General features: G+C 70.9%; 50 protein-coding genes (1 of these 50 cut by a window edge). 24 read left to right on the top strand and 26 right to left on the bottom strand.

Annotation, left to right across the window (positions count from 1 at the left end; translation table 11 throughout):
• Positions 1 to 14 precede the first annotated feature (14 nt).
• On the top strand, positions 15 to 659 hold the full coding sequence (locus tag AC07DO_RS35615; RefSeq protein ID WP_479065883.1) for a LysE family translocator: 645 nt from the start codon (positions 15 to 17) through the stop codon (positions 657 to 659).
• A 157-nt stretch (positions 660 to 816) separates the two neighbouring features.
• The gene (locus tag AC07DO_RS35610; RefSeq protein WP_479065881.1) at positions 817 to 1023 is read left to right on the top strand and encodes a hypothetical protein; all 207 of its coding nucleotides are present in this window, start codon (positions 817 to 819) and stop codon (positions 1021 to 1023) included.
• A gap of 111 nt (positions 1024 to 1134) precedes the next feature.
• On the opposite strand, the gene AC07DO_RS35605 is transcribed toward AC07DO_RS35610, so the two are convergent.
• From AC07DO_RS35605 to AC07DO_RS35590, 4 genes are all read right to left on the bottom strand, one after another.
• A complete protein-coding gene (locus tag AC07DO_RS35605) occupies positions 1135 to 3048 on the bottom strand; it encodes a flavin monoamine oxidase family protein (protein ID WP_479065879.1) in 1914 nt (637 codons plus the stop codon).
• A gap of 210 nt (positions 3049 to 3258) precedes the next feature.
• Entirely contained in the window at positions 3259 to 5124 is a 1866-nt protein-coding gene (locus AC07DO_RS35600) for a CASTOR/POLLUX-related putative ion channel (RefSeq protein ID WP_479065877.1), read from the bottom strand.
• Positions 5125 to 5335: 211 nt separating this feature from the next.
• Complete coding sequence (locus AC07DO_RS35595; RefSeq protein WP_479065876.1) at positions 5336 to 6622, bottom strand: PAS domain-containing protein; 1287 nt, start codon at positions 6620 to 6622, stop codon at positions 5336 to 5338.
• 187 nt (positions 6623 to 6809) lie between these two features.
• Positions 6810 to 9980, bottom strand: a complete 3171-nt coding sequence (locus tag AC07DO_RS35590; RefSeq protein ID WP_479065874.1) for an AfsR/SARP family transcriptional regulator — start codon at positions 9978 to 9980, stop codon at positions 6810 to 6812.
• Between the two features lie 220 nt (positions 9981 to 10200).
• Between AC07DO_RS35590 and AC07DO_RS35585 the strand changes: the two genes are divergently transcribed.
• From AC07DO_RS35585 to AC07DO_RS35575, 3 genes are all read left to right on the top strand, one after another.
• Positions 10201 to 11055: a hypothetical protein gene (locus AC07DO_RS35585; protein WP_479065872.1), complete on the top strand. Its 855-nt coding sequence runs from the start codon at positions 10201 to 10203 to the stop codon at positions 11053 to 11055.
• Positions 11056 to 11143: 88 nt separating this feature from the next.
• Positions 11144 to 13426 (top strand): protein kinase domain-containing protein, encoded by a 2283-nt coding sequence (locus AC07DO_RS35580; protein WP_479065870.1) that lies wholly within the window; start codon positions 11144 to 11146, stop codon positions 13424 to 13426.
• A gap of 2 nt (positions 13427 to 13428) precedes the next feature.
• Positions 13429 to 15741, top strand: a complete 2313-nt coding sequence (locus AC07DO_RS35575) for a protein kinase domain-containing protein (RefSeq protein ID WP_479065869.1) — start codon at positions 13429 to 13431, stop codon at positions 15739 to 15741.
• Here the strand turns inward: AC07DO_RS35575 and AC07DO_RS35570 are convergent.
• From AC07DO_RS35570 to AC07DO_RS35550, 5 genes are all read right to left on the bottom strand, one after another.
• Positions 15725 to 16330 carry a dihydrofolate reductase family protein gene (locus AC07DO_RS35570; RefSeq protein WP_479065867.1) on the bottom strand — a complete coding sequence of 202 codons (606 nt, stop codon included), beginning with the start codon at positions 16328 to 16330 and terminating at the stop codon, positions 15725 to 15727. The genes AC07DO_RS35575 and AC07DO_RS35570 overlap by 17 nt on opposite strands.
• An 85-nt stretch (positions 16331 to 16415) precedes the next feature.
• The gene (locus tag AC07DO_RS35565; RefSeq protein WP_479065865.1) at positions 16416 to 17216 is read right to left on the bottom strand and encodes a GNAT family N-acetyltransferase; all 801 of its coding nucleotides are present in this window, start codon (positions 17214 to 17216) and stop codon (positions 16416 to 16418) included.
• Between the two features lie 83 nt (positions 17217 to 17299).
• Positions 17300 to 18862 (bottom strand): amino acid permease, encoded by a 1563-nt coding sequence (locus tag AC07DO_RS35560; protein WP_479065863.1) that lies wholly within the window; start codon positions 18860 to 18862, stop codon positions 17300 to 17302.
• Between the two features lie 157 nt (positions 18863 to 19019).
• Positions 19020 to 20054, bottom strand: a complete 1035-nt coding sequence (locus AC07DO_RS35555) for a hypothetical protein (RefSeq protein ID WP_479065861.1) — start codon at positions 20052 to 20054, stop codon at positions 19020 to 19022.
• Positions 20055 to 20655: 601 nt separating this feature from the next.
• Entirely contained in the window at positions 20656 to 21777 is a 1122-nt protein-coding gene (locus AC07DO_RS35550) for an LLM class flavin-dependent oxidoreductase (protein ID WP_479065859.1), read from the bottom strand.
• Between the two features lie 754 nt (positions 21778 to 22531).
• Here AC07DO_RS35550 and AC07DO_RS35545 point away from each other — a divergent pair.
• Positions 22532 to 23212: a hypothetical protein gene (locus AC07DO_RS35545; protein ID WP_479065857.1), complete on the top strand. Its 681-nt coding sequence runs from the start codon at positions 22532 to 22534 to the stop codon at positions 23210 to 23212.
• 21 nt (positions 23213 to 23233) lie between these two features.
• Here AC07DO_RS35545 and AC07DO_RS35540 read toward each other — a convergent pair whose 3' ends face one another.
• Positions 23234 to 24424, bottom strand: a complete 1191-nt coding sequence (locus AC07DO_RS35540) for a cytochrome P450 (protein ID WP_479065855.1) — start codon at positions 24422 to 24424, stop codon at positions 23234 to 23236.
• A 161-nt stretch (positions 24425 to 24585) separates the two neighbouring features.
• Positions 24586 to 25587, bottom strand: a complete 1002-nt coding sequence (locus AC07DO_RS35535) for a GlxA family transcriptional regulator (protein WP_479065853.1) — start codon at positions 25585 to 25587, stop codon at positions 24586 to 24588.
• A 250-nt stretch (positions 25588 to 25837) separates the two neighbouring features.
• On the opposite strand from AC07DO_RS35535, the gene AC07DO_RS35530 reads away from it, so the two are divergent.
• Complete coding sequence (locus AC07DO_RS35530) at positions 25838 to 26422, top strand: isochorismatase family protein (RefSeq protein ID WP_479065852.1); 585 nt, start codon at positions 25838 to 25840, stop codon at positions 26420 to 26422.
• On the top strand, positions 26422 to 27144 hold the full coding sequence (locus AC07DO_RS35525; protein ID WP_479065850.1) for an isochorismatase family protein: 723 nt from the start codon (positions 26422 to 26424) through the stop codon (positions 27142 to 27144). Before AC07DO_RS35530 ends, AC07DO_RS35525 begins: the two co-directional genes overlap by 1 nt.
• A gap of 87 nt (positions 27145 to 27231) precedes the next feature.
• Here AC07DO_RS35525 and AC07DO_RS35520 read toward each other — a convergent pair whose 3' ends face one another.
• Positions 27232 to 27459 (bottom strand): hypothetical protein, encoded by a 228-nt coding sequence (locus AC07DO_RS35520; RefSeq protein ID WP_479065848.1) that lies wholly within the window; start codon positions 27457 to 27459, stop codon positions 27232 to 27234.
• Between the two features lie 625 nt (positions 27460 to 28084).
• Here AC07DO_RS35520 and AC07DO_RS35515 point away from each other — a divergent pair.
• From AC07DO_RS35515 to xdhC, 3 genes are read left to right on the top strand one after another with little or no spacing between them, the layout of a single operon-like run.
• Entirely contained in the window at positions 28085 to 29605 is a 1521-nt protein-coding gene (locus AC07DO_RS35515) for a xanthine dehydrogenase small subunit (RefSeq protein WP_479065929.1), read from the top strand.
• On the top strand, positions 29602 to 32097 hold the full coding sequence (gene xdhB, locus AC07DO_RS35510) for a xanthine dehydrogenase molybdopterin binding subunit (protein ID WP_479065846.1): 2496 nt from the start codon (positions 29602 to 29604) through the stop codon (positions 32095 to 32097). The genes AC07DO_RS35515 and xdhB overlap by 4 nt, the downstream gene beginning before the upstream one ends.
• 1 nt (position 32098) lies before the next feature.
• Positions 32099 to 32908 (top strand): xanthine dehydrogenase accessory protein XdhC, encoded by an 810-nt coding sequence (xdhC, locus tag AC07DO_RS35505; RefSeq protein WP_479065844.1) that lies wholly within the window; start codon positions 32099 to 32101, stop codon positions 32906 to 32908.
• 33 nt (positions 32909 to 32941) lie between these two features.
• On the opposite strand, the gene AC07DO_RS35500 is transcribed toward xdhC, so the two are convergent.
• Positions 32942 to 33712, bottom strand: a complete 771-nt coding sequence (locus AC07DO_RS35500) for a formylglycine-generating enzyme family protein (protein ID WP_479065842.1) — start codon at positions 33710 to 33712, stop codon at positions 32942 to 32944.
• Between the two features lie 172 nt (positions 33713 to 33884).
• Between AC07DO_RS35500 and AC07DO_RS35495 the strand changes: the two genes are divergently transcribed.
• Entirely contained in the window at positions 33885 to 34388 is a 504-nt protein-coding gene (locus tag AC07DO_RS35495; protein ID WP_479065840.1) for a metallophosphoesterase family protein, read from the top strand.
• 93 nt (positions 34389 to 34481) lie between these two features.
• Here the strand turns inward: AC07DO_RS35495 and AC07DO_RS35490 are convergent, their stop codons facing one another.
• A complete protein-coding gene (locus AC07DO_RS35490) occupies positions 34482 to 35060 on the bottom strand; it encodes a Dps family protein (protein ID WP_479065838.1) in 579 nt (192 codons plus the stop codon).
• Positions 35061 to 35309: 249 nt separating this feature from the next.
• Here AC07DO_RS35490 and AC07DO_RS35485 point away from each other — a divergent pair, with 249 nt between their 5' ends.
• Positions 35310 to 36680 carry a dihydrolipoyl dehydrogenase family protein gene (locus tag AC07DO_RS35485; RefSeq protein WP_479065836.1) on the top strand — a complete coding sequence of 457 codons (1371 nt, stop codon included), beginning with the start codon at positions 35310 to 35312 and terminating at the stop codon, positions 36678 to 36680.
• 50 nt (positions 36681 to 36730) lie between these two features.
• Positions 36731 to 37858: a low temperature requirement protein A gene (locus tag AC07DO_RS35480; protein ID WP_479065834.1), complete on the top strand. Its 1128-nt coding sequence runs from the start codon at positions 36731 to 36733 to the stop codon at positions 37856 to 37858.
• A 91-nt stretch (positions 37859 to 37949) separates the two neighbouring features.
• On the opposite strand, the gene AC07DO_RS35475 is transcribed toward AC07DO_RS35480, so the two are convergent.
• Positions 37950 to 38681: an alpha/beta fold hydrolase gene (locus tag AC07DO_RS35475; protein ID WP_479065832.1), complete on the bottom strand. Its 732-nt coding sequence runs from the start codon at positions 38679 to 38681 to the stop codon at positions 37950 to 37952.
• An 86-nt stretch (positions 38682 to 38767) separates the two neighbouring features.
• Positions 38768 to 39766, bottom strand: coding sequence for an alpha/beta hydrolase (locus AC07DO_RS35470; RefSeq protein WP_479065830.1), 999 nt, complete (start codon positions 39764 to 39766; stop codon positions 38768 to 38770).
• 251 nt (positions 39767 to 40017) lie between these two features.
• Between AC07DO_RS35470 and AC07DO_RS35465 the strand changes: the two genes are divergently transcribed.
• From AC07DO_RS35465 to AC07DO_RS35450, 4 genes are all read left to right on the top strand, one after another.
• The gene (locus AC07DO_RS35465; RefSeq protein WP_479065828.1) at positions 40018 to 41895 is read left to right on the top strand and encodes an amidohydrolase; all 1878 of its coding nucleotides are present in this window, start codon (positions 40018 to 40020) and stop codon (positions 41893 to 41895) included.
• 182 nt (positions 41896 to 42077) lie between these two features.
• A complete protein-coding gene (locus AC07DO_RS35460; protein WP_479065826.1) occupies positions 42078 to 42740 on the top strand; it encodes a hydrolase in 663 nt (220 codons plus the stop codon).
• A gap of 48 nt (positions 42741 to 42788) precedes the next feature.
• Positions 42789 to 43310, top strand: coding sequence for a DoxX family protein (locus AC07DO_RS35455; RefSeq protein ID WP_479065824.1), 522 nt, complete (start codon positions 42789 to 42791; stop codon positions 43308 to 43310).
• The gene (locus AC07DO_RS35450; RefSeq protein WP_479065822.1) at positions 43291 to 44028 is read left to right on the top strand and encodes a YoaK family protein; all 738 of its coding nucleotides are present in this window, start codon (positions 43291 to 43293) and stop codon (positions 44026 to 44028) included. The genes AC07DO_RS35455 and AC07DO_RS35450 overlap by 20 nt, the downstream gene beginning before the upstream one ends.
• Positions 44029 to 44051: 23 nt before the next feature.
• On the opposite strand, the gene AC07DO_RS35445 is transcribed toward AC07DO_RS35450, so the two are convergent.
• Positions 44052 to 44552, bottom strand: coding sequence for a carboxymuconolactone decarboxylase family protein (locus AC07DO_RS35445; protein ID WP_479065927.1), 501 nt, complete (start codon positions 44550 to 44552; stop codon positions 44052 to 44054).
• Positions 44553 to 44723: 171 nt separating this feature from the next.
• Here AC07DO_RS35445 and AC07DO_RS35440 point away from each other — a divergent pair, with 171 nt between their 5' ends.
• On the top strand, positions 44724 to 45632 hold the full coding sequence (locus AC07DO_RS35440) for a pirin family protein (RefSeq protein WP_479065819.1): 909 nt from the start codon (positions 44724 to 44726) through the stop codon (positions 45630 to 45632).
• A 292-nt stretch (positions 45633 to 45924) separates the two neighbouring features.
• Positions 45925 to 46404: an HIT family protein gene (locus AC07DO_RS35435; RefSeq protein ID WP_479065817.1), complete on the top strand. Its 480-nt coding sequence runs from the start codon at positions 45925 to 45927 to the stop codon at positions 46402 to 46404.
• A gap of 767 nt (positions 46405 to 47171) precedes the next feature.
• Here AC07DO_RS35435 and AC07DO_RS35430 read toward each other — a convergent pair.
• The gene (locus tag AC07DO_RS35430) at positions 47172 to 47519 is read right to left on the bottom strand and encodes a hypothetical protein (protein WP_479065815.1); all 348 of its coding nucleotides are present in this window, start codon (positions 47517 to 47519) and stop codon (positions 47172 to 47174) included.
• Between the two features lie 455 nt (positions 47520 to 47974).
• Here AC07DO_RS35430 and AC07DO_RS35425 point away from each other — a divergent pair, with 455 nt between their 5' ends.
• Entirely contained in the window at positions 47975 to 48544 is a 570-nt protein-coding gene (locus AC07DO_RS35425; RefSeq protein WP_479065813.1) for an RICIN domain-containing protein, read from the top strand.
• Between the two features lie 57 nt (positions 48545 to 48601).
• Positions 48602 to 49099 (top strand): hypothetical protein, encoded by a 498-nt coding sequence (locus AC07DO_RS35420; protein ID WP_479065811.1) that lies wholly within the window; start codon positions 48602 to 48604, stop codon positions 49097 to 49099.
• A gap of 36 nt (positions 49100 to 49135) precedes the next feature.
• Here AC07DO_RS35420 and AC07DO_RS35415 read toward each other — a convergent pair whose 3' ends face one another.
• The 3 genes from AC07DO_RS35415 to AC07DO_RS35405 form a co-directional block, all read right to left on the bottom strand.
• A complete protein-coding gene (locus tag AC07DO_RS35415; RefSeq protein ID WP_479065809.1) occupies positions 49136 to 50134 on the bottom strand; it encodes a serine hydrolase domain-containing protein in 999 nt (332 codons plus the stop codon).
• A complete protein-coding gene (locus AC07DO_RS35410) occupies positions 50131 to 50367 on the bottom strand; it encodes a helix-turn-helix domain-containing protein (RefSeq protein ID WP_479065807.1) in 237 nt (78 codons plus the stop codon). Before AC07DO_RS35410 ends, AC07DO_RS35415 begins: the two co-directional genes overlap by 4 nt.
• A gap of 202 nt (positions 50368 to 50569) precedes the next feature.
• Positions 50570 to 51094 (bottom strand): DUF6790 family protein, encoded by a 525-nt coding sequence (locus tag AC07DO_RS35405; protein ID WP_479065805.1) that lies wholly within the window; start codon positions 51092 to 51094, stop codon positions 50570 to 50572.
• Between the two features lie 56 nt (positions 51095 to 51150).
• Here AC07DO_RS35405 and AC07DO_RS35400 point away from each other — a divergent pair, with 56 nt between their 5' ends.
• Positions 51151 to 51624: a MarR family winged helix-turn-helix transcriptional regulator gene (locus AC07DO_RS35400; RefSeq protein ID WP_479065803.1), complete on the top strand. Its 474-nt coding sequence runs from the start codon at positions 51151 to 51153 to the stop codon at positions 51622 to 51624.
• A 418-nt stretch (positions 51625 to 52042) separates the two neighbouring features.
• Positions 52043 to 52384 (top strand): hypothetical protein, encoded by a 342-nt coding sequence (locus AC07DO_RS35395; RefSeq protein ID WP_479065801.1) that lies wholly within the window; start codon positions 52043 to 52045, stop codon positions 52382 to 52384.
• Positions 52385 to 52468: 84 nt separating this feature from the next.
• Here the strand turns inward: AC07DO_RS35395 and AC07DO_RS35390 are convergent, their stop codons facing one another.
• The 5 genes from AC07DO_RS35390 to AC07DO_RS35370 all read right to left on the bottom strand — a co-directional run.
• A complete protein-coding gene (locus AC07DO_RS35390) occupies positions 52469 to 52678 on the bottom strand; it encodes a hypothetical protein (protein WP_479065800.1) in 210 nt (69 codons plus the stop codon).
• A gap of 162 nt (positions 52679 to 52840) precedes the next feature.
• Positions 52841 to 53332 (bottom strand): hypothetical protein, encoded by a 492-nt coding sequence (locus AC07DO_RS35385; protein ID WP_479065798.1) that lies wholly within the window; start codon positions 53330 to 53332, stop codon positions 52841 to 52843.
• 673 nt (positions 53333 to 54005) lie between these two features.
• The gene (locus AC07DO_RS35380; protein ID WP_479065796.1) at positions 54006 to 55214 is read right to left on the bottom strand and encodes a PucR-like N-terminal domain-containing protein; all 1209 of its coding nucleotides are present in this window, start codon (positions 55212 to 55214) and stop codon (positions 54006 to 54008) included.
• Positions 55215 to 55427: 213 nt separating this feature from the next.
• Entirely contained in the window at positions 55428 to 56378 is a 951-nt protein-coding gene (locus tag AC07DO_RS35375; protein ID WP_479065794.1) for a hypothetical protein, read from the bottom strand.
• 82 nt (positions 56379 to 56460) lie between these two features.
• On the bottom strand, positions 56461 to 56727 hold the 3' end of the coding sequence (locus AC07DO_RS35370) for a DUF6801 domain-containing protein (protein ID WP_479065792.1). The gene runs 1323 nt beyond the window's last position; 267 of the gene's 1590 nt are visible here — the last part of the coding sequence; its start codon lies beyond the right edge, outside the window; its stop codon occupies positions 56461 to 56463.

Raw genomic sequence — 56727 nt, 5'->3', positions numbered from 1 at the left:
CGGGAGGTTGACCGGTGATCACTCTGACCGCAGTCGGAGGGGTGGCTCTAGTCGAACTGGGCATGGCGTTGACCCCCGGTCCGAACATGATTCACCTCGCCTCCCGGGCGATCACCCAAGGCCGCCGGGCGGGCCTGGTCAGCCTCAGTGGGACCGCCGTGGGATTCGTGTGCTACCTGCTGGCCGCAGCCGCGGGGCTGTCCGCGATCTTCGCCGCCGTGCCGGTGACCTTCACGGTCGTCAAGCTCGCCGGGGCCGCCTACCTGGCGTACCTCGCCTGGGACATGCTCAAGCCCGGCGGCCGTTCCCCCTTCGCCCCGGCAGAGGACCTGCCTCCGGTCTCCGACGCCCGCCTGTTCTCGATGGGACTGCTGACCAACCTGCTGAACCCCAAGATCGCCCTGATGTATGCCGCACTCCTGCCCCAGTTCCTGGACCCGCAGGCAGGCCCGGCCTGGGGGCAGCTGCTTCAGCTCGGGGCGGTGCAGATCGTCGTGGGAATCTCCGTGAACGCCCTGGTCATGCTGGGTGCAGCGCGCATGTCGAAGTTCCTGGCGACCCGGCCCCGCGTCCTGACTGCCCAGCGCTTCACGGCAGGCGGTCTGCTCGGTGCTTTCGCCCTGCACACGGCGGTGTCCCGCGATGTCGTCTCCACCTGATTCGGACCCACGTCGCTACCGGCGCCTCCGCCACGGTGGGGGCCGGCGGGCCGATGCCGCCTCTGACTCCCTGGCCCTCGGCTTCGCCGCCACCGCGGCCTGGCACACTCACCCGAATGCGGGGCCTTCGGCCTTGCTCACGCGGGTAGGCGACAGCGTGGACAATCCCAGCGAGTCGGTGCCGGCAGTGACGCGGAGTCTCATCCAGCGTTTGGTTGCAGCGGTCCGCCAAGGCGATGACGACAGCATCCGGGCACTGCTCGAACGGCTGGCAGACGTCGCCGACGCTTCAGACCTGCTGCTGATGCGTGAGCTGCTGAACGAAGACCTGGTGGACAACTGCTCACCATGCGATAGCAGGTGATCATGTCCATGTTCTCCTTGTCGCCGTTGCCCGGAGCGCCCTGCACCGGCAAGCCGTGTGCCCGATAGGAGACGACTGCGTACCGGGCAAACGGTGCCCGCGCCCCCCCCGTCATCCGGTGTGGACTTCCAGTGCCGTGCGGATCGCGGATTCGAGGGCTCCTTCGATCCATGCGGGTTTGAGGGAGGTGTGGCAGCCCGCGAAGTGCAAGGGGCCTTCGGAGGCGGGGATGTCGGGGAAGAGTTCGGTGTGCTGACCGGGGAGCAGGACGGATGCTTCCCCGTAGGCGTAGGGGTCGCGCATCCATGACTGGGTGCGGCCCTTTCCCGTGTAGAAGATCTCGGTGCGCTGGCCGTACACCTCCTGAACGCCGGTGAGTGCCAGGGGGTACCGCTCCTCGTCGTCGTAGGCGTCCCACTTCAGGGCGTCGTCGGACCAGCTGTAGGAAGCGAGCAGAACTCCCCCCGGGCTGCCGGGAACAGGGTGGGAGGGTTCATAGATGAAGCGGTTGGGATTGTCGGTGACCGAGCCGCCGCCGATCACCTGCGCCGCTTCGGGCTGGTTTCGCTGGGGGGAACGGTGTGCTGCGTAGTGGATGCGCTGGCGCTCGGGGACCTGGCCGTCGGGGACGGACGGGTGGGCGCCGAGCAACGAGCCGTCCGTAGGCGCTTTCCCGGCGCGGTATGCCTCGTACAGACCGGGGCGTACGGCGTCGAGTTCGCGTTTCCAGTCCTGTTCGGAGAACTCCCACCAGCGGCGTGAGAACTCCAGGAGCACCTTGGTGGCGGCGTCGTAGTGGAGTTCGGTGATGGCACGCCGTTTCCGATAGGAGAAGGCGGGGGTGAAGGTGACGTGGCGCAGCCCGGAGAAGGGCACCGTGATGATCGCCTCATCGCCGGTGAACTCCTCGGTCACGGGCCGGCTCGTGCGGCTCTCGGAGACGGTGTGCACGGTGACGCCACTGCCGGGCCGGTGTTCGATGCGCACGGCGCGACGGTCCAGATGTACGAGATCGCTCACCCGCTCGTAGAGGGCATCGGCGAACGTGGCGGTGCCTCCGGGCAGTTCGTAGAAGGCGGTGCTCGGGCTGATCAAAGCCGCGGAGAGGAAGCTGTGAAGGAAGGAGAGATGCAGACGTGAGGTGAGGTTCTGGACGGTGCCGATCAGGTCGATGGTGTTCTCGTCGAGTCCGGCGCGTTCCTTGAGGTAGCGGTACATCGACCAGTGCCCGTACGTGTGGAGCACGCTCGCCCAGCCCTCGACGAGTGCGCGGCCGCTCTTGCCGTCGACCAGCGCCCTGGCCGGTGCCAGTGCGGCGCGCAGCAGGTCGGACGCCGGAGTGTTCTCGTGCCGCGCGGGGACACCGAAGGAGCGGTTGATCCGCCGGGGCCTGTCCTGGTAGTCGGCGCGGCGGGCCCGGATGCCGTTGACGTGAATCCATGTGCGGTTCGCGGGCTTCCCCGAGGCATCTACGTCGATGAGGTGGAAACGGCGCCTCTCGAGGCCGAGCGATTCCATCAGACCGGTGACCAGGGGGTGGCTGTCGGGGATCCGCATCGCTCCGGCCTCCGCGTACTGAGCGGGGTCGGCGAACGGCTGCTCGGCGTTCTCATGGCCGCCCGAGCGGAACGTCTTGATGCGCCCGCCTACCCGGTTGGCGTTGGCTTCGAGCACGGTGACGTCGTGCCCGGCCTCGCGCAGCAGATGGGCGGCCACCATGCCGGCCGGACCTGCCCCGATGACCAGAACCTTCCTGCTCACGCTCCCACGGGGCAGGCCCTTGCCGAGCAGGATGTCGGTGTACGCGGGAGTGAGGGGCCGGTTGTCCTCGTCGAGGACGAGGATGGCCCGGGCGACTGCCAGGCAGGTCTGCCAGTCGGCGCCCCGGGCCGGCGCGGAGGGCACGGCTGGGGGCGCGAGAGCGGACGCGGCGGCCGCCTGCGGGGCGGAGGCGCCGAGGCCGGCGGTCAGGGTGGTGCTGCCGGCCGCGGCCATGACGGCGCGTCTGGAAGGCTGTGCGTTCATGGTCACAGCCTGGCCCGGCGACCGTGCAGTCCTGGCCGGGACACCACGCCGGAGAGCGCGGGTCACCCGGTCGGCCACACGGCCTTCTTCACCGGCCTGGCTCCGGACCGACCTCTGCCCGGCACCCGGGCCGACCCGCAACGCAAAGGCCGTGCTCCCGGCAGCTCGCTCCTCGCGGGCCCGCGCGTCGCAGGACTGCCTCCCCGGCGCTCAGAATGCACCGGGTGCGCCCGCCGACAGGATGATGATCTGGTCACCCTTGGCGTAGGTGACGCGTTCCGCCTTGTCGGGGTTGATCACAACCCCGTAGTCGGGCGGCAGTTGGGCCCGGCCGTGGATGCGGTGGCCGATGGCGATCTCACCGCACCGGGCGGCCGCGGCAGTCACCGTGTAGAAATCGGTGGCCGCCCCGGTCCGTACGTAGGCGGCCATGGGGCGCAGGCTGATCTGGACGCCCTGCGGTCCGAAGAGCTCGTCGAAGACCTGGCTGAGCCGGGGGTTCTCGGAGAGCTGGGCAAGACACAGGCTGACCAGCTCGCTGCTCACGATGAAGTCGTCCGCCTTCGCCGCCCGGGCGAGCGCGCGGTTGCGGTCGTCGGCGATCTCCGTGGCCAGGGAGAAACCGTGGGAGTGCCGGGCTGCCAGATCGCGCAGCTTCAGCAGGGTGGTGAGGGTGCGGGCGTCGGAGTCGCGGGGGTCCCGCTCATTCGGGCAGATGACCATGACGTGGTCGTAGGCCTCGAGGCCGGCGGACTCCAGCACCTCCCGGCGGGTGGTGTCGGCCCGGCGGAAGGACACCTCCGGGACACCGTCGCCCGCGCGCGTGAGCGTTCTCTCGGCGCCGGTGAGGTCGGTATCGGCGATCACGTCCACCCGGGATCCGGCGGGCAACTGCGCCTGGAGCTGGCGGATGATGTCAGGCGCGTGCTGACTCCAGCCCACCATCAGTAGCCGACGGCTCGGCCGCTCGGGGACATCGGGTGGCGAGATCGCCGTCTCGTCGACGACGGGCACCGTTTCGGACAGCAGCACTGTGCTGTCGTCCTCGCTGATGGCGACGATCTGGTCCTGCGCGCGGAGCACTGTGTCGTGGCGGGGGTTGAGCCGTACGCGGCCGGACGCGTCCATCAACCCGATCACGCACGAGGTCCGGTAGGCCGCCAGCGTCTCACCGAAGGTCCGCCCGACCAGCTCGGGCTGCGGCTGCATGTAGATCTCATCGCCCTCGAAGTCCAACAGGCCGGTATAGACCGCGGACAGCCCGCACTGAAGGCTCATCTGCACCATCAATCGGGAGACGAACCCCTGAGCGCTGATGACATGACAGGCGGCACCGCCGGCCAGTCGCGCCACGGACAGGTTCTGTGCTTCCTGGACGCTGGCCACGACCACCGGTGCGGCACTCTCCCCGTCCCGCTCGCGAGGAGCCTGGCTGCTCCCCACGGCCAGCAGTGACTTGACGACCGCGATGTCAGGGTCGTCTCCCTCCGGCGGGATCACGATGATCGAGCGTGCGCCCGAAGGGTTGACGATCGCGATGTCGACCGGGTCGGTGGGGTCACCGCTGCGGCACACAACCCTGGTGGTGGCGGTATGCCCCACCCGTTCCCGGATCGCGGCCTCCATCTCCGGACGGTCCTTCTCCGCGAGGATGGTCACGCAGGCACGGCGCCGGCTGCGATTGGCCTCCACCAACTCGCGGAGCACGGTGAAGACATGGGGAGACCAGCCCAGCACGACCGTGTGCCCGCTCTCGACCACGGCCGAACGGCCGCGGCGCAGGCGGGCCAGCTGGTTCTGGAGCCCCGCGCTGATCACCGGAATGAGCGTGCTCATCAGGAAGATCCCGCCGAAAGCCATCAGCGCCGCAACGGCCAGGAACGGCGCCGGCCCTCTGTCCCGGGCGATCACCGCTGGACTGATGACCCGCAGGAAACCGGACCACAGCCACGACTCCCCACCCTCCGACGCCACCCCCGCCGGAGCGAGCAACAACAACAGCACCCCGTTGAGCAACACGAGTACACAGCAGGCGACGGCCAGCACTCCGATGAGTGCCGGTGTCCCGCGCGCCATGACATTGTCGAACCTGTACCGCAACCGCTGAAGCAACGTAGCCCCTCGACCTCGGCCCCGGCGCGCGTCTCTTCCGCCACCCGAGCTCAGCCCAGCTTGCGCCCGACCTCGGGGCTTCATCATTCGGCGTGGGCACGATCGCCCGCTCGGACCACTTCGTTCATCCATCCGCCCCACGCCGGCGACCGAGATCCGCCCGTGGGCGGTCTGCTCAGGAGGGGGCCTCGGGTGGGCGGCGGGCGAGGACTTCGCGGGCGAAGTCGGTGAGGGGTGTCGCCCTGGCCCGGGCCGTGGCGCGCAGCCAGGCGAGGGCGTCGTTCGCGCTGATGTGCTGGGCGGCGGCGAGGACGCCGACGGCGGTGTTGATGTCGCCCTGATCGGCGATGGCCCTGACGCGCTCGCCGATGTCGCCCCCCAGGTCGGCCAGCAGCACAGCGGCGGCGATCTGGGCGAATACCTCCGCGTTGGCGGGTGGCTCGGGGAGCCCCTTGCCGCGGTGATAGAGGGTGAGGGTGCCCACCGTCGCGGTGGCGGTGGACAGGGGATAGGCGAACGCGGCACCGACACCGATACGGCACGCGGCATCCGTGAACAGCGGCCACTTCGAGCTCGGCCGGTCGAGCAGGGGCACCAGAACGGGCTCACCGGTGGCGAACGCGGTCAGCGACGGACCGCTGCCCGTGGTCCACTGCAGTTCCTCGGCCTGCTGCCCCCACAGGGACGTGACAGCGAGCCGGACGTTTCGTGATCCGCTGTTGTGCAGGGTGATCACGGCGGCGTCGGCCCCGGGCAACTCCCGTACCGCGCAGTCGCACACCGCGGCGAGACATCCGCTGCCGGGCGGGCTCTGTCGGGCGGCATGGGTGATCCCGTGCCACAGCGCGTCCCGCCGGGCGAGACCGGCCGCCGATACGCCACCCGTGCCGGTACCCGCACCCGCACGGGGCAGGTCGACCGGCGCCGCCAGTCCGGCCGTCCGGGCCGCGCGCTGGTGGAAGGCGAGGGCTCGCATCGCGGCGCGCAGCACCGCACTCGGCTGCCCCGCACCGTCCGCGGCACTGCTCGCACCGGGCCGGTGCAGCGACTCGTACACCGTGGTGATGTCCTCGACATGATGCAGGACGCCCACGACACGGCCGTCGGCGTCGGTCAGCGGGGAGTTGACGGGACTCCAGGCCTTGACGCGGAAGCCGCTGGGGCTTTGCGGGGCGGGGATGTCGTAGCGCTGGATCCCCATGTCGTGCGGGTCGCCGTGGCGCATCACCCGCTCCAGCGAGGAGGTGAGGTTGCGGACGCCGCTCGAACCCGTGTCCCCGGGATTGTCCGGGAACGCGTCGAAGATGAACGCGCCGATCAGTTCCTCGCGCGAGCGTCCGGTGGCACGCAGGTAGGCCGTGTTGACACCGCGGATGTAGAAGTCCGTATCCAGCAGCAGATACGGCGCCGCGGTTACTTTGAACAAAGGACTGTCGTACGTGGACCGCAGCGCGTCACGCACCAGTGCACACCTCCCGGCATCGGCCGAGGACGGCCGGTTACAAAGAGTAGCCACTGGAGGCGTACGGCAGCAGCCGTATACAACTTCCTGCAGGTCGTACTTCCCGGCCCGGACGGGCACACCCGCGAGGGTGATGTGACGCTTCCTGCGGGAGTACGTGGCCAGGGCGGCCACCACGACCGTGCCGTTACGCCGAGTCGGCCAGGGACCGGGCGATGCGGAACTGCCGCTCCGCCTCGGCCGGGTCGCCCGCCGCCGCGTACGTGCGGCCGAGTCTGCGGCGGACCTCCATCTCCAGAGGCCGGCTGGTGTGCTCGGTGAGCGTGGCCAGTGCCTCCCGTTGGAGGGTGATGGCCGAGGGCAGGTCTCCGCGGCCGTGTTCCGCGGCGCCGAGCAGGGACAGGCTCGTCGCGCGCAGTTGCAGGTCGCCGACCTCCTGGGCCAGCTCCGCCGCGCGCCGCGCCAGGTCCTTGACCTCGGCGTGCCGACCGAGTGCCAGGTGGGCCTCGGCCGTGAAGCACAGGGTCTTGCTGATCATCCTTGGGCGGCCGATCTTCTCGGCGAAGGTGAGGGAGGTGGCGTAGTACGTCAGCGCCTTCTCGTGCCGGCCCTCCTGGTCGTGCAGGGCGCCGAGCTGGCAGCTCGACATCCCGGCCAGCCAGTCGTCGTCGAGCCGGGAGGCGAGACCCATGACCTCGTTCAGGTGGGCGGCCGCCTCAGGGAGGCGGCCCAGCGCACGTTCCGCTGCGCCCATGACGGCGATCGCCCGGGCCTGCTCGCGCACGTCGCCCCGCGGGCGGGCGATGCTCAGCGCGTCGGCGCACCAGGCGTACGCCTGCCTGAAGCGCCCCTGGTAGATGTCCGCGACGGCCAGGCAGTTGCGCAGGGAGGAGGGCATCCGCCGGTCATCGGCCAGGTCGGCGCCGGGCAGCGCGAGCTCCAGGGCGGAGCGGCACTCGTGGAAGCGGCCCTGACGGACCAGCGGGTCGACCAGCGACTCGGCGATCCAGCAGGCGTGGTCGTGCTGCCCGCCGGCCGCCGCGAAGGCGACCACGTCGAGCAGCTGGCCGCCCGCGGCCTCCAGCCACGCGTCGGCCTCCCGCCAGTCCGCGAAGGGGGAGCCGGAGACGTCGGGGCCGGTCGGGTATCCCTCGGGTCCCCAGTCGCTGGCGATGCGACCGGCGGCCGTGTAGAGGTGCAGCACGGCGGCGCGGTCCGCCGCGGCCTCCTGCGGCGCGGTGGCGGCGAGGCGGCGCGTGTGGTCGCGTACGAGATCGTGCAGCCGGTAGCGGCCGGGCCGCGGCTGCTGCAGCAGGCTCGCGTCGACCAGCCGCTCCAGGAGGTCCTCGGCGTCGTGGAACGAGCGGCCCAGCATGACGGCGGGGGTGAGCCCGTCGAACTCGGCGGTCGGGGCCTGACCCAACGCCCGGAAGCCGCGGCGCAATTCGGGGGCGAGCAGGTCGTAGGACATCCGGAAGGCTGCTTCGACGCTGCGGTCCTCCGCCCGGAGCTCACCGAGTCGACGCTCGTCGCCCGACATCCGGCCGACCAGGTGGGCCACCGTCCAGGACGGCCGGTTCTGGAGCCGGGCCCCGGCGATCCGCAGGGCCAGCGGCAGCCCGCCGCAGCGGTGGGCGAGCTCCTCGGCGGCCTCCGGTTCCTGCCCGGCGCGCGTCTCACCGAGGAGGCGCGTGAGCAGGGCGACCGCGTCGACGGTGTCCAGTGGCTCCACGGTGATCCGCCGGTCGGCGTCGAGGCCCGGCAGGCGCTGCCGGCCGGCCACGAGGACCCTGCTGCCCGGGCCCGCGGGCAGCAAAGGGCGTACTTGTTCCGCGCCGCGGGCGTCGTCCACGACCAGCAACAGCCGCAAGGAGCTGGTGGCGGCGCGCCACGCGGTCACCAACTCGTGCAGTTCGTCCGGGAGTTCACCGTCGGCACCGTTGACGGCGCGAAGCAGCTGGTGCAGCGCGCGCTGCGGGCGCAGGCTCTCGTGCGGGGCGCCGTGCGTGTGCAGGTCCACGAACAGGCAGCCGTCCGGGTACTGGTCGTGCAGCGTCCAGGCGGCGCGGACCAGGAGCGCGGTCTTGCCGACGCCCGCCGTGCCGTCGACGGCGGTCACGGAGACGGATCCGGCGGGCACCGGCGCGGTGAGCAGGGCGAGTTCCGGCTCCCGGCCGACCAGCCAGGCGGTGTCGCCGGGGAGTTCGTTGCGGCGGGGGCGTACCGGGGGCGGGGTGGAGGGGTCTGGTGCCGGTGGCTGTGCGGGGGTGGGTGCGGGGGGCGCGGCCGCGGGCGGCACCCGGGTGGCGGCGGGCGCCGGGACGCGGGGCGGCTCGGTCGCGCCGAGCAGCTCCGGATCGTTCCGGCGCAGTACGGCCTGGTGCACCCGGCGCAGTTCCTCGCCGGGCTCCACGCCCAGTTCGTCGCGGAGCCGGTTCCGGGTCTCCTGGTAGACGGCGAGCGCTTCGGCCTGCCGGCCGCCGCCGTACAGCGCGCGCATGCGCAGGGCGGCGAGCGGTTCGTCGTACGGCCGCGCCATGGGCGCAGCCAGCAGTTCGTCCAGGGCCTCCGCGTACCGGCCCAGGAGCACCAGGCACTCCACCCGCTCCTGATGCAGGGTGCGGCGCTGCCGGGCGAGGCGCTGCCGCTCGGCGTCGGCGAGCGGGCCGGGCAGGCCGGCCAGCGGCTCCCCGCGGAACAGGCGCAGGGCCCGCGTGCAGCCGTCGAGGGCGGCGGCGAGGTCACCCGCGGCCTTCGCGCCGCGTATCGCGCTGCTGTGTGCGGTCAACTCGCTTGTGTCCGTGCGGGCTTCGCCGGGTACGAATCGGTAGCCGCCGCGCTCGCCGCGGATCACGGAAGCGGTGGGGCCGGTGCCGGGCGCGTCCAGCGCTTTGCGCAGGGGGTAGATGTAACTGGGCAGGACGCGGCGGCCCGTACCCGGCGGTTCGATTCCCCATACGTCGTCCAGGAGTTGCTGGTGGGTGACGAGCGTCTCCGCGCGCAGGACCAGCGCGGCGAGGACCGCCTGCCGGCGTACGGGCCCGAGGTCGAGCGGGACCTCGCCCCGGTGGGAGGTCACGGGACCGAGCAGGGTGAGGCGCAGCGGGCCCTCCGCGACCCCGGCGGACTCCGTACCGGCCGTGCCGGTCGAAGCCGCGGGGTTCGCCGCCCCGCCCGTGCCGGTCGCCCCGCCCGTGCCGGTCGCCCCGTCCGCGCCGGTCGCACCTGCTGTGCCGGTCGTACCCGTCGTACCTGCCGTCCCCGTTGGACCTTCCGTACCTGCCGCCCCCGTCGTGCCCGACGTGCTCGGCCCACCCGGTGTACCCGCTCCGCTCGAACCCACCGCTGATTCCCCCATGGTCTACGCACTTTCCCGCGGTTCCCCGTTTCCCCGCGGTCACCGAATTCCCTGCTCCAGCAGAGAACCCCCTGCTTCAGCAGAATTTCATCAGCATTGCAGTGTCTCGCGAGAGGGTTCGGCGCGTCGTGTCCGGTCCCGGTCGATCTCCGTTCCGGCCTGCCCCGGGGCGGGTTCCCGCCGGTCCCGAGGTGTGAACCGTAGGAAAGCGAGCTGCTCCGTGAGTGAGAACCCGCAGGTGGATCCCCGGCAGGGGTTCGGCGATGCGTACCAGGGCCCAGGCCAGGCGCCGCCCCCGATGCCCGGCCAGGCACCGCCGCCCGTCCCGCCGCAGGCGCCGGGCGGCGCACCGTCGGCCTGGTCGCAGCAGGTACCGCCCGGCGGCCCCGGCGGCTCGGGAAGCCCGCGGGGCCGTTCGCGCGCCTGGCTGATCGGTGGCACCGCGGCGCTCGTCGTGGCGGTGATCGTCGGTGTGGTCGTCGCCACGTCGGGGGACGACGACAAGGACGCCGCGTCGGGCAGGCCCGCCGGCGTGCCGGGCGGCGTCGCCAAGCCGAAGGCGCCGTCGGACGAAGGGCCTTCGGGGGGCAAGGCGTACACCAAGGTGCCCAAGGGATGCGAGCTGATCAAGGCGGCGACCCTCGCGAAGATCGCCCCCGGTGCCACGTGCACGCCCAGCGTGACGGACGAGGGCGACTTGGCCACGATGATGACCAGGATGCCGAGTTGGGAGCCCGCCGGCTCCGGTGGGAACTACCAGAGCCTGGACGTGCACCTCGTGGTCGCCGCGTCGGCCAAGTCCACGTACGACATCAACAAGAAGACCGCGATGAAGGACATGGGGCCCACGTACGAGGTGACGGACTCCCGGGCGGTCAACGGACTCGGTGAGGAAGCCTACGTCGTCCACGCCGTCGACGGCTCCCTGGTCTGGGTGAAGGTGCTCGTCCACGACGGCAACGCCGCGGTCCGCACCGTGTTCGTGTACAGCACGACGTCCTCCGACAGAACGCAGAAGCAGACCGAGGCGGACGCCATCACCGCCGCCCGTGACGTACTCGGCTCCCTGAGCTGACCGCCGCGACGACGACGTGCACATCCACCCCCGCGGAGGCGGCGACCCAAGGGCCACGCCCGCGGTCACCCGGTCCCCGCACACCACGGTGCCGCAACCACCCGCCACGCCGACCCGGCCGCTCACTGGCGTCCCGGAGCCGCCGGGCCGGGCCCACGGGCAGCGGAACCCCGCCCGCATCGGCCCGTACGAGGTCTTCCAGCTCCTCGGCGAGGGCGGCATGGGCCGGGTGTTCCTGGCCAGGTCGCCGGGGTCACGGCTGGTCGCCCTGAAGGTCATCCGGCCCGAGTACGCCGAGGCGCCGAACTTCCGCGGGCGGTTCCGGCGCGAGGCCGAGTCCGCCCGTCGCGTCAGCGGCTTCTTCACCCCGCCCGTGCTCGACGCGGACGCGGACGCCCCGCAGCCCTGGCTGGCCACGGCCTACGTCCCCGCGCCCTCGCTGCACGACGTCGTACGCGGCTTCGGCGCGCTGTCCGAGGCGGGGCTGCGGGCCCTGGGCGCCGGTCTCGCGGAGGCGCTGCCGGCCATCCACGAAGCGGGCATCGTGCACCGGGACCTCAAGCCCGGCAACGTCCTCATCACCGAGGACGGGCCCCGCGTCATCGACTTCGGCATCAGCAGCGCGGTGGACGCCACCCAAGTCACGCGTACCGGTGCCGTGATGGGGACGCCCGGGTTCATGGCGCCCGAGCAGATCGTGTCGAGTCGCGACGCCGGGCCGGCGGCCGACATCTTCTCGCTGGGCTGCGTCCTGGTCTTCGCGGCCACCGGGAGTGGCCCCTTCGGCACGGGAGGGACGGCCGAGATCCTCTACCGGGCCGTCCACCATCCGCCGCAACTGGACGGCGTACCCAGGGAGTTGGCTCCGCTGGTCGCCGCCTGCCTGGACAAGGACCCCGCCCGCAGGCCGACCGCCGCGTCGGTCCTCGCCGCGCTGGGAGCCGCCGATCCCGCCGCGCTGCTCACCCAGGGCCTGCGCGAGGACCTGGCACGGCGGCGGGCGCACGCCGCCGTCCTGGTGTCCGCTCCGCCCGTGCCCGTCGCGTCCCTCGCGCCGCCCACCGCTCCGTCCGCCGCCGCCAACCCCAGTCGTCGCAGGTTCCTGTGGATCGCCGCGGCCGGCACCACCGTCGCGGCGGGCGGCGGAGCCGCAGCACTTGCCGGGTGGCGGTCGGAGCCCGGCAAGAGCCGTGGCACCGCCGGCGGGAGCGGCAGCGCGGGCAGCACCGGCAGGTCCGCGCCCAAGATCCCCGCGGGCCCCGAGCCGCGGTGGTCGGTCCCGCTGAAGAAGCTGGCCAGTCCGCAACTCCAGCTCCTCGGCGACGTGTTGGTGCACTGGGAGAAGCGGCGCGCGACCGCCTACGGCACCGCTGACGGGAAGAAACGCTGGACAGGGGCGCTGCGCCTGCCCTCCGACGCCTCGGGATTCCCGACGTGGCTGGGCGTGCACGGGACGACGCTGTTCGCCTCGGCCTGGAGCGGTGAGCGCGGCTTCCTGCTCGGTGTCGACGCAGCCGGAAAGCAGAAGTTCACGCACACGGTCACCAAGCCGGTGGCCGGTTCCCAGTCCGTCGACTTCGTCGACAGCGTCCTGTCCGTCGCCGGTTCGGTCGCGGTCGTCGGCACCAGTGGTCACGAGGGGTACGGCGTGGCCGCGGTCGATCTCGGATCGGGCGAGGTGCTGTGGTCGCGCAAGGTCAAGGGCAGCGACTTCCAGGCGTACGCCCACGGTGGCCGCTGCTTCCTCCAGGACAACGGCACGCTCCGCGGCCTCGGCCTGCGCTCGGGCGCCGAGCGGTGGAAGGCCGGCGACGTCATCGAGCCCGGCGCCTACCCCCACCTGTCCACCGACGGGAAGACCCTGCTCGTCGCGAGCACCAAGGTGCAGGCCTTCCGCGCCGCCGACGGCAAGAAGCTGTGGACCGCCGTCCAGGAGACGACCACCATCAGCGCGGCCCGGGTCCGCGGCGAACGGGCGTACCTCTACGACGGTCCGGGCACCGTGTTCGCCCTCGACATGCGCAACGGCGAGCAGGTCTGGCACAGGGCGAGCCCGGTGCACCTGACGACCACCGGCGGCGCCCAGGACAAGGGGCCGGTCGTCTCCGCGTCCGTACTGGCCATCCCCACCTGGGCCACCGGCGATGTCCCGGGCTTCGTCGTCCTGCGCCCTTCCGACGGCAAGCCGCTCTGGGCGCACCGGCCCTCCGACGGCAAGGCGGACAAGAGCAGCAACACCGGAAGCGGCTCCGGGGCCGACGCCGGGACCGACGCCGGGGGCAAGAGCAGCTGGCTGCTCCAGCTCACCGGCAGCACGCTCTTCGCCGCGTCCGACACCACCCTTCACGCCTTCCGGAGCGACACGACGTGACCATGCCGCCCATACCGCCCGTGTCCCCGCGCACACCGCCTTCCCCTCCGCCGCCGCCCGCACCCACGCCGCCTCCGGGGGCTACCCCGCCCGCCCCTGCCTCGTACATCGGCCCCTACCGGGTGATCCGGGAGCTCGGCGCGGGTGGCATGGGCCGCGTCCACCTCGCCGCGTCGCGCAGCGGCCGTGCGGTGGCCGTCAAGGTCGTACGGCCCGAACTGGCCGCGGACGCCGACTTCCGCCGCCGCTTCAAGGCCGAGGTCGACGCCGCCCGCGCGGTGTCCGGCGCCTTCACCGCGCCGGTCGTGGACGCCGACCCCGAGGGGCCGCAGCCGTGGCTGGCCACCGCGTACATCCCCGGCCCCTCCCTGACCGACGCTTTGGACGCCCACGGGCCGATGCCCGAGCCCACCCTGCGCGTGCTCGGCGGCGGCCTGGCCGAGGCGCTGGCCGCGATCCACCGCGCCGGCCTCATCCACCGGGACCTCAAGCCGTCCAACATCCTGCTCACCCTCGACGGCCCGCGGGTCATCGACTTCGGCATCAGCCGGGCCGTCGACGGGACCGTGCTGACCGCCGAGGGCCAGGTGGCGGGATCGCCCGGCTTCATGTCGCCCGAACAGTCGAGGGGCGGCGAACTGACGAACGCCAGCGACGTGTTCGCCTTCGGCGCCGTGCTCGCCTTCGCGGCCACCGGCGTACCGCCCTTCGGCACCGGCGCGGTGCACGCCCTTCTCTACCGAGCCGCCTACGAGGAGCCGGAGCTGACCGGCGTACCGCACGGCCTGCTCGGCATCGTCACCGCCTGCCTCGACAAGGACCCCGCACGCCGCCCCACCGTCGAGCAACTGCAGGCCTGGCTGCGCCCGGAGACCACCGCGGGCTGGCTCGGCGCGGTCGAGCTCCAGGTGGCCGAGGACCAGCGCACGCTGGCCGGCGCGTTGCGCGGCCCGCTGCTCAGCCGCCGCCGGTTGCTGACCGGCGGCGCCGCGCTCGCCGTGACCGCGGCGGCGGGCGGCACCGCCTGGTTCCTGCGCTCGCGCGGCGGGGACGGCGGAGGCACGGCGGCCACGCCCGAACTCGCCTGGACCAAGGAGCTTCCCCAGCCCGGCATGTTCCTGAGGGAGGTGACCCGGTCCACGCTGCTGTGTACCGAGAAGTCCTCCGTCGCCTGCTTCGACCGGAGCACCGGCAAGCTCCTGTGGAAGGACCTCGGCGGCCAGAACACCGACGTCCTCGCCGACGACGAACGCGTCTACACGGTGCGCACCGACGGCAAGGCGTACGCGTTCGACGGCCGGTCGGGGAAGAAGCTGTGGGACGCGCCGGCCGGGAAAGCCGCACCCCAACTGGACTTCTCGGACGGCGAACTGCTCCTGGGGCCCAGTGGTGGACGCTTCCGGGCCCTGGCGGCGTCGAGCGGTGAGGAGCGGTGGACCTCCCGTGACGTGAAGAGCCCCGGCATGGTCATCGGCCTGACCCCGGCGGGTGCGCCGCTCGCCTGGGGCAGCCCGTCGAAAGTCAACGGGGCCGCGATGCTCAGGGGTTACTCCGCCCTGGACCGGCGGACGGGCGAACGCGTGTGGACGAAGGACCTCGTCGCCCTCTATCCACCGGAGAAGAGCAGCAAGAACAGGGTGTTCTACGGCATCGACGCCACCATGAAGCTGCTCGCCCTCGATCCCGACGACGGCCGGGTGCTCTGGAGCAGGTCGACCGAGCTCCCGCCGACGAACAGCGAGGTCCTCGGCTTCGAGGGTTCCCTGAGCCTGCTCGACGGCACCCTGTTCTGCTATCCGAGCACCGGCTTCAACGGCTCGACGCGCGGCCTGCTCGCCGCCTTCGACCCGGCGTCGGGCAAGACCCTGTGGACAGTGGGGACCGCCGCCCGCGGCAGCCGCGGTTACGCGCGCGCCGGTGCGAGCGTCTGCTACCTGGACAAGAAGGTCCTGCACGGCATCGACGCCGGGACCGGCGCGAAACGCTGGACGGCAGGGGCGGGCCTCGGCGACCTCGCCCTCCTCGGCGCCGTGCGCGGACTCTTCTTCGCCGCGGGTACGAAGGGGCTGTACGCCTTCCACGCCGAGACCGGCGAGCAGGTCTGGCACCACCGGGCCACCGGCGGCTCCGGAACCTGGTCGGCACGGGCCGTCGGCGGCGACCTGTACGCCGCCTGGTCGGGCAGGCTCTTCCGCTTCTCGGTGCCCGAGGCGGAGCGGCGGCGACACGTGGGACGGCGCCGTGTCGTACAACAACGGCTGACCGTCGTGCCGCCCGGGCCGGTGGCCGGGGGGCATGTCACGCAGGGGCGCTGAGCGGCGGATGGTCCAGCACGCGGGGCTTGTACTCGACCAGCTGGATGCGGCCGTCGAAGGTGCGGTGCTCGATCATCTCGAGGGCGACGTCCGGATAGCCGTCGTAGATGCGTTCCTCGCCCGTGGCCCCGGTGATCACCGGGAACATCACGACCCGGAAGCGGTCGACGAGTCCGGCCCGCAGCAGGGACCGGCACAGGCTGAGGCTGCCGATCGTGCTGAGGAGCCCCGCGCCACTCGACTTCATGGCGCGGACCGTCTCGACGGCGTCGTCGCGGACGAGCGTGCAGTTGGCCCACGTCAGCGGCTCCTTGAGCGAGGAGGAGAACACCACCTTGGACGCTTGCGTGAGCTCGTCGACGGACGCTTCTTCTTCGGGCCTGAACTCGGTCTGGCCATGGGGGACCTCGCCCGCGGCGAAGCCCGACATCAGGCGGTAGGCGTTCGCTCCCATCAGATAGGTGGCCTCGGGCTGCTCGCCGAGCCAGGCAAGGTACTCCGGGCCCTCGAGGCCCCAGAACCCGGGCCATCCCTCTCCCGATGCGCAGCCGTCGAGGGAGGTGATGAAGTCGACGAGAAGCTCCGACATGGCGGTGTCCTTTCCTGGAGTGTCACCAGCTTGGACCGACCGGGAGCCACAAACTCATCGGCCGCGCTGCCGCCGACTCACCGGCTCACTCCGCCAGGTGGTAGAAGTGGATGGGGGTGTTCGGCTCGAAACCGATACGCGGGTAGACGGGCGCCCCGGCAACGGTCGCGTGCAACGTGGCGCGGGTCAGCCCGGTGGCTGCGGCGCCCTCGAAGAGGGCCTTCCGTGTCACTGCTTCGCCGTAGCCCTTGCGCTGCCACTGCGGGTCGGTGGCGACGAAGGCGACGAAGAGCCGGCCCTCCGCTTCGACCGTCGCGGCGCACGCCACCGGAGTGTCGCCCCGCATGGCCAGGTAGGCGAACATCTCGCTCTTCCAGTGCGCGGAGCCGACCAGACCGTCGCGGCCTTCCTCCACGGGGAATCCGTACGCGCGTGACTGGAGGTCCGCGTAGGCCCGCACATGGTCGTCTGTGCGCACCCGCACGAACGTCAGCTCGGGGTGGACCGGGTCGGGGATGGGCAGCAGGTCTCCTGCCATGCCCGTGCCGGGGAAGGCGTACTGCAGGCCGGCCTGCTCGGCCGCCCCCGCCAGCGTGGTGCGGGCCTCGTCGTCGAGGAGATCCTCGAAGAGCCACAGGAAGCCCGGGTGCCTCTTCGCACGCATGATGTCCGCCGCCTGGACGAGGCGCTGTGCGACGAGGTCGGCTCCTGCGCCCGACTCGGTCAGGGTGATGCAGTTGTAGAACGAGAAGCGGCAGTCGGCCCAGCGGACAGCGATCCCGGGGAGGTCGCGCACATCCGCGTCCGGCTCGCGGTCGAGCACCAGGGCGCGCCAGGCGACGGTGAGCTGTCGTGCCGATTCGATGGACGCCGTGGAGCCAGTCACCGTACTCCCAGAAGTTGTTGAGGTCTTCGAGGTCTTCGAGGTCTTCGAGGTCTTCGAGGTTTGCGAGGACGCTGTCGCTGTCATCAGATGATGCCCTCGAACTGCTTGTCCTCGGTGGGCGAGCTGGAGCGGGGCACGTGGTAGGAGTCGCGGCCGAAGCGCCGCCACAGGGCGGCTATGAGGAAGGCCACCACTACGGCGATGGGGGTGTAGTTGAACGTGTTCGCGGTGACGGGGCTGCTCTGCGGCAGCAGGAACAGCACCGTGACCGCTGCCGCCCACACCACCGCGATCCAGCCGATCGGCCGGCTCCAGCGGCCCAGGTTCCAGGGCCCGGGGGAGAACCGGTCGCGGTGGATCAGTCGCAGCAACACCGGGATGGCGTAGGCCGAGGTGAAGCCCACGACCGAGATGGCGGTCACGGCCGAGAACGCCGTGTTGGAGTACAGGGAAGGCAGCGCGAGTACGAAAGCCACGGCTACCGCCAGCCAGACCGCGTTGGCGGGGATGGCGGTGCGACGGCTGACCTTCTTCCAGTGCGCCGACCCGGGCAGGGCACCGTCACGGGCGAAGGCGTAGATCATCCGGCTGGCGCTGGCGGTCACGGTGTAGCCGCACAGGAACTGGGCCACGATGATCACGAGCAGAAGGGCCTTGGCCGCCGCCATGCCCAGTGCGTCCAGCAGGATCTGCGCCACGGGTACGCCGGTCTGGCTCTCCAGGGTCGCGGTGTAGTCCTGGACGGCGAACAGCAGCGTGGTCAGCAGGATGCCGCCGGCGATCCAGGACACCGCCACCGAGCGGAAGACGCCGCGGGCCGCGGCGACGGAGGCGTGGTTGGTCTCCTCGCTCAGGTGGGCCGAGGTGTCGTACCCGGCCAGCGCGAAGACCGGCAGCAGCATGCCCAGCAGAATCACGTACGCCGGGGCGCCCCAGCCGGTGTTGTTGGTGAACTCGGAGAAGACGAAGCCGGCCGACTGGTGGTGCGAGGGTACGAGCGCCAGGGAGCCGATGATGACGACGGCCCCCGCCAGGTGCCACCACGCGCTCAACGACGTCAGGATGTTCATCAGGCGGGTGCCGAAGAGGTTCATGACCGCGTGCAGGGCGAGGATGACCGCGTACAGGGCCAGCAGGGAGCCCGGGGTCGGCGTGTAGTCGAACTGCAGGTTCAGCCACGCGGCGGTGAAGGTCGCGATGCCGAAGTCCTGGGCGGCGATTCCGCCGAGCAGACCCAGGAGGTTGAGCCAGCCGGTGTACCAGCTCCACCGCTCGCCTCCGAGCTGGCGGGCCATGTAGTACAGGCCACCGCTGGTGGGGTAGCGGGAGGTGATCTCCGCCAGGGCCGCGGCCAGGCACAGCACGAGTGGTCCGACGGCGAGCCAGCCCCACGTGATCACCGCGGGGCCACCCGAGTTCAGGCCGTAGCCGAACAGCAGCAAGGTTCCCGACATGATCGAGATGACCGAGAGGGAGGCCGAGAAGTTGCCGAAAGCCCCCATGCGGCGGTGCAGTTGCTGGGTGTAGCCCAGCGACTGGAGGATGCGCGCGTCCTCGTCCTCGCGGTCGACGGTGGGGTCGGTGCCGTGGTCGACGCCGTGGTCGGCCGGGTTCCGCTGCTGGCGCGGTGTTCTCATCGCAGTCATTGGTTCTCCGCACAGGAAAGCTGAGTCGGGGGTGCAGGCGGGGTACGGGGTGGAGTTGGGCCGGGGTGTGTGGATGGGGAGGGGCGGCTGCCGGGGGGGGGGGGCTAGCGGAGGTGTTGGTGTCCGTCGGCGGCGGCTCGGCCGGGGCGGTCGGTGGTCATGGATGGCCTCCCGTCCGCCGCGGGTGGGATCTCAGGCAGGCGACGCGGTCCTCCTCGAATGCCTTCCGCCATTGGTCCTCCGGGTACCGGGCGTCGTAGTGCCAGGGGGCGGGAGTGGCGAAGTCGCCGATGGCGGCGAACACTTCGGCGGCCCACGCGGCGAAGCCGCCCCTCGCCAGGGCGTAGGCGAGGTAGTTCAGGTCCAGCTGGGAACTGGTGGCCGGGTCGCGCTTGCGGAACCAGCCCTCGAAGGCCTGGGTGATGGACCGGGTGGTGTCCTCCCTGGTCCACAGGAGGTTCAGCATGACCGCGCCGCCGTTGTCCCGTCGCTCGCGGTGCTCCTGCACGCGGGCGTAGAGAGGCAACAGAAGCAGCGGCGAGTCGGGCGGCGCGAAGGAGACCGTCCAGCGGGCGAAGTCCGTCGCGACCGCCTGGCGGCCGGCGGGGCCCGGGTGGGCCTGGAGCGCCTGGGACATGCGGTGCCATGCCTCGCGGTTGAAGGGGTCTCGTCGGTGCACTTCCGACAGAAGGCCCCATGGCCCGCCGGGCAGCAGGTACTCGTGGGGCGGCGGAGCCAGGCGATGTTCCGAGTAGCGTCCCGCGCTGTCCGCTTCGGCCAGGGCCAGGCGGCAGATCCAGGGCACCGCGTCGTCGGGGTTGCCCTCGCTCGCCCGGTCGCACGCGTCCCGGGCGCGGACCACCAGTTTGTCCAGGTCCTGCGCCTTGCGGTAGTCACGTGCCCAGTCCCGCCGGTGGGCCTGCAGCACGCGTTCGGTGGCGACCCTCGCGTACATCACGCGGGCCGCGAGGCTCTCCGGTTCCTCTTTGAGCCACAACTCCACGACGTTGGCCTGAGCCGCGACGACGCCCAGCACCTGGGTGCGGGACGTCCACTGCGGCCAATTGCCCGTTCGAGCCAGCACCTGCCGCATCTGCATCCAGTAACCGGCCCGAATGTCCTGCACGGCCGCGTACAGGTCCGTGTCGCGGCCGGCCGGGTTCACACCGCCCGCGGGGGTCGAGCTCTCCATCAGCGCCCCTCTGTGCCGGTGGGACGGCGCAGGGCTCTGCCACGAGCGCCGTGGCCCGCCGGGTGAAGTGAGCACGACACCGGACGGTGTGCACGGGCGGCCATGGGTAGAAGGATCCTCGGGGCAGTGGGGGTGGGTGTCACGGTCGTACGAGGGACAGCGGTTACTTAAGTGCCTGGAGAGGCGCATGACCAGAGATTCCAAGATTGTTTGGTTGGTCAGGCGCTGGTTTCGGCCACGGGGTGAACGGGGCGTCGCCCTCCGTAACCGAGGAGCCACCCGCAGCACTCGGGCGGCGCTCCGCCGGGGCGTGGGCGCTCGCGGACGTGTGCGTACGGGCATGTGAACGTGGGGGGTTGCCCTGGGCGACGGACGGGCGGATCTCCCTTGTGTGGTGCGCGAGTTGCAGGTGGTACAGACGTGCTGATGGTGCGCAGGCGTGGTGGGGGTGCTGCGTTGAGGTGTGCGTGGGTGTCCCAATGGCGGCCTTTCGAACGTGCCGGGCGGCCCTTCGTGCGCGCGATCATTCGGCCAGTTCGGACCGGTGATCACTGACTGTGAGCGGATGATCAGAGGCTCGCGGCCGGGGCCGCGTTGGCCTTCATGGCGCGCCTTGTTCTTTCCGCGCGTCGGAATCACCGACGGCATCGGAAGCGGCCAGTGAGTGCCGGAGCCGTGCGAGCGCCGCCATCTCCGCTTCGGGGTCCGCCACGGGCTGGATCACGAGCTCGTCGACCCCTGACTTCTCCAGCGCGTCGATCCGCCGTGCGATCTCGTCCCCGGTGCCGACGAGGCCGAACTTGTCCACCAATGAGGGCACGACGAGATCGCGGTCCTCGGCGGACAGCCGGCCGAGATAGTCGCGGTAGAGCGTGTGGTGGCGGTTGGGGTCGGTGGCGGTGGTACCGCGCCGGTGGAGCAGGCGGTCGACGGCCGCGGACTCCTCCTGGGACAGCGCCGCGCGGAAGGCCGGGTTCTCCACGGCGAGGATCAACGCGCTCACCGCGATGTGTCCCATCGCGTCCTTGACGGCGTCGCCGTACCGATCCTCGCCGTACCGGTCCTCGCCGTCGGCGAGAACGTACAGGGACGACATGAGGTACGAATGCGTCCTCTCGCTGTTGCCCGCGGCCCGCGCCGCCACTCGGCGGCCCTCGGCGAGCACGGACCACGCAGACGGGTCGTGCAGTGCGAAAGAGATCATTCCCGTACCCAGGCGGCCCGCGACGGCGGCGACCTTCGGGCCGAACGCGGCGACGACGAACTCCACCGGCGCGTCGGTGTCGACGTAGCCGTCCGCGTGCAGGAAACGCACCCTGCTGGTCCGGTTTCCCTCGCGGTAGTCCGTCTCGCGGCCGGCGGTGAGATCCCGCAGGGCGGCCGTGAACGACTCCAGTTCCGCCGACTTCGTCGGCCGCATGCCCAGCGTCCGGCGTGCGGTGTTGCCGGTGCCGACTCCGCAGATGATGCGGCCGGGAGCGAGGGCGTTGAGACTGCTGAGCGCCGCCGCCGCGGCGGGCGCGGAGCGCAGCGCCGGTGAGGTGACCCCGATACCCAGCTTGATCCGACTGGTGGACCCGGCACAGAGAGCGAGGCTGACGAACGGATCGCCATGGACCATCGGTGTGTCGTACACCCAGAAACTGCTGAAGCCGAATTCCTCCGCGCGTGCGGCCAGACGCTCCAGACCAGGGCGCGCAGTCATGACGATGCCGGTCCGCATACTGATCCCTCTCACCGTCGGCCGTCGGGTTCCATGGCTGAACGACTCACGTTGCGAGTTTCCCGGTGGTGGCAGGGATCGTGCCCTGTTGAGCGGTGGCTACACGCCGCCTCGCAGGTCGGTGACGACTACGGTGGCGGTCTACGGTACCGACATGGCTGATCTTGAAGTAGTGGCACGTGGGTTGATCGGCGGCGAACGCCCTGTTGAACAGCTGAGGTGCCATCCGCGGCTTCCACTGGTGGCCTGCTTGGACTCCGGGCGTCCGGCGGTCCACGTCTGGGACTGCGGCCAGGGGCGGCTGCGCGAACTCGCCACCGTGGGCCTCACGTCGGAACCCTATGGAGACGCCCGAGGGTGGGAGCGGGCGCGGCGGACGCCTGCTGCGGTGTGGCATCCGGAGCTGCCACTGCTCGTCGTCGCCGGGGAGGACGGACTGCGGCAATGGACCCCAACAGGGGTCACCGAGCCGGAGGGTGTTCCGGCCACCGCCCGCTACCGCGGTCTGGCTTTCAGCCCGGACGGACAGACCCTGTGGGGTTCACCGTCCTTTCGCGAGAGAGGTGATGACGGAGGCGATGGGTGGGACGGTTCGGATGTCCTTGACCTCGATTCCGGATCCATCACTGCCGGGCCCTGTTGGGACACGGGGGTCGCGGAGCATCCCGGTGGAGGAATCGTCGCCACGCTCATCAGTGACCAAGGGGCGACGTACTGCCTTTTCGCACGAGTCGACCGGGGGACCGCGCCGGCCGTGATGCGGCCGCTCCGCCGGGCCCTGATCCTGGACTGCGACGGCTACACCACTCCGCTCTTCAGCGCGGACGGCCGTCACCTGGTGGTGCGTGGCAATGCGTACGACAACTCGGTGGACGTCTTTGAATTCCCCTCGTTGGACCGGGTGCTGAGCACAGCCCTCGGCGACCCCAGCCCTGGCTATCCGTACCCGCGGGAGTGGCTCGACCAGATGCGATCCTGGTCGCGGCACAACGTCGCCTTCGGGGCGCAACCGGGTGTGCTGTGGATCGCGACCCCCGCGGGGACACTGGTCGAGGTGGACCTGGCATCCCGGCGAGCGGTCGAGCACGACGTGCTGACCGGGAACCGACCGTCCGCGCTGGCCGCCACAGCGACCGGCGAACTCCTCGTCGCCGGCAGCGGGGGAGAGCTGGTGCTCATGTCCGTGCGCTCCGGTTCCGCGCACAACCGCGCCGCGAGCAGGGACGCCTCCAGGGCTGCGGCCGCGGCGTTCCTGGAGAGCACGGCGGAGGTCCCGGACGACGGGGACGACCTGGAGACGCACCTTGTCGTGACCGACGGAACCCGCACCTGGGAAACGGGCGATCTGGCAACCACGACCGCGGCCGACTCAACGGACCCGACATGGCTCCGGCTTCGAGCCGCCGTCAACGCGGCGCAGGAGCAGAGCAAGTAGGCCGACGGCGACCTCTTCTCATCACCAGGCCACGGGGAGTTCGGCGATGCCCTGGACGGTGTCGTCCCCGGGCTTGACCGGGATACGGCCCGGTTCGCCCGCCAGCCGCAGCCCGGGAAGCCGCTCGAAGAGGGTGCCGAGCGCGATCTCCATCTCGGCACGGGCCAGGTTCTGGCCCAGGCACTGGTGGACCCCGAAGCCGAATCCCAGGTGGTGCCGGGTGGGCCGGTGCCAGTCGAGGGTGTCGGGCTCGTCGAAGACGGCCTCGTCGCGGTTGATCACCGAGGTGGAGAAGACCACCCCGTCGCCGGTGCGGACGGTCACCCCGCCGATCTCGATGTCCTCGGTGGCCACCCGGAACATGCCGTCCGCGATCGACAGGAACCGCATCAGCTCCTCCACCGCCGCCGGCATCAGGGACGGGTCGTCGCGCAGCTCGGCCAGCTGCTCGGGGTGGCTGAGGAGGGTGAACGCACCGAGCGCGATCATGTTGGCTGTGGTCTCGTGCCCCGCGACGAGCAGGGCCGAGGTCAGGTCGGCCAGCTGCTGGACATCGATCTCACCGGTGTCGAGGCGCTGGGCGATCAGTTCGTCCAGCAGTCCGTTGCCCGGCTGTCGGCGTTTGTCTCCGATGAGCCGATGGAGATAGCCGTTGAGCTGCTCGCGGGCGTCGTCCACGTCGGCGGCTTCCGGGCCGTTGTGGAGCCGTCGGGACTGGATCACGAAGAACTCGTGGTCCGCGTACGGGACGCCGAGCACTTCGCAGGTCACCATCGACGCCAGTGGCAGAGCGAAGTCGCCGACCAGTTCGGCGCGGGGGCCGGCCGCGGTCATCGCCTCGATCAGCCCGTCCGCGGTCTCCTGGATCCAGGGACGCAGCGCTTGGGTGCGCTTCAGGGCGAAGCTCGGGATGAGCATCCGCCGCTGTGTGTTGTGGACGGGGTCGTCGACGCCGAAGAGGGCGGCGTAGCCCCTCGCGTCCTGCAGACGCCTGCTGGAGGAGGGGAAGGAGAGGTTGTGCCGATCGGCGGAGAGCCGGCCGTCGGCGAGCAGGGCACGCGCTTCTGCGTGACCGGAGACCAGCCACGCGGAGCGGCCGTCGAAGAGCGTGACCCGGGAGAGCGGTGGTCCCGTCCGCAGGGGCTCGTAGGCCGCCGGCGGCTGGTAGGGGCAGGTCCGGTCCTGAGGGAAGGCAACGGTCTTCTCGGACATAGAACACCTCGCAGGCCGTGGGTTCCGATTTCCCCCGGAATCCATTACACGCCCAGAGGGGGTCGGTCTGCTCGTTGAGACGACTTCTGACCGATGCGGCTCTTGCTGCCGCTGCCCCTTCGGCCACCGCGCGGCCGCCCGCGGAGACGTGCGCGCGCTGCTCAGGGCGACTGAGGCACCCGGAACCCGCGCCGGTAGTCGCTCGGCGTCGTGTTCAGACGGCGCCGGAACGCCCGCACCAGCGTGTCCACGGTGCCGAAACCGCAGTCGGACGCGATCCGTTCGAGTGTGGCGTCCGAGGATTCCAGGCTGTGGCGTGCCTTCTCCACGCGTACCGATTCGATGTACGCGTGCGGGGTCACGCCCAGTTCGGTCTTGAACAGGCGCGTCAGGTGCCGGTCGCTGACATGCGCGTACTCGGCGAGAGCGGCCACGGTCAGTGGTTCGGCGATGTGGCGCAGGACGTGGTGGCGCAGGTCCTCGATACGGCGGGTCGTGGACACCTGGGTCAGCGGGACGCTGAACTGACTCTGTCCGCCGGGGCGTTTGAGGTACATCACCAGCTGGCGGGCCACCCGCAGCGCGACCGCCTCGCCGAGGTCGTCGGCGATCAGCGCCAGTGAGAGATCGAGGCAAGCGCTGATGCCCGCTCCGGTCCACACGTTGTCCTGGCGGATGAAGATCGGATCGGCATCGACCTGAACCGCCGGGTGATCGGCGGCCAACTGGTGCGCGGTCGACCAGTGCGTGGTCGCCCGCTTGCCGTCCAACAAGCCCGCCGCGGCGAGCAGATGCGCGCCCACGCACACCGAGGTGATCCGGTGCGAGCGCCCCGCGAGGACCTTCACCCACTCGACGAGCCGGGAATCCACCAGGGGATGTACGCGGCGCTCCTCGTCCACCTCCACCGCGCCGGGCACCAGCAGGGTGTCGATGCTGTGGCGTGCGGCCTCCTCGAAGGTGACGTCGGGCAGGATGCGTACGCCCGCCCCCGTGGTGACCGGATCCATGGTCGCTGCGGCGAGTACGACCTCATAGCCGGCCGCCTCGTCGGTCTCGCGCAGCGCGAGCGAGAACACCTCGGGGGGCCCGGTGACGTCGAGCAGGTCGACGCCCTCGAAGAGCACGATCGTGATGAGCCGTCTGGTGGCGGTGTCCGGCACGGATCTCCCCGGTCAGGTGGGCGACGGGCAGCGTCTCCTGGGCCGCCATGTCCGGATCTGCAGGTTACACGTCATTGCCGACCCTCCTGCCCCGCCGTAGCGTGATCCACGCAGCTCGACGGAACACCGCGGACCGCGCATTCCGAGCACCGCTGCGCATTACTTCGCACCTCTGCGCACCCCTACGTGTCTCTCCGTATCCCTACCTATCTGTTCCTGTTCTCTTCGTACCTTTGAAGGCGGTTTCTCCATGTCCAGAACTACGCTGCGCGAGCTCAACGGCTTCGACCAGACGCCCGCGAGGCTTGCCGACGCGACGCTGATCCTGATCGACTTCCAGAACACCTACACCCAGGGCGTCATGGAACTCGACGGCTGGGAGAAGTCCCTCGACGCCGCCGCGCGGCTGCTGGCACGGGCCCGCGAGGCCGGCACCCGCGTCGTGCACGTCATCAACGACGGCGGCGAGGGCACCCCGTACGACATCCGCGCCGAGATCGGCGCCATCCACCCCAAGGTCGCGCCCCTCGACGGCGAGCCGGTCGTCGTCAAGCAGGTCCCGAACGCGTTCGTCGGCACCGACCTCGACACGCATCTCAGAGAGGGCCAAGACGTCGTCATCGCCGGCTGGATGACCCACATGTGCGTGGCGTTCACCGCGCAGGGCGCCTTTCTGAACGGCTACCGCCCCACCGTCGTCGCCGAGGCCACCGCCTCCCGTTCGCTTCCGGTCACCGGCACCGATCTCGACGCGGTCCAGGTGCACAACAGCGCCCTGGCTACCATCGCCGACCTGTACGGAGTCGTGGTTTCCACGCAGAAGGAGATCGTCTGATGCAGACCAAGCTGCTCCGTCCGGCCGCCGCCCTGGGCGCCGCCGCCGTGCTCGCCGCCACGCTCACCGCGTGCGGCGGAAGCTCCGAGGCCGCCACGCGCACCGACAGCCGCGACCAGCGCCACGAGAAGAACCACGCGAAGGACACCACGACGCTGCGCCGGCTGATGAAGCTGGACGAGACACCCGCGAAACTGTCCAACGCGACGCTGGTCCTCGTCGACTACCAGAACGTCTACACCCATGGCACGATGGAGCTCACGGGCTGGCGCGACGCGGTCGAGAACACCAAGACCCTCCTGGAGCGTGCCCGCAAGGAACACACGCCTGTCATCCACATCGTGGAGAAGGGCTACGACCTCAGGTCGAAGGCGGGCCAGATCATTCCGGCCCTCGAGCCGGCCAAGGGAGAGGCCGTCGTGGAGAAGGCCGTTCCCAACGGCTTCCACGACACCGATCTGGCCGCCGAGCTCAAGAAGACCGGCCGCAAGAACGTCATCATCTCCGGCTTCATGACCCACATGTGCACGCTCTTCACCACGGAGGGCGCCGTCTACAACGGCTACAACCCGACGGTGATCGGCGACGCCTCGGCGACTCGCCCGCTCCCGGTCAAGGGCAACCCGCGGGGCATCCCCGCGCGGCAGGTCCACGAGAGCGCCCTCGCCACGATCCAGGACCGCTTCGGCGTCGTGGTCCCCAAGCAGCGCGACCTCAAGTAGCACGCGTGAAGTAGCACGTGTGCCTTTCGGCAGGGAAGCGGCTCGGGGTCCCCCCCGGTAGCCCTTCCCTGCCCCTGCGTCCGCCGGCTACGACGCGGCGGTGTACTGCGCCTGCGCGGGAGCCGCTTCCACCGTGTCCACGTGAACGACTTCGGCGGGGCCGGGCATGACGACCAGGAAGGCGTCGGTGGCGAGGTCCATGACGACCTCTGCCGCTCGCCCCTGCGAGCGAAGGCGCGCCGCGAGTTCTTCGGCGGGCCAGGAGCCGCGGGGGGATCCCGCCGGAAACGTCCCCAGCACCTGGGCATGCGTCATTGCCACACCTCCGCACAGAGTAAGTACGGCTGCTCTGCGCGGCAGCCGTCTCACCAACCGTTTGCCCCTCGATGCGCGCTGCAAGCACCCGCAGGCGAAATTTGCACTCCCCTTGCCAAACAGCACGGGAGTAAATCCATCGTGGCAGGTCAGACGCGTTTTCCGCGTTCCACGTCGCCGCCCGGGCTTTCGAGCTGACGCACGTCACTCCCTTGACCTACGTGAAGCCAGTCACTAGTTTGCGATGACACTGACCCGCGCCGTGGCATCGACCCACGGCATCGACCCACGGGCATCGGTTTACGGCACCGAATGGAGGCGACCAGCAGATGTGCACCAGCTCTGATCTCGGTCGTCTCGCCCAGTGCACCGCCTGGGTTCCGGGTCGGATCGCGCACGGCTGCTGAGTCGGCAGGGCGCACGCCGTCCTGATGTGCCCCTTCGCGGCACCCTGCGGTTCTTCTCTCTTTTCTCCTCACCCTCTCCTCACCACGTTTCGGCACGTCGCTGTCCCGTGCCCTCCCGCGCCCGCGCCTGCCGCGAGGCGCGTCCGAACACAGAAAGCTGCCCGAAATTGGCGAACACGACATCGACCGATCACGCACCGGAACAGCTGCCCAACGGCATGACAGAGGCGCGGATCACGGTCAACGGGACTCAGACACCGCTCTCGCCCGCCGCGCCCCACACCACAGCGCTGGACTTCCTGCGCGAGCGCGGCCTCACCGGCACCAAGGAGGGCTGCGCCGAGGGCGAGTGCGGCGCCTGCTCCGTGATGGTGGCCAGGCCCGGGGTGCACAAGCCCACCGACTGGGTCGCGGTCAACGCGTGCCTGGTCCCTGCCGCCGCACTCGACGGGCAGGAGATCATCACCTCGGAGGGGCTCGCGACGGCGGGGGAGCCCGGCACGATGCCCTCCCTGCACCCCGTGCAGGAGGAGATGGCGGTCCGAGGCGGCTCCCAATGCGGCTACTGCACACCGGGGTTCGTGTGCAGCATGGCCGCGGAGTACTACCGCCCGGGCCGTTGCGAGCACGCCGCCGACAGCCCCGCGGCAGACGGCGGCGCGACAGCCGACCCGAGCGCGGGGGCGGACGCGAGCGCCGACCCCGAGCACGGGCCGAACGGTTTCGACCTGCACGCGCTGAGCGGAAACCTCTGCCGCTGCACCGGCTACCGCCCCATCCGCGACGCCGCGTTCGCCGTCGGCACGCCCGCCGATGACGACCCGCTGGCCCATCGCAGGGAGCAGGCACCGCCCGTACCGGTCGCCACCGAGTACACCCGAGACGGTTCTGCGTTCCTGCGCAAGGACACCCTGAACGAGACGTTGCAGCTGCTGCGCGAGCGGCCCGACGCCGTCGTGGTCGCGGGCTCCACCGACTGGGGCGTCGAGGTCAACATCCGTTCCCGCAGGGCGCAGTGCGTGATCGCCGTCGACCGCCTTCCCGAACTGCGGGAGCTGCGCGTCGAGTCCGGCCACATCGAGATCGGGGCCGCCCTGACGCTCACGGAGATCGAGCGCCGCCTGGGCGGAGACGTCCCGGACGTCCCGCTGCTCGCCGACCTCTTCCCACAGTTCGCATCCCGGCTCATCCGCAACGGCGCCACCCTCGGAGGCAACCTGGGCACCGGCTCGCCCATCGGCGACAGCCCGCCGGTACTGCTCGCGCTCGACGCGTCGCTGGTGCTCGCCGACGCCGACGGCGAGCGCGTGGTCCCGCTCGCCGACTACTTCACCGGGTACCGGCAGAGTGTGCGTCGCCCCGACGAGTTGATACGGGCGGTCCGCATCCCGCTGCCGCTCTCACCGGTCACGGCCTTCCACAAGATCGCCAAGCGGCGTTTCGACGACATCTCCAGCGTCGCGGTCGCCTTCGCGCTCGACATCGAGGACGGGATCGCACGCAAGGCACGCATCGGTCTGGGTGGCGTGGCCGCGACCCCCATCCGCTCCCTCGCCACCGAGGCCGCTCTCGAAGGCAAACCGTGGACGGCGGAGACCGTCGAGGCCGCGGCCCGGGTGCTGCGCGGGGAGGGCACCCCGATGAGCGATCACCGCGCCAGCGCCCTCTACCGTTCCGCGATGCTCGGCCAGAGCCTGCTCAAGCTGCACGCACAAACCACCGAGGCGGTCCCCTCATGAGTCACCTGTCCGAGCGTCCCGAGAAGCCCGTGGTCGGCGTCTCCATGCCGCACGAGAGCGCCGTCCAGCACGTCACCGGCACCGCGCTCTACACCGACGACCTGGTCCAGCGCACCAAGGACGTACTGCACGCGTACCCGGTGCAGGTCATGAAGGCCCGCGGCAGGATCACCGCGCTGCACACCGCACCCGCGCTCGCCGTGCCCGGCGTGGTCCGCGTGCTGACCGGCGCCGACGTGCCCGGCGTCAACGACGCGGGCATGAAGCACGACGAGCCCCTCTTCCCCGACGAGGTCATGTTCCACGGCCACGCCGTCGCCTGGGTGCTCGGCGAGACCCTCGAAGCGGCCCGTCTCGGCGCGGCGGCCGTCGAGGTGGAACTGGAGGAACTGCCTTCCCTGATCACGCTCCAGGAAGCGATCGAGGCCGACAGCTACCACGGCGCCCGGCCCCTGATGGAGACCGGCGACATCGACGCGGGCTTCGCCGACTCCGCACACGTACTCAGCGGTGAGTTCCAGTTCGCCGGACAGGAGCACTTCTACCTCGAGACGCACGCGGCGCTGGCCCAGATCGACGAGGCCGGGCAGGTGTTCATTCAGAGCAGCACCCAGCACCCGTCGGAGACGCAGGAGATCGTCTCGCACGTGCTCGGCGTCCCCGCGCACGAGGTGACCGTGCAGTGCCTGCGGATGGGCGGCGGGTTCGGCGGCAAGGAGATGCAGCCGCACGGGTTCGCGGCCGTCGCGGCGCTCGGCGCCAAACTCACCGGCCGCCCGGTCCGCTTCCGGCTCAACCGGACCCAGGACCTGACCATGTCCGGCAAGCGGCACGGATTCCACGCGACCTGGAAGGTCGGCTTCGACGCGGAGGGACGTATCCAGGCCCTGGACGCCACCCTCGTCGCCGACGGCGGCTGGAGCCTGGACCTCTCCGAGCCCGTCCTCGCCCGCGCGCTGTGCCACATCGACAACACCTACTGGATCCCCAACGCGCGCGTGGCCGGCCGGATCGCCAGGACCAACACCGTCTCCAACACCGCCTTCCGCGGCTTCGGCGGCCCCCAGGGCATGCTCGTGATCGAGGACATCCTGGGGCGCTGCGCGCCGGTGCTCGGGCTGGACCCCACGGAGCTGCGGGAACGCAACTTCTACCGGCCCGGCCAGGGCCAGACCACGCCCTACGGCCAGCCCGTCACCCAGGCCGAGCGGATCTCCACCGTCTGGCAGCAGGTGCAGAAGGACGCCGACATCGCCGACCGCAAGCGCGAGATCGCCGTGTTCAACGCCGCACACCCGCACACCAAGCGGGCCGTCGCGATCACCGGCATCAAGTTCGGCATCTCCTTCAACCTCACCGCGTTCAACCAGGGCGGCGCCCTCGTGCTGATCTACAAGGACGGCTCCGTCCTGATCAACCACGGCGGCACCGAGATGGGCCAGGGCCTGCACACCAAGATGATGCAGGTGGCCGCGACCACGCTCGGCATCCCGCTGCGGAAGGTACGCCTCGCCCCGACGCGCACCGACAAGGTCCCCAACACCTCGGCCACCGCCGCGAGCGCGGGCGCCGACCTCAACGGCGGGGCGATCAAGAACGCCTGCGAGCAGCTGCGCGAGCGCCTGCTCCAGGTGGCCGCCACCCAGCTGGGCGCGAACGCGTCGGACGTACGCATCGTCGAGGGGGTCGCACGCGCCCTCGGCAGCGACAAGGAAGTGGCCTGGGACGACCTGGTGCGCACCGCGTACTTCCAGCGGGTCCAGCTGTCGGCGGCGGGCTTCTACCGGACCGAGGGCCTGCACTGGGACGCCAAGGCGTTCCGGGGCTCGCCGTTCAAGTACTTCGCCCACGGCGCGGCCGCGACCGAGGTGGAGGTCGACGGCTTCACCGGCGCCTACCGCATCCGGCGCGTGGACATCGTGCACGACGTTGGCGACAGCCTCTCCCCGATGATCGACATCGGTCAGGTGGAGGGCGGCTTCGTCCAGGGCGCCGGCTGGCTGACGCTCGAGGACCTGCGCTGGGACACCACCGACGGCCCTCACCGCGGTCGGCTGCAGACCCAGGCCGCAAGCACCTACAAGCTGCCGAGCTTCTCCGAGATGCCGGAGGAGTTGAACGTCACGCTGCTCGAACGCGCCACCGAGGAGGGCGCGGTCTACGGCTCCAAGGCGGTGGGCGAGCCGCCGCTCATGCTGGCCTTCTCGGTACGTGAGGCACTGCGGCAGGCCGCCGCGGCGTTCGGCCCGGTCGGCCACAGCGTGGAGTTGGCCTCGCCCGCGACGCCGGAGGCGGTGTTCTGGGCGATCGAGGAGGCGCGGCGCGCCGCCGCTTCCTGGAACGGCCACGCGCCCAGCGCGCCGTCGATCGACAGCCCGTTCGAGCCCGCCACGGCTGCCCGGGCCGCGGAGGCCGGGGGTCAGACCGCCCAGGCCGTCAAGGCTGCCGAGGACGGGGCGCGGGCCGACGTGACCGCGCTCAACGGTGCCTGACATGACGTGGATCGCCGCGGTCGCGCGGTTGCGGGCAGGCCGGGAGCCCGGCGTGCTGGTGACCGTCGCGACCGTGCGCGGTCATGCCCCGCGCGAGGCCGGAGCCAAGCTCGTCGTCGGGCACAGCGAGACATGGGGCTCGATCGGCGGCGGCAACGTGGAGGCCGTCGCGATCGACCGCGCACGGGAGATGCTCGCCGCGGCCAAGGCGGAGCCGGAGCTGATGGATTTCGCCCTGAACGACAAAGTGACCAACCAGCACGGCGTGCAGTGCTGCGGCGGCACGGTCTCGGTCCTGCTCGAACCGCTGCCGGTGGTACGGGCGGTGGCGATCTTCGGCGTGGGACACGTCGGACTGGAACTGGCGCGCGTCCTGGCCCGCCAGGACCTCGACCTGCACCTGATCGACAGCCGCGCGGACATGCTCACGGACCACCGGCTGGCCGTGCTGTCCGACTCGGTGGCGCAGGTGCACGTGCACCACACGCCGCTCCTGCCGGAAGAAGTCCTGGAAGACCTGCCGCACGGCACCCACATCCTTATCATGACCCACGACCACGCGGAGGACGCGGCCCTCTGCGACGCGGCCTTGCGCACCACGCACCTCGCCTCCGTGGGCCTGATCGGATCGGCGGCCAAGTGGGCACGCTTCCGCAAACGCCTCGCCACCGAGGGCGGGCACGAGGACGCGGCCATCGACCGGATCAAGACCCCGATCGGCTTGTCCGACATCGCGGGCAAGGAGCCCGCGACGATCGCGGTCAGTGTGGCGGCGGATCTGTTGCGGACCTTCGAGAACGAGGGGGAGTAGCCCGAGCCGCTCCGGCGGGCCGCGCGGCCCCGGTCACGACCCGGCCCGCGCCGCCAGGCGGAACCCCACACCGATCGCTTCGAGATCCGGCTCGTAGGCGCCGTGTCGGCGGGCGCACCGGGCCAGGTCCCGGTCGTGGCGGAACGCGCCGCCTCGGGTGACGTGCCGGTCGAAGGCCCATTCCTCGGTGCGGGGCACCTCGGCGGGCGCGCCGGGGTAGGGGGCGTAGAGGGTGGAGGTCCACTCGTCGACGTTGCCTGCCATGTCCAGCACGCCGAAGGGGCCGGCTCCTCGGGGGTACGAACCGACTGGCGTGGTGGTGCCGATACCGAGGTCCACCAGATTGGCCAGGCCGGTGCGGTACTCGTCGCCCCACGGGAACTCCCGGTCGTCGTCGCCCCGCGCGGCGCGCTCCCACTCGTCCTCCGTCGGCAGCCGCACATCGAGGCCGCCGAGTCGTTCTCCGAGCCACCCGCAATAGGCCGTCGCCGCCTCCCACGTGATCCCGGTGACCGGGTGCTCCGAGGGCGCGCTCGGACCCTCGATGCTCGTGACGGCCGTGGGGACCTTGGGGGCCGGTCGGCCGGTGGCCGCCGCGAAGCGACTCCACTGGCTCACGGTGACCGGCGTGCGGGCGATCCGAAACGCCGGGACGTGGATCTCCGTTCGCGGGGCTTCCTTCATGTACCACTCCACCGGCACCCCGGTGTCTGCGTAGCGTCGAGCCACAGCGGCCACCTCGTCGGTCGGCGTGCCCCGACGCAGTACCCCGGCCGGGACCTCGACCCAGTCCACTTGCTCCACCCGCGAACCCCTCCTCGCCTCGTCCGGACGACCCTCATGATCACCTCGGTGACGGGGGGCGGGCATCGGCCGCCGGACCCATCCGCACGGGGACCTTCGACCCAGGCCGCGGACGCCCCGCGGTCTGTTCTGTGACGAGGCGGGACCGGCCTCTCCGGCCTACGCTGCGTGCATGCAGTTGCTGTTGACCTCCGACACGCATGTGCCGGCCCGCGCCAAGCGCCTGCCGGACGACCTGATGGCGGGCATCGACGCGGCGGACGTGGTGATCCACGCCGGAGACTGGATCGACGAGGCCACCCTCGACCTGTTCGAGTCCAGGTCGCGTCGCCTCGTGGCCGTGTACGGCAACAACGACGGTCCCGGCCTTCGCCGCCGACTCCCCGAAGTGGCCCACGCGGAACTGGCGGGCCTGCGGTTCGGTGTCGTCCATGAGACCGGGGCGGCCACCGGCCGCGAACGCCGCTGCGCCGAACGCTTCCCCGATCTGGACGTGCTCGTCTTCGGGCACAGCCACATCCCCTGGGACACCACCGCCCCAGGGGGCCTGCGCCTGCTCAACCCCGGCTCGCCCACCGACCGCCGACGCCAGCCCTACTGCACGTACCTCACCCTGACGGTCTCGGACGGCACGCTGCACGATGTGGCCCTGCACCGGCTGCCGCCGAGGCACTGAGCCGAACCGGCCGAGGACTCCACATCCGGTCGGAGTCCTCATGCGTACCGTGCGTACCGCGGCTGTCGCCGCCCGCCGGCCCGCGCGGGAGGGTCAGGCGCGGACCAGCGGGGTGTCGACCAGGTGCTCGGCCAGGAACCACGTCTGCAGCTCGCCGGTCCTGATCACCTGGGAGACCAGCAGGTCGTTCGTGCCGTCGTCGCCCAGTTCGGCGGTCCTGGCCGCCGCGTCGTGGGCCTCGACGAGGATCGTCTCGTGGGCCTCCAGGAGACGCGACAGCATCGCCGGGACCTCCTCGACGCCGTCCGGCGGGCGCGGGATCGACGTGAGCTCCGCGACGTGCCGGGGGTCGCCCACCGCGACGCCGCCCAGGGTCTGGACGCGCTCGGCGAGGGTGTCGACGAGGTCGAGCTGGTCACCGGCGTGCTTGTCCAGGACCAGGTGGAGCTGGTAGAAGGTCGCGCCGCGCATCAGCCAGTGGTGCTTCTTGTAGAGGCCGTACAGGATCTGGGTGTCCGCGAGGACCCGGTTCAGGCGCTGGCAGGCGTACATCCTCGCCTCGTACGACAGGCCGATCGGGAACTGCTTCACCGTGCCGTACTCCTGGATCACCTCGCCCTTCTGGTGCAGCCGCGGCTGACTGCCGTTCACGGGACGGGACTTGCTGGTCATCGTTGCCTCCTGGGGCGGTGAACTGTGCGTACCGCAGGACGCTAAGCCCCCTCGCCGCGCCCTTCTTGTCCGGCAGCGCACACGGTGCTGCCGGTCCGTGCACGGCGCTCACCTCCCGCTTCCGCCCCGTTCGCTCTCGTGCCAGCACCCGTGCACTGTCCGGCCGGACGGCGCGGCGGACCGCCCTAGCCTCGGCCGGGCCGCCCCGACCGCGGGGCGCGAGTGGACAACCGAGAAGGAGTGAACGGGATGAGTGCGGACGGACACGCGGACGTCGTGGTGGTCGGGCTGGGGCCCGGCGGTGAACACGCCGCGGGCGCCCTCGCCGAAGCGGGACTGGACGTCGTCGGGGTCGAGGCGGAGCTCGTCGGGGGCGAGTGCCCGTACTGGGGGTGCGTGCCCAGCAAGATGATGATCAGGGCCGGGGACCTGCTCGCCGAGGCGGGCCGGGTGCCCGCCCTGGCCGGTACGGCGGTCGTGACCCCGGACTGGGGGAGAGTCGCCGGGCGCATCCGCGACGAGGCCACCGACGGGTGGAACGACCGAGTGGCCGCCGAACGGCTCACGTCGAAGGGCGCCCGTCTCGTACGGGGCAGGGGCAGGCTCGCCGGACCCCGTCGCGTCACGGTCGGCGACCGCACGATCGAGGCGCGGCGCGGAGTCGTCCTCGCCACCGGCACCCGCCCCAGGATCCCGGCGGTCCCCGGGCTGCCGGAGACCCCCTACTGGACGAACCGCGACGCGATGGCGGCCAAGGAGCTGCCCGCGTCGATGATCGTGCTGGGCGGCGGCGCCATCGGTGTCGAACTCGCCCAGGTCTTCGCCCGGTTCGGCTGCGCGGTCACCGTGGTCGAAGGACAGGACCGGCTGCTGTCGCAGGAGGAACCGGAGGCCGGCGAGCTCGCGGCCGCGACGCTGGAGGCCGACGGCGTCACCGTGGTCACCGGTGCCCGCGCGCTCGACGTCGGCCACGACGGCACCCGGTTCAGTGTGCGGACGACGGCCGACGAGGGCACGCCGCTGCGTGCCGAGCGGCTCCTCGTGGCCGCGGGCCGCCGGGCCGACCTGGGGGCGCTCGGCGTCGACACGGTCGGACTCGACCCGGCCGCGCGAGCCGTGGCCACGGACGGGCAGATGCGGGCGGCGGAGGGTCTGTGGGCGGTCGGCGACCTCACCGGCCGCGGCGCCTTCACCCACGTGTCCATGTACCAGGCGCAGATAGCCGTACGGGACATCCTCGGCGAGCCGGGACCCGACGCCGACTACCGGGCCCTGCCCCGGGTCACCTTCACCGATCCGGAGATCGGCGCCGTCGGCCTGACGGAGCGACAGGCACGGGAGCGGGGGCTGCGGGTGCGCACCGGTGTGCTTCCCCTCGACTCCTCCACGCGGGGCTGGATCCACGGGCCGGGCAACGCGGGCTTCGTGAAGCTCGTCGAGGACGCCGACCGGGGTGTGCTCGTCGGTGCCACCTCCGCGGGTCCTGCCGGGGGAGAGGTGCTCTACGGACTGAACGTGGCCGTCCACGCCGAAGTGCCCGTGCACCGGCTCCGGCACATGATCTACACGTACCCCACCTTCCACCGCACGGTCGAAGCCGCGCTCGGAGCGCTCCGCTGAGCCCCCGGGCCGCCACCACCGGGTCCCCGGCGGCCCGGTGGCGGCGCACCATGCCCGGGCGCGACCCCGGGGAGCCGCACCGGGCCGCCACTTCGCTGGAGCTCCTCTTCGACCTGTGCTTCGTCATCGCCGTGGCGCAGGCCTCGGCGAGCCTGCACGAGGCACTGGCCGACGGCGCGACGGCCACCGGGGTCCTGCGCTTCGCGCTGGTCTTCTTCACCGTGTGGTGGGCGTGGATGAACTTCACCTGGTTCGCGTCCGCCTATGACCCGGACGACATCCCGTACCGGCTCACCGTGCTGGTCCAGATCACGGGGTCGCTCATCCTCGCCGCCGGGGTGCCGCACGCGTTCGCGGAGGGGGACCTGCGGACCATCACCATCGGCTACGTCGTACTGCGCACCGCTCTGGCCGCCCTGTGGCTGCGGGCCGCCCGCAGCGACCCCGCACGCCGGACCACAGCGCTGCGCTTCGCCACCGGAGTGACGCTGTGCCAGGCCGGCTGGGTGGGCCTGCTGGCCCTGCCGGAGGCGGCACGCCTGCCGGGCGTCGCCGCGCTGGTCCTCGCCGAGGTCGCCGTGCCGGTGTGGGCCCAGTCCGCCGGCATGACCCCGTGGCACCCGCGTCACATCGCCGAGCGCTACGAGCTCTTCACCCTCATCGTCCTCGGCGAGTCCGTGGCGGCCGCCACCGTCGCGCTGCGCGGTGCCTTCGACCGCCACCAGAGCACCGGTTCGCTCTGCGCGACAGCGGCGGGCGGCCTGCTGACGGCCTTCGCGCTGTGGTGGCTGTACTTCTCCCGGCCCGCGCACACCCTGCTCGCCACCACGCACCGGGCGCACCGCCGCCGCTTCGTCTGGGCCTACGGTCACTACCTGATCTTCGCCTCGGCGGCGGCCGAAGGCGCGGGCCTCGCCGCGTACGCCGATCACCTCACCGGACACGCGCACACCTCGCCGCTCGCCGCGGCGGCCGCGGTCACCGTCCCGACGGCCGTCTTCCTGAGCACCGTCTGGGCCGTGCATCTGCGGCCGCACCTCAGCACGGCGGCCGAACGTGCCCCTTATCCGGTCGCCGTGTTCGGCCTCCTCGCGGCGACCTTCACCCCGGTACCCGCGCTCGCCGCCGGTGCGGTCCTGGTGGTGCTCGTCGTGGTGGTCACGGCGCCGCGGAGGTGAGGAGGCCAACGGCCGTGCGTATACGGGAACTCCCCGGCGGTGTCCGCGAAGGCACCGTCGGGGAGTTCCCGTCCGGGAGGAGGCACGACCGTCAGACGGCGGTGCCTCGCACCGCGTCACGGATCAGGTCGGCGACCTCCTTGGGACGCGAGACGGCGACGGCGTGCGAGGCGCCCTCGACCTCGACCGTCGTCGCACCGGCCCGTCGCGCGCCGAACCGCTGGACATCGGGGTTGATCGCCCGGTCCGCGTCGGCGACGAGCGCCCACGACGGCTTGGTCCGCCACGCGGCGACCGCCGCCTGCTCCGTGAACGCGGCGGCGGCCAGCGGGCGTTGCGCGACGGCGAGCACCTTGGTGACGGCGGCAGGGAGGTCGGCGGCGAAGATCTCCGGGAACGCCTGCGCCTCTATGGTGAACTCGACGGCGGGCTCGGCGCCTTCGACGGGGTACGTCGACTGCGCCAGGTGGTCGCCGAGCGGCGAGAGCGGGTAGCGGCCCTGCAACTCGCCGAGGCTCTCGCCTTCTTCGGTGACGTAGGCCGCGACGTAGACCAGTCCGGTCACGTTCTCGGCGGTCCCGGCCACGGAGATGACCGCGCCGCCGTAGGAGTGGCCGACCAGGACGACCGGGCCGTCGATCTGGGCGGCGACCGACGCGATGTACGCGGCGTCGGACGCCAGGCCGCGCAGCGGGTTGGGCGGGGCGACCACCGGAATGCCGTCGTTCTGGAGTTCCGTGATGACGCCGGTCCAGCTGGCGGCGTCGGCGAAGGCGCCGTGCACGAGCAGGACGGTCGGGGTGGGGGAGGTGGTGGTGCTCATGATGGGGTGGGTCTCCTCGTGGAAGGGCACGTGTCGTGTGCCGGGGTGCGGAGGTGCGTCGCCGGGCGGCGTCGTACGAAAGCCGGTCAGTCGCGGTGGAGCGCGGCGTGCAGGGTGCCCGTGGCCAGGGTGATCGCGGCCTCGGCGGCGTGCGTCTCGCGCAGGGCGTCGAGCATGACGAAGTCGTGGATGACGCCCTGGAAGCGGACGGCGGTCACCGGGACGCCCGCCTCGCGCAGCTTGTTGGCGTAGGCCTCGCCCTCGTCGCGCAGCACATCGGCCTCCCCGGTGATGACCAGGGCCGGCGGCAGCCCGGCGAGCTGCTCGGTGGAGGCCCGCAGCGGCGACGCGGTGATCTGCGCCCGCTCGGCCTCGTCCGTCGTGTACTGGTCCCAGAACCACTGCATGCCGTCGCGGCGCAGGAAGTAACCCGTGGCGAACTGGCGGTACGAGCCGGTGTCGAAGCGCGCGTCGGTGACCGGGTAGAACAGCACCTGCTGGACCAGCGGCACGTCGCCGCGCTGCTTCGCCATCAGCGTCAGCGCGGCCGTCATGTTGCCGCCGACGGAGTCGCCGGCCACGGCAAGACGGGTCCCGTCCAGGTCCTTGGACGCACCCTCCTGGACGATCCACCGGGCGACCGTGTAGTTCTGCTCGATGGCCACCGGGTAGCGGGCCTCGGGGGAGAGGTCGTACTCGGGGAAGACCACCGCGGCCCCGGCGCCCACGGCGAGCTCACGGACCAGCCGGTCGTGCGTGTGGGCGTTGCCGAAGACCCAGCCCGCACCGTGGATGTACAGGATCACCGGCAGCTTCCCCCGGACGCCGGCCGGACGGACGACACGGGTGCGGACACCGCCGGTCGGGCCGCCGGGAACGGTGATCCACTCCTCGTCGATCTCCGGCTTCGTGATGTCACCGGACTGCACCTCGTCGACCGCCTTGCGGCCTTCGGCAGGGGGGAGTTCGAAGAGGAAGGGCGGCTGCGCGGTCGCTTCGGCGAACGCGGCGGCCGCCGGTTCCAGGACCGGCTCGACGGGTTCGATCGGCCCGGTGGACGTGATCGGCTCGACGGCGTCGGACATGTGGTTCTCCTGAGTGTCACGTGAGGGGCGCCGGTTCTTCCGGCGAGATCACGCTATGAGCAGCCCGGCCGCCCCGATTGACCGTCAGCGCACCGGCATTGAACCCACAGCGCACGGCGGGAATCGCAGTGCACTGTCGGACCGCGGACAGTGCACTGAGGGAAAACCCGGCGGAATTCACCCGGCATAGCGTGGCGGCGAAGCGATCGAGCGGTGCCGACATATCAGAAGGTTGTCGAAAGGTGTCCACGATGCCGGTCGGTGGGCTGGTTCCCAGCGCCACGGAAAACGCCGCGGACCTCGTCGTCCGCAACGCGAAGATCCACACCGGAGACCCGGGACGCCCCCGGGCCGGGGCGCTGGCCGTCCGTGACGGCGTGCTCATGGCCGTGGGGGACGACAAGGACGTGGCCGGCCTGATCGGGCCCGCGACGAAGGTGGTCGACGCCCTCGGCCGCCGTACGGTCCCCGGCCTCAACGACTCCCACCTGCACGTGATCAGGGGAGGCCTGAACTACGTCCTCGAGCTGCGCTGGGACGGCGTCCCCACTCTGCGCCAAGGCCTGGCGATGCTGCGCGAGCAGGCGGCACGCACCCCGAAGGGCCAGTGGGTGCGGGTGGTCGGCGGCTGGTCGGCCGAGCAGTTCGCGGAGCGCCGCCTGCCGACCGTCGCCGAGCTCAACGCGGCGGCGCCGGACACTCCCGTGTTCGTCCTGCACCTGTACCAGTCGGCGGTGCTGAACCGTGCCGCGCTCAAAGCCGCCGGCTACACCCGTGACACCCCCGAGCCGCGGGGCGGCCAGCTCGTCCGGGGCCGGGACGGGCAGCCCACGGGCATGCTGCTCGCCGCTCCCAGCGCGCTGATCCTCTACTCGACACTGGCCAAGGCGCCGGTGCTGGAGGGGGCGGACAAGAAAACATCCACGCGTCATTTCCTGCGCGAACTGAACAGGTTCGGACTGACTTCAGCGATCGACGCGGCCGGGGGATTCCAGAACTTCCCCGAGAACTACAGCACCGTCGTCGAACTCGCCGCAGCGGGCCAGTTGTCGCTGCGCATCGCCTATCACCTCTTTCCGCAGACCGCCGGACAGGAAATAGCCGACCTCAGACGCTGGATCGAAATGGCCCGCCCCGAGGACGGGGACGAATGGCTGCGTCTCAACGGCGCAGGTGAGAACCTCACCTGGTCGGCGGCGGATTTCGAGAACTTCGCGCAGCCGCGCCCCGAGCTCTCCTCCGACTATGAGGGGGACTTCGAGGCCGCGGTGCGTCTCCTCATGGAGAACGGCTGGGGGTTCAGGCTCCACGCCACCTACGACGAGACCATCCGGCGTGACCTCGCGGTGTTCGAGAAGCTCGCCGCGGACGGTCTGTTCCCGGCCGGGAACCGCTGGCTGTTCGACCACGCGGAGACCGTATCCGCCGACAGTCTCGACCGTATCGCCGCCCTCGGCGGAGCCCTGTCCGTACAGAACAGGCTGTCCTTCCAGGGGGAGGCGTTCGTACGGCGATACGGCCCCGGAGCCGCCGCGGACGCCCCGCCGGTCCGGGCGATGCTGGAGCGCGGCCTGACGGTCGGCGCCGGCACCGACGCCACCCGCGTCTCCACCTACAACCCGTGGATCGCCCTGCACTGGCTGGTCACCGGACGCACCGTCGGCGACCTGGCGGTCCGGCCGCCGCACAACCGGGTCGACCGGCACACGGCGCTGGCGATGTTCACGGAGGCGGGCGCCGCGCTCACCGGCGAAGAGGGCGTCAAGGGCGTTCTGCGACCGGGTTGCCTCGGTGACTTCGCCGTGCTGTCCGAGGACTACTTCACCGTGCCCGAACCGGACATCGCCCGCATCGAGTCCCTGCTGACGGTGGTCGGCGGGCGAATCGTCTACGCGGCCGCCGAGTACGAGGGCCTCGACGAGGAGCTGCCGCCGATCAGTCCGGAGTGGAGCCCCGTCGCGCGCTTCGGCGGCTATCAGGCCGCGCCCGGCGGCGTATCGGGTGCCCGGCAGGCCGAGTTGCTCGGCCAGGCCGTCGCCGAGTCCGAGCAGCACCGGCAGTGGCGGACACGGCGGGACCCGGCTCCGCAGACCGGAGACCCGCTCCTGGACCCCTGTTTCGGCCTCTGACGACACCACCGCCTCGGCGCCGCAGGCCCAAGACCTCGGTTCCCAGGGCTCAAGACCTCAGTTCCCAGGGCTCAAGGCCTCGCTTCCCAGGCCTCAAGACGAGACCTCTCTGCGCCTCCACTTTCTCACCCGTTACGCGGACGGCTCCGTCCGCGGTCCCGACCCACCCGAAAGGCACACTCATGACCGACATCTCGCAGGTCACCCCCACCCCCGGCCCCGACCTGCTGACCCCCGACAACTGCGCCGTCCTCTTCGTCGACCACCAGCCGCAGATGTTCTTCGCCACCGGCAGCGGCGACCGCACCGCGATCATCAACTCGACCGTGGGCCTCGCCAAGGCCGCGAAGGTCTTCGACGTCCCGGTCGTGCTGAGCACCGTGGCCGCCGAGTCGTTCTCGGGCCCGATCCTGCCGCAGCTCGCGGCGGTCTTCCCGGACCAGGAGGCCATCGACCGCACCTCGATGAACGCCTGGGAGGACACCGCCTTCGTCGAGGCCGTCAAGGCCACCGGCCGCACGAAGCTCGTCGTCGCCGGTCTGTGGACCGAGGTCTGTGTCGTCCTGCCCACGCTCTCCGCCCTCTCCCAGGGCTACGAGGTGTACGTGGTCACGGACGCCTCCGGCGGCGTCAGCCCGCAGGCGCACGAGCACGCCGTCCAGCGCATGGTCCAGGCCGGGGCGGTGCCCGTGACCTGGGTGCAGGTCCTGCTGGAGCTCCAGCGCGACTGGGCACGTACGGAGACGTATGTCCCGGTCACCGAGGTGGTGAAGGAGCACGCCGGTGCCTACGGCCTCGGCGTGGTCTACGCCCAGGCGGTCATCGGCGCCCACGCGGCGGGCTGACCCGCACCTCCGAGCATTGACGGAACGTCAGGAACAGGCAGGAACACGATGGACACCGGACTGTTGGTCCTCCGCTGGGTGGTGGGTCTGCTCATCGCAGGACACGGAGTGCAGAAGGTGAGTTTCCGGCTGGGCGGCAACGGCCTGGCGGGCGGGACGGAGGAGTTCCGCCGCGACGGCTTCCGCGGCGGCCGGCTGACCGCGCTCGCCGCGGGCGGCAGCCAGCTCGGGGCCGGCCTGTTCCTGGCGGCCGGGTTGCTCACCCCCCTCGCGGCGATGGCCGCCATGGGAGTGATGACGGTCGCGGGCACCGTGAAGCGGCGCAACGGGCTCTGGGTGCAGAACGACGGATACGAGTACCCTCTGGTCCTCGTCGCGGCCGCCGCGGTGCTGGTGTTGACCGGGCCGGGCCGCTGGTCGGCCGACCACGCCCTGGGGCTGACCCCGTGGCCCGCCTGGGTGCAGGCCGCGGCTCTCGTGGCGGGACCGGTGAGCGGACTGCTCACTCGCGCGGTGCTGCACCGCCCGTACGCCGTAGGGAGGAGCGACCATGCGCGCGCTGCTGGCTGACGCGGCCCGCACACTGGTGCCGCCGAAGGACGACCGGCACGGTCCGCTGCCGCCACTCCTGCTGGCACTGACCGTGGTGACCGGCCTGGTGGACGCCGTGAGCTACCTGGCGCTCGGGCACGTCTTCGTCGCCAACATGACCGGCAACGTCGTCTTCCTGGGGTTCGCCCTGGCGGGCGCCGAGGGGCTGTCCGCGACGGCCTCCGTCGTCTCGATGGCCGCGTTCCTCGCGGGCGCGCTGGCGGGCGGGCGGTTCGGCACCCGCTTCGCTGCGCACCGCGGACGGCTGCTGGCCCTCGGCACGGCGGTGCAGACGGTCCTGGTCGCCGCGGCCCTCGGCACGGCGCTCGTCGCGCACGGCCGGGTGACGACACCCGTCCAGTACGCCCTGATCGTCCTGCTCGGCCTCGCCATGGGGCTGCAGAACGCGGTCGCCCGGCGGCTCGGCGTCCCGGATCTGACCACGACCGTGCTGACCCTGACCCTCACCGGGCTTGCCGCCGACTCCGTGCCCGCCGGAGGTACGGCGCCGCGGCCGGGCAGGCGGATCCTCTCCGTCCTGGCCATCTTCCTGGGAGCGTTCGTCGGGGCCTGGCTCCTGTCGAAGGCCGAACTCTCCCTCGCCTTGGGGCTGATGCTCGCGGCGCTGACGGTGACGGCGCTGGTCGCCCGGCACCTGGCATCCTCCGAGGCCGCCTGGACGAGGCCGCCGGGGTGACCGGGCCCGCGACGGCCCCCGTGTCACCGCGCGGGGGCCTCGCGGACGGCGGCCTCGCGCACGGCGGCCTCGCGCACGGGGTGCTTGCTCAGGATCGAGACGCGGTTGAACGCGTTGATGGTGATCGCCACCCAGACCACCGCCGAGATCTCGTCGTCGGTGAGCTGCCCACGGGCGGCGTCGTAGGCGCTCTCCTGCGCGGCGGCGTCCGCGGGGTGAGTGGTCGCCTCCGCCAGCGCGAGTGCCGCGCGCTCGCGCTCCGTGAACAGCTCCGTGTCGCGCCAGGCGGCCAGCGTGCCGAGGCGCCGCGTGGTCTCTCCCGCGCGCAGGGCGGCCCTGGTGTGTACGTCCAGGCAGTAGGCGCAGCCGTTGAGCTGAGAGACGCGCAGGTTGACGAGTTCGACGAGGAGGCGGTCGAGGCCGGCTTCGGCCGCGGTCCCGCGGACCGCCTCGGACGTCTCGACCAGCGCGCGGTACGCCGTGGGGCTCTGCTTGTCGACGTAGACGCGACGCCCCGCGCCCATGGGGACGCGACGATCCGTGCCCGCTGTCGTGTCGCTCACCCTGGACTCCCTCGTGGGCCCCTCGGAGCCCTGGCTCGTGCCGGCGCGCACCCGGCGGGGCGCAGGGCTTATCATCGGACACAATTGTTGAAAGTCAAAATATCTTGTCCATCTTGGTGAGAGGAGCCCGTGATGAGCGAGGCCGACATCCTGTCCGCGCGTGATGTCCCGCTCGGCGGCCCGCGGTCGATGACAGTGCGCCGCACCCTGCCGCAGCGGGCCCGGACCCTCATCGGCGCCTGGTGCTTCGTCGACCACTACGGCCCCGACGACGTCACCGAGACCGGCGGCATGGACGTGGCGCCGCATCCGCACACCGGACTTCAGACCGTCAGCTGGCTGTTCAGCGGGGAGATCGAGCACCGGGACAGCCTCGGCAGCCACGCCCTCGTCCGACCTGGCGAACTGAACCTCATGACGGGCGGGCACGGCATCAGCCACACAGAGGTGTCCACCGCGCGCACCACCGTGCTCCACGGCGTGCAGCTGTGGGTGGCGCTCCCCGACGAACACCGGCACGCCGCCCGCGACTTCCAGCACCACGCCCCGGTCCCGGTCCGCCTGGACGGCGCCCGCGCCAGGGTCTTCCTCGGCACCCTGGCGGGGGAGACCTCGCCGGTGCGGACCTTCACACCGCTGCTCGGCGCCGAACTCGTCCTCGACCCGCACGCGACGGTCACGCTCGCCGTGGACGCCACGTTCGAGCACGGACTGCTCGTCGACCAGGGGCGGGTCGGCATGGCCGGCACCCTCCTCGACCAGGCGGAGCTGGGCTACCTCGGCCCCGGCCGCACCGAGCTGACGCTGACGAACGAGACGGACACCGCGGCGCGCGTGATCCTGCTGGGCGGCACGCCGTTCGAGGAGGAGATCGTCATGTGGTGGAACTTCATCGGACGGTCGCACGAGGACATCGCGCAGGCGCGATCGGACTGGATGACCGGGACCCGGTTCGGTGAGGTGAAGGGTTACGACGGTGATCCGCTGCCCGCTCCGGAACTCCCGTCCGTGCCCTTGAGACCCCGGGGCCGGGTGCGCTGATCTGCGTGGATACGTGTTGAGGGGAGCACGAGGGCGACGTGGAACTCGGTGACGGAGCCGGTCGATCGCCGCTGCGACGAAGACCCGGAACGAGGCCGCGGGGAGGGGCTCTGGAGTCCAGGGTGTGATCTTGTGTGGCGGGGCCCGGCAAACCCAATGCTGACCCAATGCTGACTTACCTGATGGGGCGTCGCTACCGTCGCTCCTCGCCTCACTTGGTTGGTTCTTGATGTAGGTGGGGAGGTTGGGGAGCGAAGAGCGGGCCTTGATCACCGGTGGCTAAGTTGGGGCCATGACTGGTGACTGGCGGATGGATCGCATCGGGGCTGCTCTGCGAGGCGAGAATCCGACCGTGCTGCGGCGGCTTGAGTCGGGGTTCGCGGTGATCGGCGATGTTCAGTTCTTGCCGGGTTACTCGGTTCTCCTCGTGGACGAGCCAGGCGTACAGCGGCTGTCCGATCTGCCAAGGACGAGGCGGCTGTCGTTTCTGTCTGACATGGACCGGCTCGGAGAAGCCGTTGAGCGCGTCTGCCGACGCTTGGACCCCGGCTTCCGCCGGGTCAACCTGGAGATTCTGGGGAACACCGACCCGTTCTTGCATGCCCACGTCTGGCCGCGGTTCGAGTGGGAGCCGGCCGAGCTGGTGGGCAAGCCTGTCTGGCTGTATCCGGGTGACCGATGGAGTGACGAGCGGTTCAGGCTGGGTGCGCAGCATGACGTGCTGCGGGACGGGATCGGGAGCGAGCTGGATCGGTTGCGTTCGATGGGCTGACGGCGTGAGCGCGCCGACCGTCAGGTCGGCGGGCTCGGTGATCAGTGACCGTCGCTGCGCAGACGGCGGTTCAAAGACAGTCTCTGAAAAAGCGCAGGTTGTGGGCGAGTCGGCGGGCCAAGGACTCCGTCGCCCGTCGTGCGCGCGGGGTGTCGGCGTGGAGGGTGTTCAGGTGCAGTCCGGCGTGGTCGCGGTGGAACCACAGCAGGTTTCCGTTGCAGGCCGAGGACCACACGTACACGGTGGCCGTACGGGTCAAGGGGTAGCCGGCCCCGGGTGCGGTGCGGAAATCCAGGTAGGAGAAGAAGCTGACGGGGCAGCGATCGACCCCCTTGGCGCCGTCGTGGCCCAGTAGCTGTTGTGCGCGTACGGCGTGCGCGTCGGCCTGACGGCGTGCCGGTTCGTAGCCTGCGCATGTCAGGGCGAGCCGGGTGGGAGGGAGGCCCGGCGCGGGGCGGGAACTCCGACGGGTACGGCGTTGACGAACCAGCCGATGGAGTAGGAGTACCGGTGTTGGCCGCGCCGGTTGATCGGCACGAGAGCCCGGTAGAGCGCGGGGCCGCCTTCCTCCCGGACGGAGAGGGTCGTCGCGGCGAGGAGGCCGGTGAGCAGGGTGCCGTCGAAGGCGCGGCACCTTGCTTCCAGATGTTGTGTCGAAGGCGCGGACAGCAGGGTGCGGGTGTGGTTGACCGGTGGGTGAGGGTGGGCTGCTCGGGTGTCGAGGCCCAGGGGGAAGACAGGAGGATATGCAGTGGGGCGGGGGTGGGTCAGGAGAAGACGACTGAGCGGACGGCGAGGCGTTCGGAGCCGCCTCCGGTGTGGGGGCGCAGGGAGAAGTAGGCGTTGCCCTGGCAGTCGGCGTCGGCGAAGACCACCGCTGTGGTGTCGGTGCGGTTCTTGGGGGAGTGGGCGGGGGGCACGTTGTTGGAGTCGGCGCCGTGGAGGTTGATGCACTGGCCGCTGGGCGGGTTGTTGAGGAAGCCGACCGCCTCGTAGCCCTCGCTGGTCAGGTAGGTGTACCGGAACTGCCCCTCGGCGGCGTGGGCCGAGGTGGGGAGGGTCAGAGCGAGCGCGAGGGCTCCGAGCGCGGCAGCGGCGGAACGGCGAAGACGCATGAGGAAGACTCCTGGGAAAAGGGGGCGTGCGGGATGCCTGAGTCTGTCCAATCGGTGGCGATGTCGCCCGCAACCGGCCCGGGACAACGGCCTGTTGTACCCCGTTCAGCCCCCTGATTCCCACTGCGTTCGGGTCCGGCGTGGCGCAGCAGCGAGGGGGTCTTGCGCGAAGACGTAAGTGGTGAACCGGGTGTTGCTGGCCGCCGGTGCGGCTCCATCGGGTGGCTGGCTTTGGTCATGAGAACGGCCCCTGGTCCATTTCCTGTGGCCGCCTGCGCTGAGTGACTGCCGGGCCTGGTCCTGAGCGTGTCGGGGTGTCGCCGGGTGAGTGCGGATATGTTAGCTGCTCCATATGACTTATGCCCCTATGGGGTTGCATACTGGTTCATAGGGTGTTGTGTCATTTGTGGCTCCGCTATCCAGGAAGGACCACTAGCGTCTGTCAAAGGCGTCATATGCGCAGCTCGTTGAGGACCAAGCTCGCCACTGTCGCCGCCGCCCTGTTGGCCACGGCCTTCACCGGGACCGTCGCCGCCTCGGGTGCGCAAGCCGCGCCGCAGGACGAGCCGCCTACCGGCTGGAAGATGGTGGTCCATCAGATGTCCAGCGCCTACCTCTTCCCCGACGCCTACATCGACATCGACGACGAGGTGCAGGTCTGGAACGGCGGGCCCCTGGTCCCCGACCAGGGCTACAAGTGGTTGATCACACGCGACAGTGAGCACCCCGGCACCTACCGGATCCGCACCAACCCCCACAAGAAGTGCCTCACCATCGGCACCAGCACGAGTGACTACGTGAAGATGCGGGACTGCACCGGCAGCACTAGCCAGAGCTGGTACATCCGCCATGTCCCCGGGACCACCAGCGACTGGGCCATCGTGCCCTACAGCTATGACGACCACGCGATCCGACCGGCAAGTGCGACTCTCCCCACCGACTACGTCTACCCCCGCCCGATGTGGGGAGGCCAGCCCGACCTCACCCACGCATGGCGCTTCGTCGACCCGCCCCACGGCCGCTGAGCCTCACCCGCCGGCGGTACAGCACCCCCTCCTCATGAGGAACACGGGAAACGGTGGGTGCGCCACCTCGGCCAGGCCCCGCCGCCCTATCCCGCGAAGACTCTCGGATCGATCCGGGGAGCCCTGCCCGGTGATGTGCGTGCGGAGTTCGACGGGCAGTGCGACGCCCTGGACCTGGCCGACCCCGAAGCCGTCGCCGCTTTCCGGGACCACTGGTGGGAGCGTGCCGTGCGGGCCCAGGAGAAACTGGAGGGCGACGTTGCCGCCGCGCTGCGCGGCAACGTCCTGGTCCGCCCCGGCCGCGATCTGCCACCGGAGTACGAGGCCACGCTGCCGTCCGCCATCCGCCACCTCCCGCCGTCCAGGGACGACATCCGCGTCGCTCTCCGCCACGAGAGCGTCCGCGCACGGTTCAACCGGGATTTCATGGACGCGGTCCCGCCTCACTGGCCGGCGCTGTTGCTGCGGTGGTGGGACATCGCCCGGCTGATGGGCGACCCTCGCGGCGATCGGGCCGTACGCACCGTCATCAACGGTCGCCGTACCTCGGGGTAGGCCATGCCCGTGAAATGACCGCACTCAGTTCGAGTGTTATTGCCTGTTGCTGTTGCTGTTGCTGCGGCTGTGCTCGGTCAGGAGTGCGAACCCCTGACGGTCGACCGATGCGGCGGTGGCCGAGAGGAGCACGACGCCGGTGCCCGTGTTGCGATCGAGTCCGAGCCAGGACCGGAAGCCGCCGGTGCCGCCGTTGTGCCAGGTGATGGGCCCGCCTTTCACCTGGACCGTGATCCAGGCGGCGCCGATGCGTGCGCCGCCGCCGATCGGGGCGACCGGATCGAGTGCGGCGGTGCCCGGCGCGCTGCCGTCGAGTATCGCCGTCGTGAAGCGGGCCATGCTGGTGATGGAGGCCCGGATGCCCCCTGCCGGTCCGAGTCCCTCGCCGGTCCAGGGCTGCCGAGGTCGCCCTCGGCGGCTCCTGCCGTGGAGCGCTGCGGGGCGCAGTTCGTCGGCCGTTCCCGGAACGTAGAAGCAGTCGAGTGCCAGCGGCTTGGCTATGCGCTGTTGGACGAGCTCCGGGTAGGTCGTGGTGGCGGCGCGGGCGAGGGCATGTCCGAGAAGTTCGTATCCGAGGTTGGAGTAGCGGGACCGTGGTGTACCGAGCGGAACGTCCCGGGTTTGGCCGAGGAGTTGTTCGAGGTTCTCGCCGTAGGGGTTGGTTCCGTGTCGCCATAGGGTGATGGTGCGTCGCCAAGGCTGCGCGGATTTGGGCAGCCGGGGCAGTCCGGATCGGTGTGTGCTCAGCGATCGCAGTGTCAGTCGGGCGGCGGGGGCGTCGCCGAGGGGCAGCAGTTCGCCGAGGCGTGTGTCGGGGGTGATCTCGCCGCGGGTGAGGGCGTCGGCGTACAGCAGCCCGGTGACGGTCTTCGAGACCGAGCCGATCTCGAAGTCTGCGTCGAAGTCGGTCCCGCGGCCGGCCAGGCGCATGCCCGCGGGTGTGACCACGGCCGCTGCGGCGACCGGGTGGCGCGGGCCCAGCAACTCTCCTAGCCTGACGGCGAGTTGCTTGTCGCCGGGCGTCCCGTCGGTCATGACCGGCCGCCGAACAGGCCGCGAGCGGCGTACTTCTTGTGCACGGCCTGTTTCGAGACACCCAGGACGGCGGCGATTTGCGGCCACGTGGCGCCGTTGTTGCGGGCGCGGCGCACCAGCACCGCTTCGATGCGTTCCGTCTCGGCGCGGAGTCTCGCCACGGCGCCCAGTCCCACCAAGGGGTCGTGGTCGGCCGTCGATGCGGCGAGTTCGGTCAGCTGTTCCACATCCATGGGTCAACCGTAGTTGACCGCGATCCGGGCAGTCAATCAAGGTTGACGACCTGTGGTCCTGTGGGCCAGGGGGATGTCGGGCTACGTCCCTGGGTTTCGGCTCGAAGCCCCCCCGGCGGGAGGAGCCGTGTGGGCACGGGCCAGGCGCCGGCTGTGCGGCTGGGCCGGGAGCCGGCCATGTGGGGCCTGGGTCGGAAGCCGGTCACATGACGGGGTGGGCGGCGCGGCCGTGGCCGATACGCGTGCGGCGAACGTCCCGGGCTGCCAGGGCGATCATGACGGCAGGGATCAGGATGTCGTTGGCCAGGATGCCGCCCGTGTTTCCGGCCGCGTGGTCGCCGTGGGCGAACCACTGGTAGACGTGGCCGACCGCGGCTCCCCACAGGAACGCGGCAGCCGCCAGCCCGCTGGTGAGGCGCTCGCGAGGCGAGGCGGATGCGCTGCGGAAGCCCAGTGCGGCCAGGGCGAGGTTGGCGAAGGCGATCTCGAACTGGAACGGCGAGTGGGCGAAGCCGATGGTGTCGGCCATGCCGCCGGGCGCCGCGAGGAACGCGAGGGTGATCCAGAGGCTTCCGATGCCGAGGGCGCCGACGGCCCACCAGCGCTGCCAGATCTCCGCCGTCGGCCGGTCCGGGTGGCGGCGGCAGCTCAGCAGCGCTCCGAGGGCGGGCACCAGCATGAACAGGAGCGGAAACGTGGTCTGCATGCCGTACGGGAGAGTGTCCATGCCCTGAGTGTTGCACGGTTAATATTAACAAGGCAACACTCTGCTAAAGTGGACGCATGAACGAACGACTGGCCGAACTCCTGTACCGCGTGACCATGCTGATGGGCGAGGCGGCCCGGCGCCGCTCCGGCCCGGACCAGCGCCTTTCTCACAGTCAACTGCGGCTGCTGGGAACCCTGGAGGAGATTCAGCCCGCCACCCAGCACCAGCTCGCCGAGGCCCTCGGCGTGTCCGATCCCGCGATCAGCCGCTCCCTGCGCTCACTCGAGGTGGAGGGGTACGTCACGATCAGCGTCGACCCTGCCCACCGGCGTAGGCGCCTCGTCGCCCTGACCCCGATGGGTCAGGACATCTTCCTGGCCGAGGGCAAGCCTCTGGAGGAAGAACTCCGCACCGCCCTGCTGAAGGCCGACTTCCCCTACGACCGCTACCTCGCGGACACCCACCGCCTCGCCGCGCTGCTGACCCCCGACAAGCCGCAGCGCGCGGCCGCGACCCGTAAATCGGACGGCGCCCGGGAACCGGAATGAGCGGAGCCCGGCACGGCACTCCCTCGACAGGCAGTCCACCGCCACCCTTGCCGTAGTACCGCACTGGTCGCAGTTTCCGTGCGGGCAAACCAGCGCGGTACGTCCGGCTCAACCCACCGTGGGACGCGCCCGAGGCGCACCCCTCGTAGCGTGTGAGTCGCAACGCAACCGACCATCGCGGACCATCGCGCGGGGATTCGATGCGAGTGCGTTCCATGGCTGCGCTCGACCGCCGACGTACAAACGGATCGAGTCCGCTCGCGAGCAGCGGATCAAGCGTCTTTCCGAACGCACCCCATTGGCGCAGGCACCTCTCTCGCCGAAATCGGTCGTCGGAGATGCTTCCGGTCGTTGCGATCGTTGCATTCGATCAGGGCCTTCGGAGCCCTGACGGCAGGCGAGACAAGGGGAATGGGACGTGAAGCGAGCAATCGCGCAGATAGGCCTCACGGCCACCGTCGTCGCGGCAACGTCGGTGGGGCTCGCGTCGTCGGCGTCGGCGGCGCAGGCATGCACCAACCTGCCGGGACCCGCCGGCGGCAGGCTGCCGCTCTGCAAGACCTGGGTCTGGGACGGCAATGACTACGACGGCAAGTGGAGGACGAACGGCCCGTCCACCCTGCCGTCGTACAGCTACCTGGAAAGGTGGGAGGACGGCACGGTCTACAGGTCCTCGTACTCGGGCAGTTACAACGACCGCGACAAGGTGTACTTCCGTGTCTGTGACAGCCGCGCGGGCAGGTGCGGTTCCTGGTGGTGACCGATCCCGTGCTGCAAGGCAGGCTCGCCGCCGTACCGCAGGGTGCGGCGGCAGCAGGGAATTCGACACCCACCGCTCACCCAGTCAACGGCGCCCACGCCGATCGATCGGCCGCCCCCTGCGGCACCCCCACACCAAGAACCCGTTCATCAGGCCGACCTGTGCCTCTTCTGTGAGCAACGGAATCTCGAGGATGTCAGCCACCTCCTCCACGCAGTCCGTCAGCGACTCGAACTGCAGGCTGCGCTCCGCATACTTGCACCAGTACCAGATCCTGCCGGTCTCGGCGTCCACACACAGATTGGACAGTCATCCGCACCGATCGCAGCAAAGGGTAAGGGGATCCAGGGAGCCAGGAGGGACGCCCCAGCCCCCGGGTGCTTCCGCGTCCAAGGCCCGCCCGACCATGCGGGCGGCAAGTGGGGGTTTGGTGGCGCGTCCGGGGCCGCCGCGTGATCATTGGTTGTCCACACAACACCCCATGATCAACGGTGGCCTCGGACGCCACCGAAGCCAGTAGTCGGGCCCCTCGACTCGGTAGCGAACGTCGACACCGGCAACGAACCGCAGCTCACACACGAGCCGACGGGCGCCGTCCGGCGCCAAGCGGTGCGGCGCCAACAGCAGCTCCAGCTCGTCATAGCGGGCGTCGACCCCGCCGTGGCCCGGATGGCTTTCCTGTCCGACCTCGCCCGCCTCACGGCGCTCATACCACCTGGCGTAGATCGCCCACTGCTCGCGCTCCAGTCTCGCCACCGCTTCGCTTGCGGGCCAGACCTGGTACTCATCGACTTCATGGCTGTGGTCGTAGACGTGCATCTCGAAGTAGTGGGGCTTCCCGGCGATGTCAGCAAGGCCGGCCCACGGTTCGCCGTACCACTCCGACTCGGTGTACACACGCTCGAAGCCGTCCGCGATCAACTGCTCTTCGCGCCAGTTCTCAGCCACGCAGGCAGGCTACCGGCGGGCAGTCTCCGTATCCATGCGGCTTGCTGGTGAGCTAGGGCTCCTGGGACGTCAAGCGGACGACAGCGATCGAGATCGCCAACTCGGCGGGACGCACTGCCGTGGCCGTCCGACGCCGACGGTGAGCGCGAGCGCGGCGAGGTGAAGGTGTGGGCGGTGCGGAGTGCGGGTGTCATCGGGCGCCCCATTGGGGGTAGCCGGACCCTATGGAGCCGTTGGAGCTGAGGGGCAGGTCGCTGAAGCAGCGCCTTTGTTGGGCGGTGGCCGGGTCGGTGTTGTATGCGGTGATCGGGCTGCCGTTTCGCGGGTATCCGTTCTGGCCCGACGCGGTGGGTCGCTTCGTGGTTTTCGGAGGCCTGTTGGTCTTGGCCGTGCTGGGGTTGGAGTTCATCGCTCGTCGGCAGAGGCGCCGGAGAGAGGGTTGACCGAGGGCGAACCCTGCCTGCGGTGCCGGGGGCAGGGCGGAGTCAGGCGGTGCGGGGGCGCGTAGGCGGTGGGCCTGGCTGAGAGGTGACAGGGCCGGTCGGTCACAGTGGGTGTGCTGGTGGTGGTCTTCACCGTTGTGGGCCGGTCCGTGTGCCGTGCCGAGGCCGAGGCCTGCGGAACGGGTGGGTGGAGCCCTGGGGCGGACGGCTGACGGTCCTGCGGCCCGTCTCTACTCCCCGCCGTCGCGGGAGAGCAGGTGCAGGGCGCGCAGTGCGGCTTCCAGGGCGAAGCGGTGGTCGGGGTCGGTGAGGCGGTCGCCCAGCAGGACGTCCAGGTTCCGTAGGCGGTAGCGGACAGTCTGGGCGTGCACGCCCAGCATCTCGCCGACCTGCTCCGCGGGCGCCCGCGTCGAGACGTGCACGCGCAGGGTCTCCACGAGCCGGTCCCGGCGGTTGGCCGGCAGGTGGTCGATCGGGGCCAGCTCTCCGGCCGCGAGGTGGGCCACCAGGGCCGGGTCCGACAGCAGCCACAGCGTCACCAGGTGGTCGTCGCAGCGGACCACGGGAGCGTCGGTCACCACGCCTTCGTCGATGAGCTGGAGTATGCGACGCGCCCAGCGGATGGAGTCGGCGGCCTGGGCCAGCGGCACGGTCGGCCCCAGCACGGCGTGCGCGCCCGCCAGCGCGGTGTCCAGCATGGCCAGGCGCTCCGGGGTGAGGGCTCCGGGCACCAGCAGATGCGGCTGTGGGATGTCCAGGTCCAAGAGGACGTCGTCGGCCAGCGCCGCCTCCAGTTGCCCGGGGACCGGTGTGCGCAGGGCGACCATGGTGACGTCGGCGGGCAGGTGCCAGGCGGCGGCCTCGCAGAGCGCGGAGAGTCCCTGGGGCAGCGGGGGAGCGGCCAGGATGAGGTGGAGCAGTCGTCGGCGCCGCGCCGGAACCTCGGAGAAGGCGCGGGACTGCACCTCGACGTAGCCTTCGCGGGAGATCTGCTCCAGTTCGTCGACGTAGGCGAAGAGCGCGTCGGCGAACGCGAGGATCAGGGCGGGGGAGAGCCGGTACTGCAGGCCCACCGCCTTGACGCGGCGCAGTGCGATGCGGGCGCCCAGCCGGTACGCGCCGCGGAGGGTCTCCAGCGCGCGTCCCTCGTAGGCTTCCACGCGGCCGAACTTGCGCAGTAGTTCGTCGCGGAGCACGGCGTTCTTGCCGGGTTCGGCGACCCGGTCCACGAAGGCGGCCAGGGCCTGCTCGACGCCCTGCCGGATGGGCTCGGCGTTGGGGCCGTTGAGCAGCCGCCCGTACACCGGGTAGGCGCGGGTGACCTCGGCGCCGATCTCCTTCATGAGGCCGGGTAACTCCGGTCTCATGAAGGCGGCGAATTCCTTGGGGAGGGGTTCCAGCGGTTCACCGACTTCAGGTGGTCGCGTGGATGAGGGCATGACTGCCGTCCCTTGCTCTTCGGTGCCCATGGTGCACCGGTCGTATGCTCCGGCACGCCAACAGGGAGGCACACGACCGGACTTGAGGCGACGCGTGTCCGGGCTGTTGAAGATAAGTCAACTTTCATGGGACGTACACAGTCCGTGCACATTTCGGCGCGGTGGGACGTGGCAAGGCTGCTGGGACGGCTGGGGATCGCCGTCGCGCGGCCATTAATCGACGGCCGAGTGCCAGTTCTGTGCGAGGCGCTTGCCCGCGTCGGGGACGAAGGTGCCGGGCGCGTTCAGGCCGGCGAGGTGCGTCTGGGTGTCGTTGAGCGTCAGGCTGTTGTTCCCGGTGGCGGAGGGCAGTCCGGTCTTGGCGTTGACCGCCGCGTCGATCAGACCGAACAGGCCGAGACCACAGCCGCTGGCGCCCGGCACGGCGAAGGTGCCGTCGTTCTGGGTGGCCTTGGTGAGGTTGATACGGCTCATCTCGCCCTCGTCGTCGGCCGTGCCGTCACCACGGAAGAACGACATGCCGAACTCGGGGAACTGCAGGTTCTTCGGGCGCAGCACGATGGGCTTGGCGGCCGTGCCGATGTAGCACCTGCCGCCGAGGAACGGGTTCTCCAGGTGGATGCGGACCGGTATGGCGACGATCTGTTTGTCGGTGACGATGCCGGCGGTCTGGTCGAAGTCGTAGGGGGCGCCGACGGACTCCACCGTCGCCGTGATCTTGTTGAGGGAGCTGTTGTCGAGCTGCTTGCAGATTTCGGTGATCGCGGGGATGTTGCTCGGGCACATCAGCCCCAGCAGCCCGCCGGGAACGGTCGCGGAGTCGGCGATGAGGGCACCGCCGGACGGGGCGACGACGGAGCTGGTCCCGTCCGCGTTCTGGACGACCCCCATCTGGAGGTTGGTCCGGCCGGTGGGCACCGTGGTCCTGCCCAGTTTGATGGAGCCGCTCAGCGAGCCGGAGACCACGCACTGCGGGGTCTTGGCCAGGCCGTCGGCGGCCAGCATCGCCGGAGCGTCCACGGGGCAGCGGGTGAAGGGCGCCCACTCGCCGTTCGGCGCCGGGGCGGCCGCGGTGGCGGTGCCGATGGAGGCGAGGACGCCGAGCGCGGTGCCCAGGACGGTGGCGGTGGTGGCGACTCTGGTGCCGAGGGAGAACCGCATCATGTGGCCTTCCGTATCGGGGAGGTGAGGGGGAGTTGAGGGGAGCAGGGTGGAGAGGGGTGGGGGAGGGGGGCGGAGGGCGGGGTCAGCGTTCGGCCACCGGGACCTTGCGGGGCTGGGCGTCGTCGGTGCACTCGTCGGGGTTGAGCTCGTCGGCCGATACGAAGCAGGTCTGCCCCTGGATCTGCTTGACGTAGTTGTCGGGCCCGGAGACCGAGGCCGTGAGCAGCCGGTCGAGATCCTCGCCGTCGGCGGTGCCGCAGCCCGTGAAGGCGGGGATGGTGACCTTGCCGGTCAGCGGGCCGCCGGACAGCAGCAGATAGCCGGTGGCGGGCTCGCCGGTGACCTGTTC

The organism is Streptomyces sp. NPDC045678 (assembly GCF_056432085.1).
This window is presented reverse-complemented; position numbering and strand designations above follow the sequence as displayed.

Bases quoted from the DNA above. Each gene is read 5' to 3' on its own strand.
- AC07DO_RS35375 (WP_479065794.1), bottom strand. From the start codon at position 56,378: ATGATGCGGTTCTCCCTCGGCACCAGAGTCGCCACCACCGCCACCGTC.
- AC07DO_RS35515 (WP_479065929.1), top strand. From the start codon at position 28,085: ATGACAGAGGCGCGGATCACGGTCAACGGGACTCAGACACCGCTCTCG.
- AC07DO_RS35425 (WP_479065813.1), top strand. From the start codon at position 47,975: ATGCGCAGCTCGTTGAGGACCAAGCTCGCCACTGTCGCCGCCGCCCTG.
- AC07DO_RS35430 (WP_479065815.1), bottom strand. From the start codon at position 47,519: ATGCGTCTTCGCCGTTCCGCCGCTGCCGCGCTCGGAGCCCTCGCGCTC.
- AC07DO_RS35605 (WP_479065879.1), bottom strand. From the start codon at position 3,048: ATGAACGCACAGCCTTCCAGACGCGCCGTCATGGCCGCGGCCGGCAGC.
- AC07DO_RS35470 (WP_479065830.1), bottom strand. From the start codon at position 39,766: ATGTCCGACGCCGTCGAGCCGATCACGTCCACCGGGCCGATCGAACCC.
- AC07DO_RS35405 (WP_479065805.1), bottom strand. From the start codon at position 51,094: ATGGACACTCTCCCGTACGGCATGCAGACCACGTTTCCGCTCCTGTTC.
- AC07DO_RS35445 (WP_479065927.1), bottom strand. From the start codon at position 44,552: ATGGGCGCGGGGCGTCGCGTCTACGTCGACAAGCAGAGCCCCACGGCG.
- AC07DO_RS35525 (WP_479065850.1), top strand. From the start codon at position 26,422: ATGCAGACCAAGCTGCTCCGTCCGGCCGCCGCCCTGGGCGCCGCCGCC.
- AC07DO_RS35575 (WP_479065869.1), top strand. From the start codon at position 13,429: ATGCCGCCCATACCGCCCGTGTCCCCGCGCACACCGCCTTCCCCTCCG.
- AC07DO_RS35435 (WP_479065817.1), top strand. From the start codon at position 45,925: ATGACTGGTGACTGGCGGATGGATCGCATCGGGGCTGCTCTGCGAGGC.
- AC07DO_RS35450 (WP_479065822.1), top strand. From the start codon at position 43,291: ATGCGCGCGCTGCTGGCTGACGCGGCCCGCACACTGGTGCCGCCGAAG.
- AC07DO_RS35475 (WP_479065832.1), bottom strand. From the start codon at position 38,681: ATGAGCACCACCACCTCCCCCACCCCGACCGTCCTGCTCGTGCACGGC.
- AC07DO_RS35530 (WP_479065852.1), top strand. From the start codon at position 25,838: ATGTCCAGAACTACGCTGCGCGAGCTCAACGGCTTCGACCAGACGCCC.
- AC07DO_RS35560 (WP_479065863.1), bottom strand. From the start codon at position 18,862: ATGACTGCGATGAGAACACCGCGCCAGCAGCGGAACCCGGCCGACCAC.
- AC07DO_RS35490 (WP_479065838.1), bottom strand. From the start codon at position 35,060: ATGACCAGCAAGTCCCGTCCCGTGAACGGCAGTCAGCCGCGGCTGCAC.
- AC07DO_RS35440 (WP_479065819.1), top strand. From the start codon at position 44,724: ATGAGCGAGGCCGACATCCTGTCCGCGCGTGATGTCCCGCTCGGCGGC.
- AC07DO_RS35460 (WP_479065826.1), top strand. From the start codon at position 42,078: ATGACCGACATCTCGCAGGTCACCCCCACCCCCGGCCCCGACCTGCTG.
- AC07DO_RS35600 (WP_479065877.1), bottom strand. From the start codon at position 5,124: ATGGCGCGCGGGACACCGGCACTCATCGGAGTGCTGGCCGTCGCCTGC.
- AC07DO_RS35550 (WP_479065859.1), bottom strand. From the start codon at position 21,777: ATGCGGACCGGCATCGTCATGACTGCGCGCCCTGGTCTGGAGCGTCTG.
- AC07DO_RS35455 (WP_479065824.1), top strand. From the start codon at position 42,789: ATGGACACCGGACTGTTGGTCCTCCGCTGGGTGGTGGGTCTGCTCATC.
- AC07DO_RS35495 (WP_479065840.1), top strand. From the start codon at position 33,885: ATGCAGTTGCTGTTGACCTCCGACACGCATGTGCCGGCCCGCGCCAAG.
- xdhC (WP_479065844.1), top strand. From the start codon at position 32,099: ATGACGTGGATCGCCGCGGTCGCGCGGTTGCGGGCAGGCCGGGAGCCC.
- AC07DO_RS35570 (WP_479065867.1), bottom strand. From the start codon at position 16,330: ATGTCGGAGCTTCTCGTCGACTTCATCACCTCCCTCGACGGCTGCGCA.
- AC07DO_RS35480 (WP_479065834.1), top strand. From the start codon at position 36,731: ATGCCCGGGCGCGACCCCGGGGAGCCGCACCGGGCCGCCACTTCGCTG.
- AC07DO_RS35540 (WP_479065855.1), bottom strand. From the start codon at position 24,424: ATGTCCGAGAAGACCGTTGCCTTCCCTCAGGACCGGACCTGCCCCTAC.
- AC07DO_RS35380 (WP_479065796.1), bottom strand. From the start codon at position 55,214: ATGCCCTCATCCACGCGACCACCTGAAGTCGGTGAACCGCTGGAACCC.
- AC07DO_RS35415 (WP_479065809.1), bottom strand. From the start codon at position 50,134: ATGACCGACGGGACGCCCGGCGACAAGCAACTCGCCGTCAGGCTAGGA.
- AC07DO_RS35485 (WP_479065836.1), top strand. From the start codon at position 35,310: ATGAGTGCGGACGGACACGCGGACGTCGTGGTGGTCGGGCTGGGGCCC.
- AC07DO_RS35400 (WP_479065803.1), top strand. From the start codon at position 51,151: ATGAACGAACGACTGGCCGAACTCCTGTACCGCGTGACCATGCTGATG.
- AC07DO_RS35555 (WP_479065861.1), bottom strand. From the start codon at position 20,054: ATGGAGAGCTCGACCCCCGCGGGCGGTGTGAACCCGGCCGGCCGCGAC.
- xdhB (WP_479065846.1), top strand. From the start codon at position 29,602: ATGAGTCACCTGTCCGAGCGTCCCGAGAAGCCCGTGGTCGGCGTCTCC.
- AC07DO_RS35465 (WP_479065828.1), top strand. From the start codon at position 40,018: ATGCCGGTCGGTGGGCTGGTTCCCAGCGCCACGGAAAACGCCGCGGAC.
- AC07DO_RS35410 (WP_479065807.1), bottom strand. From the start codon at position 50,367: ATGGATGTGGAACAGCTGACCGAACTCGCCGCATCGACGGCCGACCAC.
- AC07DO_RS35520 (WP_479065848.1), bottom strand. From the start codon at position 27,459: ATGACGCATGCCCAGGTGCTGGGGACGTTTCCGGCGGGATCCCCCCGC.
- AC07DO_RS35590 (WP_479065874.1), bottom strand. From the start codon at position 9,980: ATGGGGGAATCAGCGGTGGGTTCGAGCGGAGCGGGTACACCGGGTGGG.